A 57671-nucleotide genomic window follows, 5' to 3' on the forward strand; every position below is an offset into this window, starting at 1 on the left:
AGTCGGCTACGTCGGCCGTGACGTCGAATCGATCATCCGTGATCTGGCCGACGCCGCGATCAAGATGCTCCGCGAGCAGGAAATGACCCGCGTGCGTCACCGTGCCGAAGACGCTGCCGAGGACCGCATCCTCGACGCGCTGCTGCCACCGGCGCGCATGGGCTTCAGCAATGAAGAAGCACCGAGCAGCGATTCCAACACCCGTCAGCTGTTCCGCAAGCGCCTGCGCGAAGGCCAGTTGGACGACAAGGAAATCGAGATCGAAGTCGCCGAAGTGGCCGGCATCGAAATCGCCACGCCGCCTGGCATGGAAGAGATGACCAGCCAGCTGCAGAACCTGTTCGCCAACATGGGCAAGGGCAAGAAGAAAGCTCGCAAGCTCAAGGTCAAAGAAGCGCTGAAACTGGTGCGCGACGAAGAGGCCGGGCGTCTGGTCAACGAAGAAGAGTTGAAGGCCAAGGCGCTGGAAGCGGTCGAGCAGCACGGCATCGTGTTCATCGACGAAATCGACAAGGTCGCCAAACGCGGCAATGTCGGCGGCGCCGATGTGTCCCGTGAAGGCGTACAGCGCGATTTGCTGCCGCTGATCGAGGGCTGCACCGTCAACACCAAGCTGGGCATGGTCAAGACCGATCACATCCTGTTCATCGCCTCCGGTGCGTTCCACCTGAGCAAGCCGAGCGATCTGGTGCCGGAGCTGCAGGGCCGTCTGCCGATCCGTGTCGAGCTCAAGGCGCTGAGCCCGGAAGACTTCGAGCGCATCCTCAGCGAGCCGCACGCATCGCTCACCGAGCAATATTGCGCGCTGCTGAAAACCGAAGGCCTGAACATCCAGTTCCAGCCGGAAGGCATCAAGCGTCTGGCGGAGATCGCCTGGCAGGTCAACGAGAAAACCGAGAACATCGGTGCCCGTCGTCTGCACACGCTGCTTGAGCGTCTGCTGGAAGAGGTGTCGTTCAGTGCCGGCGACCTGGCCAGCGCGCATGACGACAAGCCGATCCTGATCGACGCTGCGTACGTCAACAGCCATCTGGGCGAATTGGCGCAGAACGAAGACCTGTCCCGTTATATCCTGTAAGCCATACTTACAGCGGTAGCGGACCCTGTGGGAGCGGGCTTGCTCGCGAAGAGGCCGTGCCAGTCGACAGCAATGTTGGCTGACATACCGCATTCGCGAGCAAGCCCGCTCCCACATTTGAATCAGGGTCGCCCACACAACGGACGCCAGACCATGACCTCAATCCCCACCGACATCAAACTGCACAAAGCCTCGAAAACCCTGACGCTCAAATACGCGTCCGGCGAGGAGTACACCCTGCCCGCCGAATTCCTGCGCGTGCATTCCCCTTCCGCCGAGGTCCAGGGCCACGGCAAACCGATCCTGCAATTCGGCAAGCTCAATGTCGGCCTCAGCGGCCTGGAACCGGCCGGTCAGTACGCACTGAAACTGACCTTCGACGACGGTCACGACAGCGGCTTGTTCACCTGGGAATATCTCTACGAGCTGGGGCGACGCCATGACGCACTCTGGGCCGATTATCTGGCCGAGCTCAAAGCGGCCGGGAAAACCCGCGATCCGGACGAGTCAATCGTCAAGCTGATGCTCTAGTCCGAGACTCTTGCTCTTTAGAGGGCATTTTCTAAATTCATCTGTTTGAATGCTCTGCTGTGTGGCCGAGGATCGGCCTGCTTGCGAAAAAAATTAAACTCGGGTAACCAATGGAGCTGGCAAGTTCCCTGCAGTGCTCTACGACTGTAAAGCAGCTATGCAGAATTAACGGTCACCCGAGCAGTAGTACCTGGCATTAGCTGTGGAACTGCACAGCAGAAACCGGGTACTCGTCTCAGGACAATGGAGCGTCGTAGATGAGTAACAAGAATAACGATGACCTGAAGTACCAAGCCTCGGAAAATACCCTGGGGCTTAATCCCGTCGTTGGGCTGCGCGGAAAGGATCTGCTGGCCTCTGCTCGAATGGTGCTGACCCAGGCCATCAAACAACCGATCCATAGCGTCAAGCACGTGACCCATTTCGGTCTCGAACTGAAGAACGTGCTGTTCGGCAAATCGGAACTGCAACCGGCCAGCGATGACCGTCGCTTCGCTGATCCGGCGTGGAGTCAGAACCCGCTCTACAAACGTTATCTGCAAACTTACCTGGCGTGGCGCAAGGAGCTCCATTCCTGGATCGACGACAGCAGCCTGTCACCCAAAGACATCGCGCGCGGCCACTTCGTGATCAACCTGATGACCGAAGCCATGGCCCCGACCAACACCGCAGCCAATCCGGCAGCGGTCAAACGCTTCTTCGAGACCGGCGGCAAAAGCCTGCTCGACGGCCTCTCGCATCTGGCCAAGGATCTGGTACACAACGGCGGCATGCCGAGCCAGGTCAACATGGGCGCGTTCGAGGTCGGCAAGAGCCTCGGCGTGACCGAAGGCGCGGTGGTGTTTCGCAACGACGTGCTGGAGCTGATCCAGTACAAGCCGATCACCGAGCAGGTCCATGAGCGGCCGTTGCTCGTCGTGCCGCCACAGATCAACAAGTTCTACGTTTTCGACCTGAGCCCGGACAAGAGTCTGGCGCGCTTCTGCCTGCGTAATAACGTGCAGACCTTCATTGTCAGTTGGCGTAACCCGACCAAGGCCCAGCGCGAGTGGGGCCTGTCGACCTACATCGATGCGCTGAAGGAAGCAGTCGACGTGGTCACCGCCATCACCGGCAGCAAAGACGTGAACATGCTCGGTGCCTGCTCCGGCGGCATCACCTGCACCGCCCTGCTCGGCCACTATGCCGCCCTCGGCGAAAAGAAGGTCAACGCCCTGACCCTGCTGGTCAGCGTCCTCGACACCACCCTGGACAGCGACGTCGCCCTGTTCGTCGACGAGCAAACCCTCGAGACCGCCAAGCGTCACTCATATCAGGCCGGCGTGCTCGAAGGCAAAGACATGGCCAAGGTCTTCGCGTGGATGCGCCCCAACGACCTGATCTGGAACTACTGGGTCAACAACTACCTGCTCGGTAACGAGCCGCCGGTGTTCGACATCCTGTTCTGGAACAACGACACCACCCGGTTGCCGGCCGCGTTCCACGGCGACCTGATCGAGATGTTCAAAAACAACCCACTGATCCGCCCCAATGCACTGGAAGTGTGCGGCACGCCGATCGACCTCAAGCAGGTCACCGCCGACATTTTCTCGCTGGCCGGTACCAACGACCACATCACCCCGTGGAAGTCCTGCTACAAGTCGGCGCAGCTGTTTGGCGGCAAGGTCGAGTTCGTGCTGTCGAGCAGCGGGCACATCCAGAGCATCCTGAACCCGCCGGGCAACCCGAAATCGCGCTACATGACCAGCGAAGGCATGGCCGCCAATGCCGACGAATGGCAAGAGAACTCGACCAAGCACACCGATTCCTGGTGGCTGTACTGGCAGGCGTGGCAGGCCGAGCGCTCGGGTAATCTGAAAAAGGCACCAACCAAACTCGGCAACAAGGCGTACGCGCCAGGTGAAGCATCGCCGGGCACTTACGTTCATGAGCGGTAACTGACACACCTCATCCCCCTGTGGGAGCGGGCTTGTGGTGAGGGGATTCATCCCCGATGGGTCGCGCAGCGGCCCCAAAACCTGCATTCGCGGCAACTATGATTCCCCGCGTTTGAGGGTGTGCGACTGCTTCGCAGTCGATCGGGGATAAATCCCCTCGCCACAATGCCCGCTCCCACAAGGGATTGGAGGTGATATTGAGATTGACCCACAGGGCCTGAAGCATGCCGCAACCGTTCATTTTCCGTACCGTCGATCTGGATGGGCAGACCCTCCGCACCGCGGTACGCCCCGGCAAGCCTCATTTGACGCCCTTGCTGATTTTCAACGGCATCGGCGCCAACCTGGAGCTGGTGTTTCCGTTCGTCGCGGCGCTGGACCCGGATCTGGAAGTGATCGCCTTTGACGTGCCCGGTGTCGGCGGCTCGTCGACGCCCAACCGGCCTTATCGCTTTCCCGGGCTGGCGAAGCTGACGGCGCGGATGCTCGACTACCTCGACTACGGCCAGGTCAACGTGATCGGCGTGTCGTGGGGCGGCGCGCTGGCGCAGCAATTCGCCCACGACTACCCCGAACGCTGCAAGAAACTGGTGCTGGCAGCGACTGCGGCCGGCGCCTTCATGGTGCCGGGCAAGCCGAAAGTGCTGTGGATGATGGCCAGCCCGCGGCGCTACATCCAGCCATCGCACGTGATCCGCATTGCGCCGTTGATTTACGGCGGCTCGTTCCGCCGCGACCCGACCCTGGCCGCCAGCCATGCGGCGAAAGTGCGTTCGGCGGGCAAGCTCGGTTACTACTGGCAGCTGTTCGCCGGCCTCGGCTGGACCAGCATTCACTGGCTGCACAAGATCCATCAGCCGACCCTGGTGCTGGCCGGCGACGACGATCCACTGATCCCGCTGATCAACATGCGCATGCTCGCCTGGCGCATCCCCAACGCCCAGCTGCACATCATCGACGACGGTCATTTGTTCCTGATCACCCGCGCCGAAGCCGTAGCGCCGATCATCATGAAATTCCTTGAGGAGGAACGGCAGCGCGCCGTGATGCACCCGCACCCGACCCCGCTGGGCGGATAAATCACGGCGGCAGGCTTTATGCAGGGTTTTGAACAAAGTGCGCGGCAGGACGCCGCGCAGGCAGCAACCCGTAACAGCGACTATGGTGTTCTGGTTCGGTGAGTTTGTTTTTGACCTGAAGACGAAGGAGTGTTGAGTCATGCGCGACAAACCTGCGACGGGCGTAGTGCCCAGTCCCGCCGTGTTCATCAATGCACAAAGTGCAATGACCGGCCTGCGTGGGCGGGACTTGCTCTCGACCTTGCGCAGCGTCGCCGCCCACGGTCTGCGCAACCCGCTCCACAGTGCCAAACACGCCTTGAAACTCGGCGGCCAGCTCGGTCGCGTGCTGCTCGGTGAAACCCTGCACCCGACCAACCCGCAGGACGCGCGATTCGCCGATCCGGCGTGGAGCCTCAATCCGTTCTACCGGCGCAGCCTGCAGGCGTATCTGGCCTGGCAGAAACAGGTCAAGAGCTGGATCGATGAAAGCAGCATGAGCGAGGACGATCGCGCTCGCGCGCACTTCGCGTTCACCCTGCTCAACGATGCCGTCGCGCCCTCCAATACCTTGCTCAATCCGCTGGCGGTCAAGGAGCTGTTCAATTCCGGCGGCCAGAGTCTGGTGCGCGGCCTGAGCCATCTGTTTGATGATCTGCTGCACAACGATGGCCTGCCACGCCAGGTTACCAAGCAGGCGTTCGAGGTCGGCAAGACCGTCGCCACCACCACCGGTGCGGTGGTGTTTCGCAACGAGATGCTCGAGCTGATCCAGTACAAGCCGATGAGCGAAAAGCAGTACGCCAAGCCGCTGCTGGTGGTGCCGCCGCAAATCAACAAGTACTACATTTTCGACCTCAGCCCGCAGAACAGCTTCGTCCAGTACGCGCTGAAAAACGGCCTGCAGACCTTCATGATCAGTTGGCGCAACCCGGACGTACGCCACCGGGAATGGGGCCTCTCGACCTACGTCGAAGCGGTGGAAGAAGCGATGAACATCTGCCGGGCGATCACCGGCGCGCGCGAGGTGAATCTGATGGGTGCCTGCGCCGGTGGCCTGACCATCGCCGCGCTGCAGGGTCATCTGCAGGCGAAACGGCAACTGCGACGGATCTCCAGTGCGACCTATCTGGTCAGCCTGCTCGACAGTGAGATCGAGACCCCGACCACCCTGTTCGCCGACGAACAGACCATCGAAGCGGCCAAACGCCGCTCCTACCAGCGAGGCGTGCTCGACGGTCGCGACATGGCCAAGGTGTTTGCCTGGATGCGGCCCAACGATTTGATCTGGAGCTACTTCGTCAACAACTACCTGCTCGGCAAAGAGCCCCCGGCCTTCGACATTCTCTACTGGAACAACGACAACACCCGCCTGCCCGCCGCGTTCCACGGCGACCTGCTGGACTTCTTCAAGCACAACCCGCTGACCCACCCGGGCGGGCTGGAAGTCTGCGGTACGCCAATCGACCTGCAGAAAGTCACCGTCGACAGCTTCAGCGTGGCCGGCATGAACGACCACATCACGCCGTGGGACGCGGTGTACCGCTCGACCCTGCTGCTCGGTGGCGAGCGACGTTTCGTACTGTCCAACAGTGGGCACGTGCAGAGCATCCTCAACCCGCCGAGCAACCCGAAAGCCAATTACGTCGAGAACGGCAAGCTGAGCAGCGATCCGCGCGCCTGGTACTACGACGCCAAGCGCGTCGACGGCAGTTGGTGGCCGCAGTGGCTGGAGTGGATACAGCAGCGCTCCGGCACGCAGCACGAAACCACGTTTACCCTCGGCAACCCGAATTATCCACCGATGGAGGCAGCACCCGGCACCTACGTGCATGTGCGCTGACGCTTAACCGAACTTTTCTAAGAAGACTGGATGAAAACCCGCGACCGGATTCTCGAATGTGCCCTGCAACTGTTCAACGAAAAGGGTGAGCCCAACGTCTCCACCATGGAAGTTGCCAACGAAATGGGGATCAGCCCCGGCAATCTCTACTACCACTTTCACGGCAAGGAGCCGTTGATTCTCGGCCTGTTCGAACGCTTCCAGAACGAACTGGCGCCGCTGCTCGATCCGCCATCGGATGCCGAGCTGGCGCCAGAGGATTACTGGCTGTTTCTGCACCTGATCGTCGAGCGCCTGGCGCAGTACCGGTTTCTGTTCCAGGACCTGTCGAACCTCGCCGGGCGCCTGCCGAAACTGGCCAAGGGCATTCGCAACCTGCTCAACGCGCTCAAGCGTACGCTGGCGTCCTTGCTGGCGCGGTTGAAGGCTTCGGGGCAACTGGTCAGTGATACCCAGGCGTTGGGGCAACTGGTGGAGCAGATCACCATGACCTTGCTGTTCTCGCTGGACTATCAGCGGATTCTCGATCGCGAGGGTGAGGTCAAACTGGTGGTGTACCAGATCATGATGCTGGTGGCGCCGCATCTGCTGCCGCCGGTGAAAGTGGCGACGGAGCGGATGGCCCTGCAATACCTCGAAGATCACGAATGAAATCAAGAGCCCCTCACCCTAACCCTCTCCCAGAGGGAGAGGGGACTGACCTTATTGTCTTACGCGATACGGCGACCTGAAAAATCCAGTCGATTATGGATTCAATACGACACTTTCAGGTCGGTGTAAGGCTGAAGCATCCCCGAATCGGCCCCCTCTCCCTCGGGGAGAGGGCTGGGGTGAGGGTAAGCTTTTAAAAAGCACAAACAAAAACGCCCGACCTTCACAGGCCGGGCGTTTTGTTTTGCCCTGAAAAATCAGGACTGACTGGTTGGCGTCGACGGGGTCGATGCAGCAGTCGGGGTGGCTACCGGAGTCGGTGCAGCGGCGGAGTTCGACGCGCTGGCCGGGGTTGCCGGGGTGGCTGGCTTGGCTGCTGCGGGTGCAGCTGGCTTCGGAGCAGCGGCCTTCGGCGCGGCCGGTTTTTTCACTGCCGGTTTTTTCGCCGCAGCCGGTTTGGCCGCAGGTTTGGCAGCCGGTTTCGCGGCAGCGGTTTTCGCTGCTGGCTTGGCGGCTGGTTTGGCCGCGGACTTGGCCGCAGGTTTCGCAGCCGCTTTGGCAGCAACCGGTTTCGCGGCAGCCTTGGCGGCTGGTTTGGCAGCGGCCGTTTTAGCAGCAGGCTTGGCGGCAGCGGTTTTTGCCGCGGGCTTGGCCGCAGCTTTGGCAGCTGGTTTCGCAGCCGCTTTAGCCAATGGCTTGGCGGCGGTTTTGGCTGCCGGTTTGGCCGCTGCGGTTTTCGCCGCGACCGGTTGGGTTTTCAGACCGGTGAGTTTCTCGATCTGCTTGGTCAGGGTCTCGACCTTGCTGTGCAGCGCTTTGACTTCATTGCGGCTAGGCACACCCAGGCGCGAAATCGCGCTGTTCAGGCGCTTGTCGAAAGCCCCTTCCAGCTCGTCCCACTTGCCCAGTGCGCGATCTTTCACGCCGCTGATGCGCGACTTGGCCGAAGAAGCGGAATCCTTGGCGGCATCGACTTTCTTGCCGACTGCCGACTTGGTGAGCTTCTCGGCTTTCTCGCCGTCTTTGACCAGTGACTCGAAGAGCTTGCTGCCGTCAGTGTCGATCTTCGAGTACACGCCTAAACCAGCCAGCCAGATTTTGCGGGAGTAGTCTTCGACTTTCCCAATCCACGAGCTGCCTTCTTTATCGGTGTTCTTTTTACCAGCCATCCCGTTCTCCTTAAGATTTACGCGCGACGCGTTCGAGCAATGCCGTCAGCTCATCGAGCTTAGCAGAGAGTGTCTCAACGTCATGTTTAGACGGAATGCCGATACGATTCAAGGCGCTTGCTACACGGGAGTCGAACGCCTTCTCGACCTTGTCGAGCTGAACTTCGACGCGACCTTTGAACGAGCTGACTTCATCCTTGGCTTCGTCGATCTCGGCATTGGCGGCTTCGAGTTTTTCGGTGACGACTCTTTTGCCTTTCTTTTCAACAGTTTGACCAGCCTTGATCAGCTCTTGAAAGTAGTCGCTGCCCTCTTGGCCGACCTTGGTGTAGGCACCCAGGCCTGCCAGCCAGATCTTGCGGGCATAGGATTTGACGTCGCTCAGAGCAGAAGTCGAAGCGTCGATTTTTTTCTTCAGAATGACTTTGGCCATGGTGCACCTCACGCGCAGAAGGTTTGAGGAACTGCCCGCAGATGTGTCGGGCTCAGGCACAAAGTAGGGAGAAAAATTAGAAACGGCACCCTAACAACTGACATAAAATCCGGGAGCACCACAAAACAAATGTGGGAGCGGGCTTGCTCGCGAATGCGGTGTACCAGTCACGAGAAATGTCGACTGTTGCACCGCATTCGCGAGCAAGCCCGCTCCCACAGGAGAATTTCATTTCAGGCAGAAATCAGACCAGCGCTTTGTCCAGCGCCTTCTCGATCTCGGCTTTGATCATGCCGCTCATGGCCGACATCATGATGCCCAACTCCACGTCGACACGGATCAAGTCGTCGGCCACATGCACCGCGCCTTTCACGCCCGAGCGCTTGAGGTTCAGGGTGTCGCCCGACCACTGCGGCTCCAGGCCATATTGATCGGAGAGTTTCTGCGCCAGCTTGTCGGCCTTCTCGCGGGCGGCTTCCTTGCCCAGGCTGTGGGCACGCTCAACACTGATTTTGGCCATCGAATGACTCCTGCTTGATGAATAGGTGACGGTAAATCTTGACCGCGTCTGCGGCAAATCGTCCCGAAGGTCGCCCATCTTACCTTTAGCCATTCCAAGACAAAGCATGGCTTGGGGATTAGAATGTCGCGCATTCTCTTTTGGTGACAGCGATATGACTGATCAGCGCAAAGGCAGCGATGCCGAACCCACCACTCACTTCGGCTTCAAAAACGTTCCGGAAAGCCAGAAAGCGGAAAAAGTCGCTGAGGTGTTCCACTCCGTAGCCGCGAAATACGACCTGATGAACGACCTTCTGTCGGGCGGCATGCACCGTCTGTGGAAGCGTTTCGCGATCGAACTGTCTGGCGTGCGTGCAGGCAACCGCGTGCTCGACATCGCCGGCGGCACCGGTGACCTGACCAAAAAATTCTCGCACCTGGTTGGCCCGACCGGTCAGGTGGTATTGGCCGACATCAACGAATCGATGCTCAAGGTCGGCCGTGACCGTCTGCTGGATCTGGGTGTGTCGGGCAACGTCGAATTCGTTCAGGCGGACGCGGAAAAGCTGCCGTTCCCGGACAACCATTTCGACTGCGTGACCATCGCCTTCGGCCTGCGCAACGTGACGCACAAGGAAGACGCCCTGCGCTCGATGCTGCGCGTGCTCAAGCCCGGCGGCCGCCTGCTGGTGCTGGAGTTCTCCAAGCCGACCAACGCTCTGATGTCCAAGGCCTACGACGCCTACTCGTTCGCGTTCATGCCGCTGATGGGCAAGCTGATCACCAATGACTCGGAAAGCTATCGCTACCTGGCCGAATCGATCCGCATGCACCCGAATCAGGAAACCCTGAAGTCGATGATGGTCGACGCCGGTTTCGACCGCGTGACCTATCACAACATGACCGCAGGCATCGTCGCCCTGCACCGCGGCATCAAGCCCTGATGTTGCTCACCGGGCTGCTCGCCAGCGTCGAACTCGGCCTCAACCGGGTGCTGCGTCTCGACAGCACGGCGCTGCCGCGGCTGGCGCATCTGACTGGCAAGGTGATTGCCGTCGATTGCCGCAGCCCGGCGCTGCAACTGTTCATCCTGCCCAGCGATGAGGGCCTGATGCTCGCCTCGCACTGGGAAACCGGCGTCGACTGCACGCTGCGCGCCCCGGCCTCGAGCCTGGTGAAACTGGCCCTGAGCAAAGACAAGACCGCGGTGCTGCACGCCCCGGAGGTCGAGCTCGACGGTGACAGCGGCGTGCTGCTGGAACTGGCCGGGGTGCTGCAGGACCTCGAGCTGGACTGGGAGTACGAACTCTCGCGCTGGCTCGGACCGGTCGCCACGCAACTGATTGGCGGTCACCTGCGCAGCCGCGCACGCTGGTATCAACAAGGATTTGCCAGCCTCAACCAGAACCTCGCCGAATACCTCGCCGAAGAATCGCGCACCCTCGTCGGGCAGCGCGAAGCCGAAGCGCGATTCAGCGAACTGGACCGGATCAAACTTGATCTGGAACGTCTCGAGGCGCGCTTCGAGCGCCTTTCCCGATCCCTCGACCCAAGCGATAACGCATGAAGCTGCTTGCCGTCCGCCGTCTGTTGCGCATCCAGCGCGTCGTGATCCGCTACCGCCTCGATGACCTGCTGTTCGAGCTGCCGCTGCCCTGGTTTCTCCTGGCGCTGCGCTATGTGCTGCCGTGGCGCTGGTTCCCGCGCAAACCGCTGGAGCTGAGCCGTGGCGCGCGCCTGCGCCTGGCGCTGCAGGATCTGGGGCCGATTTTCATCAAGTTCGGACAGATTCTTTCGACCCGCCGCGACCTGCTGCCGGAAGACATCGCCGATGAGTTGATGCTGCTGCAGGACCGCGTGCCGCCGTTCGATTCGCAGCTGTCGATCAAGCTGATCGAAGAACAGCTGGGCAAGAAGATCAGCGAAGTGTTCAGCCGTTTCGACGTCGAGCCGCTGGCCTCGGCCTCGGTGGCGCAGGTGCACGCCGCGCAACTGAAGACCGGCGAAGAAGTGGTGGTCAAGGTGATCCGCCCGGGCCTGAAACCGGTGATCGCCCAGGATCTGGCATGGCTGTTCATCCTCGCCCGCGCCGCCGAAAAGGTCTCCGCCGACGCTCGCCTGCTGCACCCGGTGGACGTGGTGCAGGACTACGAAAAAACCATCTACGACGAGCTCGACCTGCTGCGCGAGGCGGCCAACGCCAGCCAGTTGAAGCGCAACTTCGAAGGCTCGCCGCTGCTCTATGTGCCGCAAGTCTATTGGGACTGGTGCCGGCCGAAAGTGCTGGTGATGGAGCGTATCTACGGGATTCAGGTGACGGATCTGGCGACCCTCGCCGACCAGCGCACCGACATGAAAATGCTCGCCGAGCGTGGCGTGGAGATCTTCTTCACCCAGGTGTTCCGCGACAGTTTCTTCCACGCCGACATGCACCCGGGCAACATCTTCGTTAGCACCGTCAACCCGTGGAGCCCGCAGTACATCGCGATCGACTGCGGCATCGTCGGCAGCCTGACCCCGGAAGACCAGGACTACCTGGCGCGCAACCTGTTCGCCTTCTTCAAGCGCGACTACCGCCGCGTGGCGCAGTTGCACATCGATTCGGGCTGGGTGCCAGCGGAAACCAAACTCAACGAATTCGAAGCGGCGATCCGTACCGTGTGCGAACCGATCTTCGAAAAACCGTTAAAAGATATTTCATTTGGTCAGGTGCTGATGCGCCTGTTCCAGACTGCGCGGCGCTTCAACATGGAAGTGCAGCCGCAGTTGGTGCTGCTGCAAAAGACCCTGCTGAACATCGAAGGCCTTGGCCGTCAGCTGTACCCGGATCTGGATCTGTGGAACACCGCGCAGCCGTTCCTCGAGCGCTGGATGCGCGAGCGCGTCAGCCCGAAAGCCTTGCTCGGCAACGTGCAGAGCCAGTTCGAGCAGCTGCCGCACCTGGCCAACATGGCCCGCGACCTGCTCGAACGCATGTCGCAACCGCACGCCTACGACCCGCCGCCACCGTGGCACAAACGCAAGGACGACTGGTTCCTGCGCCTGCTCGGTTGCGCACATCTGGCCGGCGGCACGATCCTCGCCGCGGGTGGCCCGCTGCACGAACTGGGGCATTGGCCGGCGGGCATCATGGTGGCAGTCGGCTTGTATCTGGTCGTTCGCCGATAGCCAGTTCGCTGATCGGCTGGCACACTGTTTCAACGCCTGAACCTGACAATTGAAGTGCGGGTTCGCTGTCGGAGTCGAAGATGAAAAACTGGCTGGACGAGATCAAGTGGGACGCAGATGGCCTGGTGCCGGCGATTGCCCAGGATCACAAGACCGGGCGCGTGCTGATGATGGCCTGGATGAACCGCGAAGCGCTGGAACTGACCGCTGCGGAAAACCGTGCAATCTACTGGTCACGTTCCCGTGGCAAGCTGTGGCGCAAGGGCGAAGAGTCCGGCCACGTACAGACCCTGCATGAAATGCGCCTGGACTGTGATGCCGACGTGATCATCCTGATGGTCGAACAGATCGGCGACATCGCTTGCCATACCGGCCGTCAAAGCTGCTTTTACCGCGTCTACGAAAACGGCGACTGGAAGACAGTCGACCCGGTTCTGAAAGACCCGCACGCTATCTATTCCGCAGGACAATAGGATGTGTCATCAGTCATTTACTGAGCTGCGTTGCCGGCTGAAAGCGCGCCAGGCAAGGCGCAGGCCGCAGGGAATGTCTTTTCCTTGCCAAGGCCTGCAACGCAGCATGGCGCGCTTTCAGCCGGCAACCCGAAGGGCCGGGCCTGATTTTGTGCAGGGCTGCGTTACTCGTCGTTTATTTGAAATGCCAAACTACACTCCTCCCGCCTTGCCCTGCACAAAATCAGGCTCCGGCGCAGCTCAGGAAATGACTGATGACACATCCTCCCATGAGTGACACCCTGACCCGCCTCGCTCAGGTACTCGAAGAGCGCAAAGGCGCAGCGGCCGACAGCTCATATGTAGCTAGTCTGTATCACAAGGGCCTGAACAAGATTCTGGAGAAAGTCGGCGAAGAGTCGGTCGAAACCATTATTGCCGCCAAGGACGCCGCCATCAGCGGTGACTGCAGCGATGTGATCTACGAGACTGCCGACCTGTGGTTCCACAGCATGGTCATGCTCGCCCAACTGGGGCAGCATCCGCAGGCCGTGCTGGATGAACTGGATCGTCGCTTCGGTCTGTCCGGACACGTCGAGAAAGCCTCGCGTCCGTCCGCCTGAACAATTTTTAGAGAGGAACAGCAACATGGGCATTTTTGACTGGAAACACTGGATCGTCATTCTGGTAGTCGTGGTGCTGGTGTTCGGCACCAAGAAACTGAAAAACCTCGGCACCGACGTCGGCGAGTCGATCAAGGGCTTCCGCAAAGCCATGAACGATGACGAAAAACCGGCCGCCGATCCGACCGTAACGCCTGCGCAGCCGGTACCACCGGTGCAGCCGCAAGCCACTGCTCAGGCCAACCCGCCGCACACCATCGACGTGCAGGCGCAGAAAGTCGAAGAGCCGATCCGCAAAGACGTGTGAGACTGACAAATGTTTGGTATCAGCTTCTCTGAACTGCTGCTCGTCGGCCTCGTCGCCCTGCTGGTGCTGGGCCCCGAGCGTCTGCCGGGCGCTGCGCGCACCGCCGGCCTGTGGGTTGGCAGGCTGAAGCGCAGCTTCAACGCGATCAAACAGGAAGTTGAACGTGAAATCGGTGCCGACGAGATCCGTCGGCAACTGCACAACGAGCACATTCTGTCGCTGGAGCAGGAGGCGCGGAAGATTTTCACGCCGGTTCAGCAGGAGCCGACGCCGGTTGAGCATGTGGGTGAGCAGACGATTCACAGCCCTGCTGCCGCGACGGCGCCACCAGCACCTGCTGCCGTTGTAGCTCCGACAGAAACGGCGCCAGCCGCCGTGGAACCATCTGTTGAACACGTTGCGCCAAACGCCGCGCCGATTACACCCGCGCCTCACGACCCAACACTGCCGCCGCGAGCCCCATGAGCGATCTCCCTGAAAACGACCAGCACATGCCGCTGGTATCGCACCTCACCGAGTTGCGCACCCGCCTGCTGCGTTGTGTGGCGGCGGTGTTCATCATCTTCGCCGGGTTGTTCGCCTTCACCCAGCAGATCTACACCTTCGTCTCGACGCCGCTGCGCCAGTACCTGCCGGTCGGCGCGACGATGATCGCCACGGATGTGTCGTCGCCGTTCCTGACGCCGCTGAAGCTGACGATGATGGTCTCGCTGTTCCTCGCGATTCCGGTGATTCTGCATCAGATCTGGGGCTTCATCGCGCCGGGCCTGTACAAGCATGAGAAGCGCATCGCCGTGCCGCTGCTGGTGTCCAGCATCCTGCTGTTCTACACCGGTATGGCGTTCGCCTATTACTTCGTGTTCCCGCTGATCTTCAAGTTCTTCGCCGCCGCCACCCCGGCCGGCGTGGAAATGATGACCGACATCACCAGTTACCTCGACTTCGTGATGACGCTGTTCTTTGCCTTTGGTGTCGCGTTCGAAATCCCGGTGGCCGTGGTGCTGCTGGTGTGGATCGGCGTGGTCGACGTCAAATACCTGAAGAAGATCCGCCCGTACGTGATTATCGGCTGCTTCGTGGTCGGCATGATCCTCACCCCGCCGGACATCTTCTCGCAGACCCTGCTGGCGGTACCGATGTGGATGCTGTTTGAAATCGGCATTCTGTTCGGCGGCCTGATCAGCAAGCGCGAACGCCCGGACGAAACACCGGCCGACGATCACAACGACCAGCCGCCAGCGACCCAGGCATGAACCTGCTGTTGCTCGAAGAGGCCGACTTCATCGCGGCCGACCGCGTCGTGCTGCGTGATCGGCGCCTGACCCACATGCAGGAAGTTCACCGCTCGGAAGTCGGTGACAGCCTGCGCGTGGGACGGATCAATGGCTTGATGGGCTCGGCTGAGCTGCTTCGCCTTGAGGCCGGTGAAGCCGAGTTGCGTGTCACCCTTGATCAATCACCACCGGCCAAGCTGCCATTGACGCTGGTATTGGCCCTGCCCCGCCCGAAAATGCTGCGACGGGTGTTCCAGACCGTGGCGACCATGGGCGTGTCGAAGGTGATTCTGGTCAACAGCTACCGGGTCGAGAAGAGTTTCTGGCAGACGCCGTTTCTCGAGCCGGAAGCGATACGCGAGAACCTGATTCTCGGCCTCGAACAGGCCCGCGATACCGTGCTGCCGGAAGTCATCATCGAGAAGCGCTTCAAACCGTTCGTCGAAGATCGTCTGCCAGCGATCAGCGAAGGCACCCTCGGCCTGGTCGGCCATCCCGGCAATTACCCGCCGTGCCCACGTGCGTTGAGCGAACCGGTAACGCTGGCGATCGGCCCCGAAGGTGGCTGGATTCCCTACGAAATCGACCTGCTGGGCAAATCCGGCCTGCAACCGGTGCAACTGGGCGAACGTATCCTGCGCGTCGAAACCGCCGTCACCGCCCTGCTCGCCCGCCTGTTCTAAAAGTACTGTGGTGAGGGAGCTTGCTCCCGCTTGGGCGCGAAGCGGCCATTGCTGTTCCTTCAGATGAAAATGTGTTTGCCGGTTTTGCGACGGCTGCGCCGCCGGGCGGGAGCAAGCTCCCTCGCCACGATGTCACTGCGCTTCAGACAAATCGGGTTACAGATTGCCTTCACCCAGCCGATACAGTCCCCATAAGTCCAATTAGTGGTCCGAGGGGAGTCGTCGCATGTACCGTTGGTTAGCCGAGAATCTTGGAAACGTCAGCGTCAAACGCAAGCTGGGTATCGGTTTCGGCCTGGTGCTGTTGCTCACCCTGTTGATCACCTTTACCGGCTGGACCGGCATGAGCGGCATCATCAGCCGTGGCGACAAGCTCGGCTTCATCTCCAGCCTCAATGAACTGACCAAGGACCTGCGCCTGGCGCGTCTGGACTATGAAGCGCGTCGCGGCGAACAAGGCCCGGGCGCGGTCAACGAGTTGCTGGCCAAACTCGCCAGCGGCTTGCAAACCGCGCGCGGCCTGATCGAGCAGCCCTCAGATGCGGCCATGGTCGATCAGCAACTGGCCGCTGTCGCCGAGTACAAACGCGCCTTCGCCGACATGACACAGGCCACCGTGCAGCGTGAGGATGCGCGCAGCAAGCTTGGCGCCAGTGCCGACAATGCCGTGGCCAAAGTCTCGGAAGTCGAGAAATCCATGCTGCAGGGTGACAGCGTCGCGCAATTCAACAGCGTGATCGAACTGAGCAAACTGTTGCAGCAAGCGCGCTATCAGGTGCGCGGCTACACCTACAGCGGCAAGGCCGAGGCGGAGCAGCCAGCGCTGGACGCCATCGACAATGCACTGAAAAACCTCGACAGCCTGCCGGCAAAACTGCCCGAACAGCACTTCGCCAACCTGCAACAGGCCACCGACTCGATCAAGGCTTATCGCGCGGCGGTCGCTCAGTTCCGCGACTCGCAGGTGAACAATGCCAAGGCCGGGGCAACCATGACGGCTCAGGGCGACATCTTGCTCGACGTCAGCAAGAAGCTCACCGAATCACAAACCGTGGTGCGCGACACCGATGCCGCGCACGCCAAGAACATGCTGATCATCGCCACCTTGCTGGCCGTGGCCTTCGGTTTGCTCGCCGCATGGGCGATCACTCGGCAGATCATCATTCCGCTGAACCAGACCCTGAAAGTCGCCGAGCGCGTGGCCGCCGGCGATCTGACCCACAATCTGGTGTCGCAGCGTCGCGACGAACTCGGCCAGTTGCAACGTTCGATGCAGAGCATGACCCAAGGCCTGCGCGAGTTGATCGGTGGCATCAGCGACGGCGTCACGCAGATTGCCAGCGCCGCCGAGGAACTGTCGGCGGTCACCGAGCAGACCAGCGCCGGGGTCAACAATCAGAAAGTCGAGACCGACCAGGTCGCCACCGCCATGAACGAAATGGCCGCCACCGTGCAGGAAGTCGCGCGCAATGCCGAAGAGGCTTCCGAAGCCGCCGTGGCCGCCGACCAGCAAGCCCGTGAAGGCGACAAGGTGGTCGGTGAAGCCATCGCGCAGATCGAGCGTCTGGCCGTCGAAGTCGGTCACTCCACCGAAGCCATGGGCGAACTCAAGCGCGAGAGCGACAAGATCGGCAGCGTGCTCGACGTGATCAAGTCCGTGGCCCAGCAAACCAACCTGCTGGCGCTCAACGCCGCGATCGAAGCAGCGCGTGCCGGTGAGGCCGGGCGTGGTTTTGCGGTGGTTGCCGATGAAGTGCGCAGCCTCGCCCAGCGCACGCAGAAGTCCACCGAAGAGATCGAAGAGCTGATCGTCGGCCTGCAGAACGGCACCCAGCAAGTGGCGACGATCATGGACAACAGCCGCAGCCTGACCGACAGCAGCGTCGAACTGACCCGCCGCGCCGGTGGCTCACTGGAAAGCATCACCCGCACCGTCTCGGCGATTCAGGCGATGAACCAGCAGATTGCAGCGGCGGCCGAGCAGCAGAGTGCCGTGGCCGAGGAGATCAACCGTAGCGTGCTGAATGTGCGGGATGTGTCGGATCAGACGTCGGCGGCGAGTGAAGAAACGGCGGCGTCGAGTGTTGAGCTGGCGCGGTTGGGGACGCATCTGCAGATGCTGGTGGGGCGATTCAAGGTTTGAGGTGATCCGAAAACCTCGGTTCGCTCTGAACCGAGGTGATGCATTCGCGAGCAAGCCCGCTCCCACATTAGACCGCGTCCGCCTGGACAACTCGGTCAACTGTGGGAGCGGGCTTGCTCGCGAAGGCGCCAGATCAGGCGCTGAAAATTACAGGACCTGCCGCAGGAAAGCCTGCGCCCGCGGATCCTTCGGTGCATCAAAAAACTCCGCTGGGGAAGCATCTTCCAGCAGTTTGCCGTGATCGAAGAACAGCACCCGATCCGCCACTTCCCGGGCGAAACCCATTTCGTGGGTGACGCAGACCATGGTCATGCCTTCCACGGCCAGGTTCTTCATCACATCCAGCACTTCGCCGACCATTTCGGGGTCGAGGGCCGAAGTCGGTTCGTCGAACAGCATCACTTTCGGGTCCATCGCCAGCGCCCGGGCAATCGCCACACGCTGTTGCTGGCCGCCGGACAGGCGTGATGGATATTCCCGAGCCTTCTGCGCAATACCGACCTTTTCCAGCAACGCCAAGGCCTTGGCCTCACTTTCCTTCTGCCCACGCTTGCGCACGACTTTCTGCGCCAGACAGAGGTTTTCCAGCACGGTCATGTGCGGGAACAGGTTGAAATGCTGAAAGACCATGCCGACTTCACGGCGGTAAGCGTTGACGTCGGTTTTCGGGTCGGCCAGTTGCAGGCCGTCGATGCTCACAGAACCCGAGTCGAATTCTTCCAGGCCATTGAGGCAGCGCAGGAAGGTCGATTTGCCCGAACCCGACGGGCCGATCACCACCAGCACTTCGCCCTTGGCCACCGTGGTGCTGACGTTATCCACAGCCCGGACTACCTGGCCACGGGTGTCGAAGACTTTTACCAGATCGCGGACTTCAATCACTTTGCGCGAGCCTCCGCTCAAGACGGCTGGCGATTTTCGACAGCGGCAGGTTGATCAACAGGTACAGGCCGGCGACGCAGAACAGGATTTCGAACGGCGAGAACGAGGTGGTGATGACTTCACGCCCGCTTTTCAGCAGCTCGGTAATCGCAATCACCGACACCAGCGAGGTGTCCTTGACCAGGCTGATGAACTGCCCGGCCAGCGGCGGCAGTACGCGTTTGAATGCTTGCGGCAGTACCACATGGCGCATCGACTGGCCGGCGCTCAGACCGAGCGAACGCGCCGCTTCGTTCTGGCCACGGGCAATCGACTGCACCCCGGAACGGATGATCTCCGCGACGTAGGCGCCGGTAAACAGCGACAGCGCGGCGATCCCGGCAAACTCGCGGGACAGGTTCATCACCGTGCCGATGAAGAAGTAGAAAATGAAGATCTGCACCAGCAGCGGCGTACCGCGCACCAGCTCGACGTAGATGCTCGACAGGTCGCGCAGGGTCGGGTTGCTCGACAGGCGGCACAGTCCGGTGACCAGACCGATCAGCAGACCGAGTACGCCGGACACCACCGACAGCCACAGCGTGGTCCAAAGGCCCCACAGCAGCGGCCCTGCCGCCCAATGCCGGGTCACGCCCACGACGTCGCCTTCCGCCACATCGTCGCCCTGAGCGAATTGCAGGCTGTTTTCGTCGACGGTCAGGTGCTGCTCGTCACCGGCGTCGTTGCGCAGGGTGACCTGCGCGCTACCGCCCTTGCGCACCAGCTCGGTGACGGTGGAGATATCGGTGGCACGCTGGGATTCTTCGGCCTGATAGGCGAAGTACTGCGGCACGCGGTTCCAGCGCCATTCGTAGGACATCAGCGACGTGGCGTAATACAACGCGCCCGCCAGGCCGACCAGCACCAGCACGGTCAGGACGTGCCAGGGCCATTGGGCTTTTTTCTGTTTCATTGCAGGTTCCGGATTTTGTGTTGCCTGGCAGGCCCTCTTCGCGAGCAAGCTCGCTCCCACAAGCTCAGTGCCGGACACAAAATTTGTGTTCACCTAAAACACTGTGGGAGCGAGCTTGCTCGCGAAGGAGACGACGCGGTCTGGCTGACCGGTGTTATTCCATGTCCTTGAGCCACTCGGTGCTCTTGAACCACTTGTCATGGATGCGATCGTAGGTACCGTCTTCGTGGATCTGGTGCAGGCAGTTGTTGATGAAGTTGATGCTGTCGTAATCACCCTTCTTCAGACCGAAGGCCAGCGGCTCGTAGGTGAACGGCTTGTCGAGGAACACCAGTTTGCCGGCGCCGACCTTGTTCACCGCGACCACGTTGTACGGCGCGTCGTAGATGAAGGCGTCGGCCTTGCCATTGACCACGTCGAGCACGGCTTCCTGCTCGTTGTCGTAGCCGTGGTACTTGGCCTTGGCGATCAGCTTCTTGGCGACCATCTCACCGGTGGTGCCGAGCTTGGAGGTGATGCGATAGTCGGCGGTGTTCAGGTCTTTATAGGACTTGATGGTGCCTTCCAGCTCCTTGCGGATCAGCAGGGTCTGGCCGACCACGATGAACGGTTCGCTGAAGTTCAGGCGCAGGTTGCGCTCCTGAGTCAGGGTCATGCCGCTGCCGATCATGTCGAACTTGTCGGTCATCAGGGCCGGGATGATCCCGTCGTAACCGGTGGACACCAGCTCCAGCTTGACCCCCATGGCCTTGGACATGGCTTTGAGGATGTCGACTTCGAAGCCGATGATCTCGCCGCGCTTGTTGGTCATTTCGAACGGCATGTAGGTCGGATCCATACCGACTTTCAACGTGCCGCGCTTGACCGCGTCATCGATTGCACCGGCGTGCGCCGCATTGACTGCAACCAGTGCCGTGACGCCGACCAGCAGCATCGACAGATACTTCTTCATCTTCAAGTCCCCAAAACCATTGCAATTGCGGCGCGAAAACCGACTGAAATGGACAAGATCGTCCGGGCGCGCCAATTCGGGGACGGATGCTAACGCACTCGATTTTTTGCACAAGGTTTTATGGACGATTTGTTTAACAATCAAGGGACACCCCTCACCCCAGCCCTCTCCCCAGAGAGGAGAGGGGGAAAGGGAGCCGATAGGGGAAATATTCGAAAGCTAAGTTCGACTCGATTTCTCAGGTCGATGCAACTCGAATATCCAATCCGGTCAGTCCCCTCTCCCTCCGGGAGAGGGTTAGGCGGGCGGCGTTCCGATGAGGGGGCTTTTCAGCGCCATAAAAAAACCCCGCTAGTTAGCGGGGTTTCTTCATCAGGCCGGTTGCGCCTGCAAGCTCACAGGCTTGAGTGGCAACAGCGGCGCATGCGGATCGGCTTTCACCGAAGCACGCCAGGCATCCAGCCATTCCTTGTGATCTTCGGACCAGACCAGCTCGTGCAGACGCGCCAGGGCCACCGGATCGCTCAGCAGTTGCAGGCGATCATGGTTGCTCAGTGCCGCCGGGCCAGCCTTCAGGGCGTGACGTACACGTTCCTGACGCAGCCATTCGATCGGCTCGGCCTGACCGTGACGGGCCGTCGCCAGCGAGCACGCCAGGGCGTTCTGCTGCGGATCGACCACGGCGCGGATGAAGCCGTCGTTCAGCGCGTGCCAGCGGTTCTCGTGGGTGTACTGATCGGTCGCCAGCAGCGCCTGTGGCGGATTGTATTCCTCTGGGATGAGGAACAGGCTCTCGTCACGGGACTTGAGGCCCAGACCGACACGGCTGGAAATCACCGACACCGGGATCGACAGCATCAGCGAACCGACGATCGGCACCAGCCACCACAGGAAGCTCGGGTTCAGCCAGATCACCAGCAGCGCCCAGCAGAAGCCCAGCAGGGTCTGCGGACCGTGGCGCTTGACCGCCTCGCTCCATGGCGTGGAGTCGTCGTCACGCTGCGGCGAGTTCCAGGTCGCGGCCCAGCCGAGGAACGCGGCGAGGACGAAACGGGTGTGGAAAATCATCCGCACCGGCGCCAGCAGCATGGAGAAAAGCATCTCCAGCAGCATCGACAGGGTCACCTTGAACTTGCCGCCGAACTCTTTCGCGCCCTTGGCCCAGATCAGGATAATGCTCAGCAGTTTCGGCAGGAACAGCAGCACGATGGTGGTCGAGAACAGCGCGATCGCCTTGTCCGGGTGCCATTGTGGCCACAGCGGATAGAGCTGACGCGGTTCCAGGAAGTACTGCGGCTCCATCAGCGTGTTCACCGCCAGCAGCGCGGTCGACAGCACCAGGAAGAAGAACCACAACGGCGCCGACAGGTAAGACATCACGCCGGTGAGGAACACCGCGCGGTGCACCGGGTGCATGCCTTTGACCAGGAACAGGCGGAAGTTCATCAGGTTGCCGTGGCACCAGCGACGGTCACGCTTGAGCTCGTCGAGCAGGTTCGGCGGCAACTCTTCGTAACTGCCCGGCAGGTCGTAGGCAATCCACACGCCCCAACCGGCACGGCGCATCAGCGCGGCTTCAACGAAGTCGTGAGACAGGATCGCCCCGGAGAACGCACCTTTGCCCGGCAACGGCGCCAGGGCGCAGTGGTCGATGAACGGCTTCATGCGGATGATCGCGTTGTGACCCCAGTAGTGGGATTCACCCAACTGCCAGAAGTGCAGACCGGCGGTGAACAGGGGGCCGTAAACGCGGGTGGCGAACTGCTGCATGCGTGCATACAGGGTGTCCATGCCCGACGCACGCGGCGCGGTCTGGATGATCCCGGCGTCCGGCGTGGCTTCCATCAGGCGTACCAGACTGGTCAGGCACTCGCCGCTCATCACCGAGTCGGCGTCGAGCACGACCATGTACTTGTAGTCACCGCCCCAGCGACGGCAGAAGTCGTCGAGGTTGCCGCTCTTGCGTTTCACACGGCGGCGACGGCGGCGATAGAAGATCTTGCCGAAGCCCTTGGCTTCACGGCAGACGTCCAGCCAGGCCTGTTGCTCGGCGACGCAGATATCGGTGTCGTTACTGTCGCTGAGGACGAAGAAGTCGAAGCGATCCAGATCACCGGTAGCGGCGACCGATTCGAAGGTGGCGCGCAGACCGGCGAATACCCGGGGCACGTCCTCGTTGCAGATCGGCATCACCAGCGCGGTACGGGCGTCTTTCGGAATCGGCTCGTTGCCCGCGCTTTTGCCGGAGATACGGTATTTATCGTGACCGGTGAGCAACTCGAGGAAGCCCATCAGCGCCGTCCAGAAACCGGCCGAGACCCAGCAGAACAGAATCCCGAAGAGGATCAGGATGCTGGTTTGCAGCGCATACGGCAGCACCTGCGTGGCGGTTTGCAGCAGCGGCTGGTGCAACACTTCGTCCAGATCGACGAACGACCAGCCCTGGTACGGCATGATGCCTTTCATGTACCAGCCGGCAACGATGGTCTGGCCGAGCATCAGCAGCAACAGAATGTAGCGACGGATCGAACCGACCGTGCGCCAGCGCGCCGCCGGCAAGACGTTTTCGTCCTTCGGCGGCTGCGGCGGGTTGGTGCGCCCGGTCAGGCGGCGCCAGCCACGCACCAGAATATTGGTGCGCCATGGCTCCGGCACGACTTTGGTCCGACGGATCGGCGGAGTCGCCTTCATGCTGACCCGACCGCTGGCGTCGAGCACCAGCATTTCCGCCTCTTCCAGCTCCTCGGCGGTGCTCAGGGTCAGGCGCTTGCCCACCGAAGCCTGGGCGGCTTCGGCAGGCGCGTCGAACGTCGGCGACGACAGACGCTGGTGCAGTTCGCTGAAGGACTGGCAGCCCGCGAGTTCCGCGCGCTGCTCGTCGGTCATCGGCAGATGCGCCAGATACTCGGACAGAGTCTCTGGCTGTACTTGAGAGTTACTCATCGGCAGGCAACTGATAGCTCCAGGTCTCGGTCAGGACTTCTTCAGTCGGTGCCGATTCCGGTGTGGCTGGGGCCGCGTTCGCAGCCGCTGGCTGCTTGGCGTCTTTGTTGGCCTTGTCCTTGGCATCTGCGGCTGGCTTGGCGTCGGCCTGTTTGGCCTCGGCTGCCTTGGCTTCCTTCTCGTCCTTCTCTTGTTGCTTGGCCGCGACCTTATCCGCCTTGGCCACCGACGAGTTCGACGCCGGTACCGAAGACTTGGCCAGATCAGCGGTGACCACTGGCTGTACCAGGGCAGCGCGCATCTCGGTGGACTTGCTCGCGTCCTTGATCTTCATCCGCAGGGTCAGGCGCCAGCCCTTGGTTTCCGGGTTGTAACGCACGCTGTTCTCGACCAGTTCGGCGTTATCGCCAACGCTGACCTGACTGCGCACGTCGGCATCCGGGGCCAGAGCCGCCAATGATGGACCTTCGAAGTCGACCAGGTAGGCAACGCTGCCATCCGGTTGACGGATCAGGTTCGACTGCTTGACGTCACCGGTCGAACGCAGGGTCTGCTTGACCCAGGCGCTGTCGGGGGCGTGAATCGCCGCTTCGTCCATGGTCCAGTGCAGGCGGTAGGCGAAGTCCAGCGGCTTGCCTGGCTCCGGCATGGTTTCCGGGCTCCAGAACGCAACGATGTTGTCGTTGGTTTCGTCGGCAGTCGGAATCTCTACCAGATCAACGGTGCCCTTGCCCCACTCGCCCTTCGGCTCGATCCAGGCGCTTGGGCGCTTGTCATAGCGGTCGTCGAGGTCTTCGTAGTGGCTGAAGTCGCGACCACGCTGCAGCAGACCGAAACCACGCGGGTTCTCGACGCTGAAGTTGCTCACGGCCAGGTGTTTCGGGTTGTTCAGCGGACGCCAGATCCACTCGCCGTTGCCGGCATGGATCGACAGACCGCTGGAGTCGTGCAGTTCACGACGGTAGTTGAGGACTTTCGACGGCTGGTTGGCGCCGAACAGGAACATGCTGGTCAACGGTGCGATGCCCAGTTTGCCGACCTTGTCACGCAGGAACATCTGCGCCTTGACGTCGACAATGGTGTCGCTGCCCGGACGCAGGATCAGGCGATAGGCACCGGTGGCGCGCGGCGAATCCAGCAGGGCGAAGATCACCAGATGCTTGTCACCCGGCTTCGGCTGTTGAATCCAGAACTCGCGGAAACGCGGAAACTCTTCGCCCGACGGCAGCGCGGTGTCGATCGCCAGACCACGGGCCGACAGGCCGTAGGTGTGGCCCTTGCCGACGACGCGGAAGTAGCTCGCGCCGAGCATGGTCATGATTTCGTCTTGCTTGTCGGCCTTGTTGATCGGGTACAGCACACGGAAACCGGCGTAGCCCAGTTGCTCAGTGGCTTTCGGATCGAACTTGAGGTCGCCGAAATCGAAGCGGGTCGGATCGTATTTGATCTCTTCGACGGTGTTCGCCGTGATTTCGTTGATTTTCACCGGCGTATCGAAGTGCATGCCCTGGTGATAGAAGGACAGCTTGAACGGTGTCTTCTGATCGGCCCACTCAGCCTTTTCGGTGAGGAAGCGGATTTTCTGATAATCCGCGAACTTCATGTCACGGAATTCGTTCGGCAGGTTGCTGCGCGGGGCTTCGAACTTCTGCCCGGCCAGCTCTTTAGCCTTGGCTGATACATCGTCAAGATTGAACGCCCAAAGCTGGCCGGCGCTGAGCAGGCACAGGAGCGCCGAGCCGGCTACCAGGGCACTTCGCATGCGTTTGGCAGACATTTTTGCTGCATTACAGGGACTAACAATCACGAGCAACCCTCGCCGAAAACAGATCAAAAAACCAACGGCCAGATTAAGTGCCTGTGGGGTTTTCGACTTTGAAAAGCCGACCTCCCAGCGCACCCTTGCCAAGTTGGCGAGCATTGTTCCGACTCCGCTGGGGCAAAATGATTCCCCAATCGGATCCAGACAAGTCTCTACCTAAGTCAAAAATGGAACAGCGAACGCTGATCCCCATAGCGCGCGATTATCTAGTAGCCCGCGTGACAACGCATCAGGGGTAACAAAGTATTTATCGCGAAAAACGCCTGTTTTCAGTCGAAAAGCCCTTGAAAAGGTGTTTCAAGGGCTTTCATGTCTGTAACAGGAAGGTTACCGGGCCATCGTTGACCAGGTGCACCTGCATATCCGCGCCGAATCTACCTGATGCCACAGTGCCATGCATCTGTTTCGCTTTGCTGAATAGATAGTCGAACAATTCCTCGCCCAATGCCGGAGGGGCTGCGGTCGAGAAACTCGGGCGCAACCCGCTCCTGGTGTCGGCAGCGAGGGTGAACTGAGAGACCAGCAGCAACCCGCCGCCCACATCCGCCAGGGACAGATTCATCTTGCCCTCGGCGTCACTGAATACCCGATAGTTAAGCAGCTTATGCAAAAGTTTGTCGGCACTGGTACGCGTGTCGTCGGGTTCGACCGCCACCAGCACCAGCAAACCCTGATCCACCGCGCCGACTGTCTCTCCCGCAACCTCTACCCGCGCACCGCGCACGCGTTGTAAAAGCCCCTTCATGCTTCTTCGGGCGGCAGGTCGAGCAAGCGACGGGCCATGTTGCTCGCGGCACGCACCAGCGCATCGGTGATGCCCGGTTCGGAGGCGGCGTGACCGGCGTCACGAATCACCTGCAGTTCGCTGTTCGGCCAGGCCTGATGCAGCTCCCAGGCGTTGTCCAGCGGACAGATCACGTCGTAACGACCGTGAATGATCACCCCCGGCAGATGGGCGATCTTGCCCATGTCGCGGATCAGTTGATTCGGCTCAAGGAACGCATTATTGGTGAAGTAGTGACACTCGATCCGCGCGATCGACAGGGCGCGCTGCGGTTCGGAGAAACGGTCGACCACCAGCGGGTTCGGCCGCAGGGTCGCGGTGCGTCCTTCCCACGTCGACCAGGCCTTGGCCGCGTGCATCTGAGCGATCTGATCGTTACCGACCAGGCGCTTGTGGAAGGCGCTGAGCAGATCGTCGCGCTCGTCCAGCGGGATCGGCGCGATGTAATCCTGCCAGTAATCGGGAAACAGACGGCTGGCACCGGCCTGATAGAACCACTCGATTTCCTGCGGACGGCAGAGAAAGATCCCACGCAGGATCAGACCGTGTACGCGCTCCGGGTGGGTTTGCGCGTAGGCCAGCGCCAGAGTCGAACCCCACGAACCGCCGAACAGCACCCATTTATCGATGCCCAAGTGCTTGCGGATACGCTCAAGGTCAGCGACCAGATCCCAGGTGGTGTTGTTTTCCAGGCTCGCATGCGGGGTGGAGCGTCCGCAGCCGCGCTGGTCGAAGGTGACAATGCGATACAGGTTCGGATCGAAATAGCGACGGCTCTGCGCGTCGCAACCGGCACCCGGGCCGCCGTGGATGAACACCACCGGCAAGCCTTCCGGCGAGCCGCTTTCATCGACGTACAGCGTGTGGGTGTCATCGACAGCCAGATCGTGCCGGGCGTGGGGTTTGATCTGCGGAAACAATGTCTGCATTGCGCGCTCCGTAAGGGGTCGAGGTCATCCCTGGGGGGACTTCTATTATTCTGCCGTCCGGCATCATAAACCCGATTTACGTCAATGAGCATGCCCGTACGCAGTCACAATTTTTCTGCTGCATACAAAACCTGTGGGAGCGGGCTTGCTCGCGAAAGCGCTGTGTCATTCAACGCATATGTTGCCTGATGCGCCGCCTTCGCGAGCAAGCCCGCTCCCACAGTGGGTTATGCGGTGTAGTGCGACTTTGCCCAGGCCAGCAGGCCCTGCAGCAACTCCTTGAGCACCACCCGCGTCGGCTCTGCCAGATCGGCGCGGTAGCGGAACGGTTCGAACTCTTCCATGTAGGTGCTCTGGCACAACTCCAGTTGCACGGCGTGGATGTTCTCGGCGGGGTTGCCGTAATGGCGGGTGATGTGGCCGCCCTTGAAGCGTCCGTTGAGCACGTGGCTGTAATGATCGTGACGGGCGCAAATGGCTTCGAGCTGTCCAGCAAGCTGTGGATCGCAACTGGCGCCGTTGAAGGTGCCAAGGTTGAAATCCGGCAGTTTGCCGTCGAACAGGTGCGGGATGATCGAGCGGATCGAGTGCGCGTCGAACAGCAGCGCATAGCCGAACTCGGCCTTCAACCGCGCCAGCTCTTGTTGCAGGGTGCGGTGATACGGCGTCCAGACCTGTTCCAGGTAGGTCGCGCGCTCTGATTTCGAGGGCTCGTGCCCTTCGCGGAACAACGGAATTCCATCGAACAGCGTCGCCGGGTACAGCCCGGTGGTGGCGCCGGCATACAACGGCTTGTCATCGGACGGACGGTTAAGGTCGATGACAAACCGCGAGTATTCGGCGGCCAACGTGCTGGCGCCCAGTTCCTCGGCAAAGTCATAGAGCTGCGGAATGTGCCAGTCGGTGTCCGGCAGGCTTTTCGCGTCCGCGATCAGCCCGGCTTCGACCGCTGGCGTCAGGCGCACACCGGCATGCGGCATGCTGATCAGCAGCGGTACGCGACCTTGTTTGAAACTCAGAACCTTATCCACAACCGCTCTCCTACAGACTTGATTCGACGCCGTGACGCACGACGCGTTTGTCCAGATCACCACCGAGCCAATAGGCCAGATCCGCCGGACGATCGATGTGCCAGGCGACGAAATCCGCGACCTTGCCGACTTCCAGCGAACCGTGGGTGTCAGCCATCCCCAACGCTTGTGCGGCATGAATGGTCGCGCCGGCCAGGGCTTCTTCCGGGGTCATGCGGAAGCAGGTGCAAGCCATGTTCAGCATCAGGCGCAACGACAGCGCCGGCGAGGTGCCGGGGTTGAGGTCACTGGCGATGGCGATCTTGACCTTGTGCTTGCGCAGGGCGTCCATCGGCGGCAGCTGGGTTTCGCGCAGGAAGTAGAACGCCCCCGGCAGCAGCACGGCGACGGTGTCGGATTTGGCCATGGCGATGGCGTCGTCTTCGTCCATGAACTCCAGATGGTCGGCAGACAACGCGTGATACCGCGCCGCCAGACTGGAGCCGTGCAGCGATGACAATTGCTCGGCATGCAGCTTCACCGGCAGACCGAGCTTTTGTGCGGTGATGAACACCCGCTCGACCTGCTCCGGCGAGAACGCCAGGTATTCGCAGAACGCATCCACGGCGTCGACCAGCCCTTCGGCGGCCAATGCCGGGAGCATCTCGGCGCAGATGTGCTCGATGTAGTCGTCAGCGCGATCCTTGTATTCCGGCGGCAGCGCGTGGGCGGCCAGACAGGTACTGCGCACACTGATCGGCAGTTCAGCGGCGAGCCGGCGAATCACCCGCAGGATCTTGCGTTCGCTGGCCAGATCGAGACCGTAACCGGACTTCATCTCGACCGTGGTCACGCCGTCGCGCATCAGGCTTTTCAGACGCTTGGCGGCGCTGGCGAACAGCTCGTCTTCAGTCGCTTCACGGGTGGCGCGCACGGTGCTGGCGATACCGCCGCCCTGCGCCGCGATCTCGGCATAGCTGACACCTTGCAGACGCTGTTCGAATTCGCCGCTGCGGTTGCCGCCGAACACCGTGTGGGTGTGGCAGTCGATCAGGCCGGGGGTCACCCACGCGCCTTGCAGATCGTTGACCGCCGGGTATTCGCCGGACGGCAGCAGATTGCGCGGACCGATCCACTCGATGTGCGCACCGGACGTCACGATGGCCGCATCCTCGATGATCGAGTAGACGCCCTGCGCCATGGTTGCGACGTGGCAGTGTTGCCAGAGGGTTTTCACTGTTGGCCTCCGTTGGAATTGGTTTGGTGGGGAGCCTTCAAAAGCCCCTCACCCTAGCCCTCTCCCGGAGGGAGAGGGGACTGACCGGGTTGTTCTGTCGAGATACATCGACCTGAGAATCTTGAGCCGAACTCCGGCTCTGAAAACAATGAAGATTGGCTCCCTTCCCCTTCTCCCCCTTGGGGGAGAGGGCTGGGGTGAGGGGGATCGATTTCAGCAACAACAAAACTCCCCCTGAAAAACACTTACAAACTAGGCAGCAATTTCGCCGGAACCAATTCGCTCAAGCAGCGCGAAGCCAACAACTCGGTCGCCGCATTGATGTCCGGTGCAAAGAAGCGGTCCTTCTCATAGAACGGTACTTCGCGGCGCAGAATCGCCCGCGCCTGTTCCAGTTTGGCCGAGGTCTTCAGACCGTTGCGCAGGTCCAGCCCCTGCACCGCCGCCAGCCATTCCACCGCAAGAATCCCGCGGGTGTTCTCGGCCATTTCCCACAGGCGCTTGCCGGCGGCCGGCGCCATCGACACGTGATCTTCCTGGTTGGCCGAGGTCGGCAGGCTGTCGACCGAATGCGGATGGGACAGCGCCTTGTTCTCGCTGGCCAGTGCTGCGGCGGTGACCTGAGCGATCATGAAGCCGGAGTTGACCCCGCCATTGGCCACCAGGAACGGCGGCAGTTGCGACATGTGCTTGTCCATCATCAACGAGATACGGCGTTCGCTCAGCGAGCCGATTTCAGCGATGGCCAGGGCCATGTTGTCGGCGGCCATGGCCACGGGTTCGGCGTGGAAGTTGCCACCGGAAATCACATCGCCTTCAGCGGCGAATACCAACGGGTTGTCGGAGACGGCGTTGGCTTCAACCACCAGCACGTCGGCGGCCTGACGGAACTGGGTCAGGCAGGCGCCCATGACTTGTGGCTGGCAACGCAAGGAGTACGGGTCCTGAACCTTTTCGCAGTTCTGGTGCGAATCGGACACTTCGCTGCGCTCGCCGAGCAGATCGCGATATGCGACTGCAGCATCGATCTGGCCTTTCTGGCCACGAGCGGCGTGAATACGTGCGTCGAACGGCGAGCGCGAACCGAGCACCGCTTCCACCGTCAGACCGCCAATAGCCAGCGCGCCGGCAAACAGGTCTTCACCTTCAAACAGACCGCGCAGGGCAAATGCGGTAGACACTTGAGTGCCGTTGAGCAGTGCCAGACCCTCTTTCGCCGCCAGGGTCAGCGGGGTCAGACCGGCGACTTTCAGCGCTTCGGTGGCTTCCATCCACTCGCCCTTGTAACGCGCCTTGCCTTCGCCCAGCAGCACCAGCGACATATGCGCCAATGGCGCGAGGTCACCGGATGCACCTACCGAACCCTTGAGCGGAATATGCGGATAAACCTCGGCGTTGATCAGCGCGATCAGTGCGTCGATCACCACGCGGCGGATGCCGGAGAAACCACGGCTGAGGCTGTTGACCTTGAGCACCATGATCAGGCGCACCAGTTCATCGCTGATCGGCTGGCCGACGCCGGCGGCGTGCGACAGCACCAGCGAACGCTGCAGGTTTTCCAGGTCTTCGCTGGCAATGCGGGTCGACGCCAGCAGGCCGAAACCGGTGTTGATACCGTAGGCGGTGCGGTTCTCGGCGAGGATCTGCTCGACGCAGGCGACGCTGGCCTCGATCTGCGCCGCAGCACTGTGGTCGAGGGTCAGCTTGACCGGTTGCTGATAGACATCACGCAGTTGGGCCAGACTCAGTTGGCCGGGAATCAGGTTCAGCGCAGTCATTAAAATGCTCCTTTTGAACATTGTTATTAACTACCAGTCGCTCCGGAGCATTCCGTTATCCGTCGTTTCTCGTCTTGTGGACGATCCGCGCCTTGGCACGCTGGTATGGGTAGTTGTCAGTGCAGATTCGGTAATACGTTGTGCAGCGCATTCGGGTGTTTCAGAACGCTGGCGGCGGCGGCGATATCCGGCGCCAGCCAGCGATCCTGATCGTAGGCCGGGACGGTTTCACGCAGCAGCCGCCACGCCCGATCAGTGCCCGCGCCAAAGCGCTGCTCCTTGAGGAATTCAAAGGCCTGCGCCGCCAGCAGGTACTCGATGGCGAGAATCTGCGTGCAGTTTTCCAGGGCGCGGTGCAGCTTCAGTGCAGCGCTGGTGCCCATGCTCAGGTGGTCTTCCTGCAGGCCCGAGGTGACGTAGTTGTCGAGCACTGCCGGTTGCGCCAGCTGGCGGTTCTCGGCACATAGCGAAGCGGCGACGTATTGCACGATCATCATCCCGGAGTTCACCCCCGGGTTGGCCACCAGAAATGCCGGCAGACCGCTGACGTGCGGGTTGACCAGACGATCGAGGCGGCGCTCGGCAATCGAGCCGATTTCAGCCATGGCAATCGCCAGCAGATCCGCTGCCATCGCCACTGACTGGCCGTGCGGGTTGGCCTGCGACATCACCCGGAAGTTGTCCGGCGTGCCCAGCAGCAACGGGTTATCGGTGCAACCGTTGAGTTCGGCTTCGACTTGTTTGATCGCGTGTTCCAGTTGATCACGCGCCGCGCCGTGCACCTGCGGGATCGAACGGATGCTCAGCGCATCCTGAGTGCGAACGCCTTTGCTCGTCGCGATCACTTCACTGCCATCGAGCAAGGCGCGCAGGTTGCTACCGACCTGCTGCATGCCGGGGTGCGGCTTGAGCGCGATGATCTCGGCGTCAAACGCGGCGATCTGCCCACGCTGCGCTTCGAAGCTCATGGCGCCGATCACGTCGGCCCATTGCACCAGACGCGTCGCGTCGGCAATCGCCAGGCAGCTGAGGCCGGTCATGCACGGCGTACCGTTGACCAGGCACAAGCCGTCCTTCGCGCCGAGTTGCACCGGTTGCAGGCCTTCTTCGGCCAGCGCCTGTTGCGCCGAAGTGATCTGCCCGCGATAGCTGACATTGCCCACGCCCAGCAGCGCGATGCCGATGTGCGCCATGTGCGTCAGGTAACCCACCGAACCTTGCGACGGAACCTGCGGGGTGATGCCGCGATTGAGCAGCGCCAGCAACGCTTCGACCACCCGCCGGTGAATGCCGGATTTGCCGTGGCTGTAGTTGTGGATTGCGGCGCAGATGATCGCGCGGGTCTGCTCATCAGGCAGCACCGGGCCGACGCCGCAGGCGTGGCTGAGCAAGGTGTTGCGTGAGAGCTGGCTGAGTTGTTCGTCCTTCAGCGAAACGTTGGACAGACCACCCAGACCGGTGTTGACGCCATAGGCACGCTCGCCGCTTTCGACGATGCGCTGGACGATGCCCTGAGCGTTTTCGATGCGCGCCCAGGTCTCGCTCGATAACTCCAGTTGCGCGCCGTGACGGGCGACGGCGACCACGTCCTGCCAACGCAGGGGGTTGCCGGTGATGATGATTTTTTCAGCCTGGGACATCTAAAACCTCATACCAATTCTTTGATACAAAACCTGTGGTGAGGGGATTTATCCCCGATGGGCTGCGCAACAGCCCCAAAACCTGCAGCCAGGATGTTTCAGGTGCACCGCATGCAATGTTTGGGGGCGGCTTCGCCACCCATCGGGGATAAATCCCCTCGCCACAAAGGCAATCCATTTCAGACTACTGCCGCCCGCCGCTGCACGAACCGGTCAACATACTCGTCTGCCGGCGAATGCAGGATCTCTCTCGGGGTACCAACCTGAATCAGGCGGCCATCCTTGAGGATCGCAATGCGATTGCCAATGCGCACGGCCTCGTCGAGGTCGTGAGTGATGAAGACGATGGTCTTGTGCAGGGTCTTTTGCAGCTCCAGCAACTGGTCCTGCATCTCGGCGCGGATCAGCGGATCCAGCGCACTGAACGCTTCGTCCATCAGAATGATGTCAGTGTCCGCCGCCAGTGCCCGGGCCAGGCCCACGCGCTGGCGCATGCCACCAGAAAGTTGGTGCGGATATTTGTTTTCGTAGCCTTTGAGGCCCACGGTGTTGATCCAGTGCAACGCGCGTTCAGCGCACAGTTGCTTGCTTTCACCGCGCACTTTCAGGCCGTAGGCGACGTTCTCGATCACGGTCTTGTGCGGCAGCAGACCGAAGCTCTGGAACACCATGCTGATCTTGTGCCGGCGAAATTCGCGCAGCGCTTCCATGTCGTATTGCAGGATGTCCACGCCGTCGACCAGGATCGCGCCGCTGGTGGGGTCGATCAGGCGATTGAAGTGGCGCACCAGGGTCGATTTGCCGGAGCCGGACAGGCCCATGATCACGAAGATCTCACCGGTGCCGATGCTCAGCGACAGGTCGTTGACCCCGACCACGCAACCGGTTTCGTTCAGCACCTGATCCTTGGTCTTGCCCTGGCCGACCATCGCCAGTGCGTCCTTGGCGCGGTTGCCGAAAATCTTGAAGACGTTTTTGACTTCGATCTTGCTCACGGTTGCGTTGTTCATTTGCTCACCTCATGCCGTGGCCGACCGTACGCCTGAGTAATGCGGTCGATGACCACCGCGAGAATCACGATCGCCAGACCGGCTTCGAGGCCGCGTCCGACGTTGAGGGTCTGAATCCCCACCAGCACATCTTCACCCAGGCCACGGGCGCCGATCATCGAGGCGATCACCACCATTGACAGGGCCATCATCGTGGTCTGGTTGATCCCGGCCATGATGCTTGGCAAAGCCAGCGGCAGTTGCACGCCGAACAGTTGCTGCCAGCGGTTGGCACCGAAAGCGTTGATCGCTTCCATCACTTCACCGTCGACCTGGCGGATGCCCAGATCGGTCAGGCGAATCAGCGGCGGCGCGGCGTAGATCACCGTGGCGAAAATCGCCGGGACCTTGCCCAGGCCGAACAGCATCAGCACCGGAATCAGGTACACGAAACTCGGCATGGTCTGCATGATGTCGAGCAGCGGCATCAGCACCGAACGCAGGCGGTTGCTGCGCGCCGAGAGAATCCCCAGCGGAATGCCGATCAGCACCGAAATGATCGTCGCGACCATCATCAGCGCCAGGGTCTGCATGAGTTTGTCCCACAGGCCGACAGCGCCCACCAGGAACAGCAGACCAACGATGACGGCGGTGGTCACGACTTTACGCGTGGCGTGCCAGGCGACCACGCCGACGATCGCCAGCATCAACCACCACGGTGCCGCACGCAGCAGGCCTTCGAGGTTGACGATGGCCCACAGCAGGGTGTCCGAGATGTGGCGGAACACATCACCGTAGTTGGTGACCAGCGAATCGACCCAACCGTTGACCCAGTCGGCGATGGAAAAGGTAAAGCTCTCGGGAAACATAAGCGGCTCTCAATCAGAAATCTCAATCAAGCGATTTACGGCATATCTCCCGGCCAGCCTCACGGTTGACCGGGAGGTATCGACCTACAGCGCCGCGTCGATTTTCTTGGCTGCGTCGTCACTGACCCACGCGTGCCAGACCTCAGGATGTTCCTTGAGGAAGATTTTCGCCAGCTTCGGCGACTCTATACGTTCCTTCGCCATGCGGCCCAGGTTCTGGTTCAGCAGGTCTATCGGCAGGTTGACCTTTTCCAGCACGGCCACCAGTTCCGGCGCCTGCTCGTGGAAGGTTTTCGACAGGCCGACCTTGATACTCACGCTCTTGTCGACACCCGGTTTTTCTTCGAGTTTGACCGCGTCGATCTGGCCCATCAGCGGGGTTGGCGACCAGTAATAAAACAGGATCGGCTCGCCACGCTTGTAGCTCGACAGCACCGCCGCATCCAGCGCAGGTCCTGTGCCAGGGCGGAAGTTGGTGTAGCTGTTTTCCAGACCATAGCTCTTGAGCATTTCGGTGTTGTCCAGCTCGCAGGTCCAGCCCGCCGGGCAGTTGTAGAAACGGCCCTTGGACGGTTCTTCGGCGTCTTTGAAAATGGCCGCGTATTTGCCCAGATCGGCGATGTTTTTCAGGTCCGGTGCTTTCGGCTCAAGCTTGCGCTTGGCGTCGCCTTCGATCACGTAGCGCGGCACGTACCAGCCTTCGATAGCGCCGACGATCGGGGCGCCAACACCGACGACCTTGCCGGCCTTCTCGGCCTTGTTCCAGACTTCGCTGCGGCCGACCCATTCTTCGGCGAACACTTGAATGTCGTTGCTGCTCAGGGCGTTCTCCATGGTGATGGAGTTGCCCGGCAGGCTGTCGGTCTTGCAGTCGTAACCTTTCTCCAGCACCACTTGCAGCACGTCGGTCAGCAGCATGCCGCTTTCCCAGTTCAGACCGGCGAATTTCACCGGTTTACCGGACTCGCACCAACCGGCTGCCTGAGTGGCACCGGCACTGGCCAGCAGGCCCATGGACAACAGTGTGGTGAGCAGGGTCTTGTTCGATTTCATTGTTGCGACGCTCCTAATCATGAATTGGCTTACGGCAGTCAAGAGGCATCCAGCCCTGTCCACGTCCAATCAGGCCTGCGCCGCAGCGCGCCCGGCCCCACTTTTTTCAGGTGGTACAACGCTGTTCTGCTCGACCGGCAGAATCAGTTGATCAGGCACCGAGCCGTGCCATTTTTTTGCGCACACGTAATAGAGGGCAGCAGGCAGCACCAGACCGATGATCCAGGAGACATCCACATCACCGAGGGCAGCCACCAGCGGGCCGGTGTAGAACTTGGTGGAGATGAACGGCAGCTGCACCAGCACGCCGAACACATAGACGCTGATCCCGAGCAGGTTCCAGCGCCCGTAGCGACCATTCGGATCGGCCAGCGCCGGCACGTCGTAGCGCTCGCGGGTGATGCAGTAGTAGTCGACCAGGTTGATCGCGCTCCATGGCGTGAAGAACGCCAGCAGGAACAGGATGAACGACTTGAACGCACCGAGGAACGAGTGCTGACCGAGCAAGGCGATCAGGGTTGCCGCGCCGACGATCACCAGCACGAACACCAGACGCTGCAGGCGCGACACCGTCAGATGTCCACGGAAGCCGCTGACGATGGTGGCGATGCACATGAAGCTGCCGTAGGAGTTCAGCGTCGAGATGGTCACCTTGCCGAACGCGATGCTGAAGTACAGCAGCGCCGCCGTGGCACCAGTGCCGCCCAGTCCGACGATGTAGGCCACTTCGTGACCGGCAAACTGGCCGTTGGCCGAAGCTGCCGCGAACACGCCGAGGACCATCGCCACCTGCGCGCCGATGACCGAACCTGCGCCAGCGGCAAAGAAGGTTTTCACCGAGGAAACCTTGCTCGGCAGGTAACGCGAATAGTCAGCCACATAAGGGCCGAACGCGATCTGCCAGGAGGCCGCGAGCGACACCGCCAGCAGGAAGCTGCTCCAGCTGAAGTGGCGGATCTGCAACAGTGCGCCCACATCCACCTGACTCAGCAGACGACTGAACAGATACACAAAGGCAATCACGCCGATGACACTGGCAACCCGGCCGATCCAGTGGATCACCCGATAGCCAAGCACCGTGACCACTACGATGACACTGGCGAACAGCAGGATGCCGACGGTGTCGCTGACGCCAAACAACTGGCCCAGCGCCTGGCCGGAAAGCACCGTACCGGTGGCGGTGAAGCCCAGGTACATCAGGCACACCAGCACGATCGGGATCGCCGCGCCGTAGACGCCGAATTGCACGCGGCTGGAAATCATCTGCGGCAGGCCCAGTTTCGGCCCTTGCGCCGCATGCAGCGCCATCACGCCACCGCCCAGCAGTTGACCGATCAACAGACCGATCAACGACCAGAACACATCACCGCCCAGCACCACGGCCAGGGCCCCGGTGACAATCGCAGTGATTTGCAGATTCGCACCCATCCACAGAGTGAACTGGCTCAACAGACGACCGTGTCTTTCCGCTTCCGGGATGTAGTCGATCGAACGCCTTTCGATCAACGGTTTGTTGCCTGCACGATCGGGGGTTACAGCCATGATTCAACCTCTGTGGATTGTTATTCGAGTTCACTGAGCGTCTTGCGCGGGGTGCTTTTGGTGGGAGCGGGCTTGCTCGCGAAGGGGCCGGCACATTCGAAACATGTGCTGATTGATCCAGCGCATTCGTGAGCAAGCCCACTCCCACCAAAAGCATTTCCCACAGAATTGCGTTTATTTACCGGTAATCATCGGCAGGTTCAGCCCCTGCTCCTTCGCACAATCGATAGCGATCTGGTAACCGGCATCGGCGTGACGCATGACACCGGTCGCCGGGTCGTTGTGCAGCACGCGCGCAATACGCTCGGCCGCTTCGTCAGTACCGTCGCAGACAATCACCATGCCCGAGTGCTGCGAGAAGCCCATGCCGACGCCACCGCCGTGGTGCAGGGAAACCCAGGTCGCGCCGCTCGCGGTGTTCAGCAGAGCGTTGAGCAGTGGCCAGTCGGACACGGCGTCGGAACCGTCCTGCATCGATTCGGTTTCGCGGTTCGGGCTGGCAACGGAGCCGGAGTCGAGGTGGTCGCGACCGATCACGATCGGTGCCGACAGCTCGCCGCTGCGCACCATTTCGTTGAACGCCAGACCGAGTTTGGCGCGCAGGCCCAGACCGACCCAGCAGATACGTGCCGGCAGCCCCTGGAAGCTGATGCGCTCACGGGCCATGTCCAGCCAGTTGTGCAGGTGCGCGTCGTCCGGGATCAGCTCTTTGACTTTGGCGTCGGTCTTGTAGATGTCCTGCGGATCACCCGACAGCGCCGCCCAGCGGAACGGACCGATGCCACGGCAGAACAGTGGGCGGATGTAGGCCGGTACAAATCCTGGGAAGTCGAACGCGTTCTCCACGCCTTCTTCTTGCGCCATCTGACGGATGTTGTTGCCGTAGTCGAAGGTCGGAATGCCTTGTTTCTGGAAGTCCAGCATCGCTTTGACGTGGACGGCCATCGACTGCTTGGCGGCCTTGATCACAGCGGCCGGCTCTGTCTTGGCGCGGGCGCGGTATTCGTCCCAGGTCCAGCCCGCCGGCAGGTAGCCGTTGAGTGGGTCGTGGGCGCTGGTCTGGTCGGTGACCATGTCCGGGCGCACACCGCGCTTGACCAGTTCCGGCAGAATTTCTGCCGCGTTGCCCAGCAGCGCGATCGAGATCGCCTTGCCTTCAGCGGTGTATTTGGCGATGCGCGCCAGGGCGTCGTCGAGGTCTTTGGCTTGCTCGTCGACATAACGGCTTTTCAAGCGGAAATCGATGCTCACCTGCTGGCATTCGATGTTCAGCGAGCAGGCACCGGCCAGGGTAGCGGCCAGTGGCTGAGCACCGCCCATGCCGCCGAGGCCTGCGGTCAGCACCCACTTGCCCTTGAGGTTGTCGTTGTAGTGCTGACGACCGGCTTCGACGAAGGTTTCGTAGGTGCCCTGAACGATGCCCTGGCTGCCGATGTAGATCCAGCTGCCGGCGGTCATCTGGCCGTACATGGCCAGGCCTTTGGCGTCGAGTTCGTTGAAGTGTTCCCAGCTCGCCCAGTGCGGCACCAGGTTGGAGTTGGCGATCAATACGCGCGGGGCGTTGCTGTGGGTCTTGAACACGCCGACCGGTTTGCCGGATTGCACCAGCAGCGTCTCGTCGTCGTTCAGATTGGTCAGGCTCTCGACGATCTTGTCGTAGCACTCCCAGTTGCGCGCAGCGCGACCGATGCCACCGTAGACCACCAGCTCTTTCGGATTCTCGGCCACTTCCGGATCGAGGTTGTTCATCAGCATGCGCAGCGGCGCTTCGGTCAGCCAGCTCTTGGCGGTCAGCTTGTTGCCGCGCGATGCACGGATTTCGACGTCACGTCTCTTTGTATAAACGGCAGTTGTAGGCTTATTGTCAGTCACGAAAAAGACTCCTCAGCGATCAATTCAAACCAACCCTGGCAGTGGGCAAGCAGCCTGCGCGCCTCAATGCGCGACAAGCGAATCAGTGGACGCTGCGGACTTATACGCATACGTCTTTACTTGTACATACAAGCATATGCAATCAAGCGGCCAACTTGCTGGAGGGGCGCTCAAGAAAAATTGCGGACAGGGCTGCAGAGCGCCTGAGACAAGGGTTACGGCGTGGATGAAAATTTTTGCGGGGAGGAATTGAGGATTCGGCGGATCGTTACGAACCCGTGGTTTTGCGCCACGCTGGGGCGTTCGGTAACAAGTTGGTGCGCCGAGGGAAACAGGAATTGAAATGCAATTGTGGTGAGGGGATTTATCCCCGATGGAGCGCGTAGCGGTCCCAAAAGGTCTGCTGCGCCGCCATCGGGGATAAATCCCCTCACCACAGGAGTGTTACCAGAGTTGGATCAGCGCGCGGTCAGCTCAATCACGCAGCACCCGGCATTGACGGCCACTTCAACCAGCCCGGTGTTACCGTCCAGTTGCAGGCAATCATGGCGGCCGAGTTGCGCAGTGTTGTCAGCAACCTGCACTTGCAGCAGCTCACTGACACTGAACACCAGCACCGTCGTCGCCGAGCTGAAAAACCGCTGCTCGCCTTCCAGCCACTGCAACCGCGCGCTGTAACGCTGTGGCGCGTAGATCAGGTTGAAGTCGCGGATCGCACCACCGAGCAAAGTGCAGGACACCTGGCTTTCGCCGCTGAACGCAAACGGATCCAGCGGTAACAATGGGCGAGTGTCATCGCCGTCGACACACAGGGTCATGCCATCGCCCTGCAGCACCGTAATCACTCGCTGGTAACCAGCAAAAGTCGAGAATCCACCGGACTCGGCAATGTCGGCAATCGACAGGCGCCAGCCGAAACCATCGAGGCCGGCACCCGCATCACGGGTAATCTCTTCGGTGCTGCCGCCGCCGTTTTTCCACGGCATGCGCGGGTAACCCTCGGCGCGTAAAACCTTTAAACCATTCATTTATGAAAGCGTCCTTCCAGACGATGACGGGAACCTGGGTGAATCAAACGCGCGGCGGTCACCGGCTGACGCCCCGACCACGTACGGCGACGGATCAGCAGGCAAGGCTCACCTTTTTCGATCTGCAGCAGCTTGCACTCGGACGGCTCAGCGAGGATCGCTTCGACGACGTGCTCGCCTTCGGTCAGTGGCGCGACCTGATTGAGATAGGCGTAAGGCGTCTGCAGGGTGAAATCCTGCTTGAGGTATTCCGGGGCGACCAGCGCGTTGACGAAACGGTCTTCGATTTGCACAGGAATGTCGTTTTCGTAATGCACGATCAGCGAGTGGAAGACCTTCTGCCCTTCGCGCATGTCCAGAGCCAGCGCGCGCTCGGAGCCGGCGGCCTCTTCTTCGAGGGTGATCACCTGACAGGTGTGGCGATGGCCACGGGAGGCAATTTCATCAGCGATGTTGTGCACTTCGAACAACGCAGACTGGCTCTTCGGTTCAGCGACAAACGTGCCTACACCTTGCATGCGCACGAGCAGGCCGTCGGCGGTCATTTCACGCAGCGCGCGGTTGATGGTCATGCGGCTGAAACCGAGCTGGCTGACCAGTTCGCTTTCCGATGGCACGCGGTAGTGCGGTGGCCAGTTACCGCTGTCGATCTGCTGGGTGATCATCTGTTTGACGCGGGCGTACAAGGGCGCCGGACTGTCGCCCAGGTTCGCGGCCAACGGAGAGACTGGAGGCGGAGTCGGCACGGTTGATCCCTGTTCATTGGATGAAGGTTGCTAGCTTGCCGGAGTTTACCGGGCAGGCAAACGTCTGTATATGTATATACAAATAACACACGATGGGGTGCTGAACCATGTCCGCTTTCTTTGCCGAACGCGCGCTGCTGCCTAACGGATGGGCCAACAATGTACGTCTTGAGGTCAGCGCCGATGGCGTGCTGACCCGGATTCAGGCCGATTCCACTGCAGACGGCGCCGAACGGCTGAGCGGTCCGCTGCTGCCGGGCATGCCCAATCTGCACTCCCACGCCTTCCAGCGCGCGATGGCCGGGCTGGCTGAAGTAGCCGGCAATCCCAACGACAGTTTCTGGACCTGGCGTGACTTGATGTATCGCCTCGTCGGAAAAATCAGCCCGGAGCAGCTCGGCGTGATCGCCCGTCAGCTGTACATCGAAATGCTCAAGGTCGGTTACACCTCGGTTGCTGAATTCCACTATGTACACCACGACAATAACGGTCAGCCATATGCCGATCCGGCCGAACTGGCACTGCGCATCAGTCTGGCAGCGAGCGAAAGCGGCATCGGTCTGACCCTGCTGCCGGTGCTCTACAGCCATTCCGGATTCGGCGGCCAGACGCCCAATGATGGGCAGCGCCGCTTCATCAACAGCACCGAAAATTACCTGAATCTGCAATCGCGCTTGCAGCCATTACTCGCTCAGCAAAAAGCGCAGTCGCTGGGTCTGTGCTTCCACTCGTTGCGCGCGGTTACCCCGCAGCAGATCAGCGAAGTGCTGGCCGCCAGCGACAAGCTGTGCCCGGTGCACATTCACATCGCCGAACAGCAGAAAGAGGTCGACGACTGCCTGAGCTGGAGCGGTCGCCGTCCGCTGCAATGGCTCTACGAAAACACCGAGGTCGATCAGCGCTGGTGCCTGGTTCACGCGACCCACGCCAACCCGGAAGAAGTCACGCTGATGGCCAAAAGTCGCGCCATCGCCGGCCTGTGCCTGACCACTGAAGCGAATCTGGGCGACGGGATTTTCCCGGCGGTGGATTTCCTCGCTCAGGGCGGGCGCATGGGCATCGGTTCCGACAGCCATGTGTCGCTCAGCGTGGTCGAGGAATTGCGCTGGCTGGAATACGGCCAGCGTCTGCGCGATCAGCGGCGTAACCGGTTGTATGGCGCGGATCAGCCGATGGTTGGGCGCACGCTGTATGACGCGGCGCTGGACGGCGGCGCCCAGGCTTTGGGACAGCCGATTGGTGCGCTGCAAGTCGGCAAACGTGCGGACTGGATCGTGCTCGATGGCAATGATCCGTATCTGGCCACCGCCAGTGGTGACGGGATTTTGAATCGCTGGCTGTTCGCTGGCGGAGATCGCCAGGTGCGCGATGTGCTGGTCAATGGTCAGTGGGTGGTGCGCGATGGACGGCACGCGGGCGAAGAGGAAAGCGCTCGGGCATTCATCCAGGTCCTGCGCGAATTGCTGAGCTGAAACATAACAAAATGTAGGAGTGAGCCTGCTCGCGATGACTGTGTGTCAGTCACATATTTATGTCTGACACACAGTCATCGCGAGCAGGCTCACTCCTACATTGATTTTGTGGTTGCCTTTAGTTCGAAGTCTTCGCCATCTGCCGATCCGACGCCCGCCAGATCAGTCGCGTAGTGTCGTAACCCTGCTGCCGCGCCTTGCTCAGCAACTCCTCGCGCACTACGCCATTGACCGTTGGCGTGCGCGACAGCAACCACATGTACTTGCGACTCGGGTCGCCGACGATGGCGGTCTTGTAGTCGTCGCTGACGTACAACACCCAGTATTCGCCTTTCGCCACACCCGGAATCAAGCGCGAGAACCAGGTATCGAACTCGACCCACAACTTGTCGGTCTTGCCCGGCACCTGTGGATAAGCCTTGCCTTTGGCTTCTTCCCACTGCCAGTCGGAGGTCAGGCAGCGATTGAGCACATCGACATTGCCGTCGGGTCTGAGCGAGTAATGGGCTTCGGACTGCGCGCAGTTGCGCTGGAAGTACATCGGCAGGCGCGCCAGTTCATACCAGGTGCCCTGATAACGCTTGAGATTGACACTGTGAGCCGTCTTGGGCGCCAGCGGATCTTCACCGTGGGTGGCGCAGCCGGCCAGTACCAGGCCGACAAAAAGGACGAACAATAACCGCTTCATTATTTTTCTCCCGTGGGCGCGTAGCCCCGGTTTACTTCAGGCCTTGGCCGGAAAACATCAGCACTTTGTCACCGGCGTACTGCACGCTGATAAAGCTGTTTTTATCGCCCCAGGTGCAACTGGACATGCCGAGCGCGCCCGAACAGTCGGTGGGTTTGCCGAGCAGCGTCTCAACCTCGGCCTTGGCCATGCCGGCCGAAAGCTTGGAATAGTTTTCCTGATTGACCTTGCTGCACGCGGCCAACAGCACGCAAAAAGTCAGAAGGGCGATAGATCGCAGCGACATGAAGTAACTCCTGGAGCGGAAGGGGGATGGCATGGTGCCAACCAGAAGCTTAGAAGAGAAAACCCTCATCTGGTTCCCTTCAGAAATGGCTATTTATCGCTCCGCTCGTCTGGCATTTACCGGTAAATCAGACACTTTGTGCGGCTATTGAGCATTTCGTCGCATTTCATCAAAGACGCCTAATCTTTGGCGCGCGGCGGTCGAAATAAGAGCAGCGCAAAGCCCCCGAGTGTGGCAAATTGCCGCCCTTTCTCGACCAGCCCCTTCGCGGTAGTTCATTCGATGACCAGAAACATGAAATTCAGCCACAAGATCTTGTTGGCTGCCGCCCTCGTGGTGGCCGTTGCGTTCGCCTGTTTCATTTTGTTCAACGACTATCGACAACGCGAAGCCCTGAGCAGCAGCACCGAAGCCTCGATGCAGGAACTCGGCAGCCTGACCACCAGCAACATCCAGACCTGGCTGGAAAGCCGCATCCAGTTGCTGCAATCGCTGTCGCAGCAGGTCGCCGCCGACGGCAGCGCCCCGGCCAGCCTCAAGCGCATCATCGACCTGCCCGCCTATACCGGCAATTTCCAGCTCAGCTACTTCGGCGGCGCTGACGGCGTGATGTTCTCGGTACCCGCCGGCAATCGCGCGCCGGACTACGACCCGCGCGCCCGTGGCTGGTACAAGGCCGCCAACAGCGCCCAACAGACCATCGTCACCGAACCCTACATCGCCGCTTCCTCGGGCAAACTGGTAATCACCGTCGCCACTCCGGTGCAGCGTCAGGGCCAGATGATCGGTGTGGCCGGCGCGGATATCGACCTGACCAGCGTCAGCGCGATCATCAACTCGCTCAACTTTGGTGGCCACGGCCATGCGTTCATCGTCAGCGCCGATGGCAAGATCCTGATTCACCCGGACAGCAAACTGGTGCTCAAAACCCTCGCCGAGGCTTATCCAAACGGCGCACCGAAAGTCAGCCCGGGCCTGAAAGAAGTCGAGTTCAACGGCAAGACTCAACTGATCTCCTTCACCCGCGTTAACGGCGTGCCATCGGCCGACTGGTACGTGGCGCTGGTGCTGGACAAAGACACCGCGTTCTCGATGCTCAGCGAATTCCGCACCTCGGCGCTGATCGCCATGGTGATCGCCGTGGTGATCATCATCGCCCTGCTCGGCATGCTGATCCGCGTGCTGATGCAGCCACTGCTGACCATGGGCCGCGCCATGCACGACATCGCCGAAGGTGAAGGCGACCTGACCAAGCGTCTGGTGATCCACGGCCATGATGAATTCGGCGCGCTTGGCCTGTCGTTCAACCGCTTCGTCGAGCGTATTCACACCTCGATCCGCGAAGTGTCCTCGGCCACCGGCCAGGTCAACGAAGTCGCCCTGCGTGTGGTCGCCGCATCGAATTCGTCGATGTACAACTCTGATCAGCAGGCCAGCCGCACCAACAGCGTGGCCGCGGCGATCAACCAGCTCGGCGCCGCCGCTCAGGAAATCGCCCAGAACGCCGCTCTCGCCTCGCAGCACTCCAGTGATGCGCGCAGTCTGGCGGTCGACGGTCAGCAGGTTGTTGATAAAACCATTCAGGCCATGCAGCAACTGTCGGCAAAAATCAGCGACTCCTGCGGCAACATCGAAACCCTCAACAGCAACACGGTGAACATCGGGCAGATTCTGGAAGTGATCACCAGCATCTCGCAGCAGACCAACCTGCTGGCGCTAAACGCTGCCATCGAAGCGGCCCGCGCCGGTGAGGCTGGCCGTGGTTTCGCCGTGGTCGCTGACGAGGTGCGCAACCTCGCCCACCGCACTCAGGATTCGGCGCAGCAAGTGCAGAAGATGATCGAAGAACTGCAAGTCGGCGCGCGTCAGGCCGTGAGCATCATGACCGAGAGCCAGCGCGAGAGCGAAAGCAGCGTCGGCATCGCCAACCAGGCCGGCGAACGCCTGGGCAGCGTGACCCAGCGCATCGGCGAGATCGACGGGATGAACCAGTCGGTGGCTACCGCGACTGAGGAGCAGACGGCTGTGGTCGAATCGATCAACGTCGACATCAACGAGATCAACACGCTGAACCAGGAAGGTGTGGAGAACCTGCAGGCAACCTTGCGTGCGTGCTCGGATCTGGAGCAGCAGGCGGCGCGATTGAAGCAACTGGTGGGTAGCTTCCGGATCTAAGATCAAGAGCCACCCCCTCACCCCAGCCCTCTCCCCCAAGGGGGCGAGGGGGAGGGAAGGGAGTAGATCTTCAAGCTTTTCAAACCTGAGTTCGACTGGATGCTTCAGGTCGACGTATAGCGACAAAACACCTCGGTCAGTCCCCTCTCCCTCCGGGAGAGGGTTAGGGTGAGGGCTGGTTGTTGAGGTTGCCGAGAATCGTTCTAAAAACGCGAACCTGGCTCTTTCAAAAACGCCAACTCCTCCGCCGTAGACTCCCGTCCCAACACCGCATTGCGATGCGGAAACCTTCCAAACCGCGCAATCACTTTCCGATGCCGCTCGGCATAGTCCAGATTGTCGGCAAACACCGCCCGTTCGCTTTCCGGCTGCTCAGCCACCAGATCGATAAAACGCGAAACGGCTTCGTTCTGCACCGCGAGGTTTTCGCAGTGTTCGAACACCAGATAAATGAATACGCGCTGGATCGGCTTCAGTTTCCGGTCGAAATCCGCAGCAATGCCCTGCGCGACAAGTTTCTGCGCACGCAGATCACCCGAGAATGCTTTGGGCGTGTCGCGAAAGATCATGCGCGGCAGTTGATCGAGCAGCAGCACCACGGCCAGCCAACCTTCGGGACGTTGCGTCCACTCGGCCAATTCGCCAGCGAGGGCCTGATCGACAAAGACCCCGAAACGCTCACGCGCTTCGAGGTCTTGGCTGTCTTTCTTGCCGAACCACAACTTGCCCTTGTCAGCCGCAATCTCGTCCGGTGATTCGACATGTCCGAACCACCAATCGAGCAACGGCTGCCAGGGCGCGGTCATGGCTTATTCCTTGTGGTAAGCCGTGGCGCGGGCGACTTCTTCTTTCGAGCCGAGGAACACCGCTACGCGCTGGTGCAGGCCTTCCGGCTGAATGTCGAGGATGCGCTGGTGGCCGTCAGTGGACGCGCCGCCGGCCTGTTCCACCAGGAACGACATCGGGTTGGCTTCGTACATCAGACGCAGTTTGCCGGGCTTGGATGGCTCACGGCTGTCGCGTGGGTACATGAACAGACCGCCACGGGTCAGGATGCGGTGCACGTCGGCCACCATCGCGGCGACCCAGCGCATGTTGTAGTTCTTCTTCAGCGGGCCTTCTTCGCCGGCCAGCAGTTCGCTGACGTAGCGTTGCACCGGGGCTTCCCAGTGGCGCTGGTTGGACATGTTGATCGCGAATTCCTGGGTGGTTTCAGGAATGGTGATGTCTTCGTGGGTCAGTACGAAGCTGCCCATTTCGCGGTCCAGGGTGAAGCCTTTGACGCCGTCGCCCAGAGTCAGCACCAGCATGGTCTGCGGGCCGTAGATCGCGTAACCGGCGGCAACCTGCTGGGTGCCTGGCTGCAGGAAGGCTTTTTCGTTCAGCGGCTCGTTCTGGCTCAGGTATTCGTTCGGGCAACGCAATACCGAGAAGATGGTGCCGACCGGAGCGTTGATGTCGATGTTCGACGAGCCGTCCAGTGGGTCGAACACCAGCAGGTAAGCACCTTTCGGGTATTTGCCCGGGATCTGATAGGCATTGTCCATTTCTTCGGACGCCATGCCGGCCAGGTGACCGCCCCACTCGTTGGCTTCGAGCAGGATCTCGTTCGACAGCACGTCGAGTTTCTTCTGCACTTCGCCTTGGACGTTTTCAGTGCCCATGCTGCCCAGAACACCACCCAGGGCGCCTTTGGACACGGCGTGGCTGATCTCTTTGCAGGCACGCGCCACCACTTCGATCAGGAAGCGCAGATCGGCAGGAGTGTTATTGCTGCGGGTCTGCTCAATCAAATAGCGACTCAGGGTAACGCGGGACATGGACGGCTCCGGTGGAATGGGGGGCTAAAAACCCGCGCAGTTTACAGGGAGTCTGAAAACGTAGCGAGCGATGACGCCCGGTAACGTGCATTGGGGCGCAATTGCTTGTATCAGACGTGAACGGGTCGAGAGAGTTCAGGCACCGGATTGAGCGTAGTTCGAAACGGGACGGGTGGTGCATGCGGATCCGCGACCGATCTGAAACTATTGGTGGTCGATCGGCCGCCTTCGCGAGCAAGCCCGCTCCCACAGTTGACCGAGTAGCCCTGCTGGACGCGATCAATGTGGGAGCGGGCTTGCTCGCGAATGGCGCGCAGCGCCAGCCATTCTCAGGAATTGGTCGGCGGCTTGCGCAACAGGCTCGCCGCCATCGCCCCGAGGAACACCACACTCACCAGCAACACCGCCCACAGGCCGATCTTCTTCCAGTTGGTCTCGGCTACCGCCGTCGTGGTTGCCGGCGTAGCCTGTGTGGCAATCACTTCACCCTGCACCGTTGCCTTGCCCAGCGCCGCGAGTTTTTCCGCTTTGAAATCCGGAATCAGCGTGCTCAGCGGCAGGTTCGCGGTTTTCACCGTCGGATTGCCCAGCGCCAGGCTGTAAGGCCCGTCACCCCGTGCGAGGAAAATCACCTGGGTCGCCCGCACCGCGTACTTCAGGCTCGGTGCCTGCTCACCCAGACCGCCGCCACGCTCATCCACGCTCAGTTTCAACTGCTGCACAGTCTGCCCGTACAACTGCAATTCGTTTTGCACCACGTCCTGACCGTTCTGGGTCAGGCGATACAGCAAACCGTTGCTCAACGTCTGCCACGGCAGGCTGCTTTCGCGGCGGCCCGCGAGCGTCACCGGCGCCAGACTGTTCGGTTGTTTCAGCTCGACCTGCACCCGCTCGACATTCAGCCCCATCGGCAACTGCCAGGTGTACTCACCGGACTTGGTGCTACTGCCCGCCAGCGCTTGCGACCAGACCAACGGCAGCGGCACGTTGCGTGGATCGCTGCTTTTCAGTTGAGCGGACGTGAGGATTGGCGCCGAGGTTGGCGCATCCCACAGCAGACGCAGATAGCGCGCCGATTGCCCCGGCAGCGTCACTTCGTGCTGTTCGATGCGTTCGTCGGAAAAGGTCAGGCGCGCCACCTGCCCCTCGCCCCACGCCTGCCAGTGCTGCAAGTCATCACTGGCCTCGATGCTGAAACGCTGGAAGCCGTCGCGCTCGCTGGTCCAGTCGAGAATCAGCTGCTGCAGCGGCGCCTTGATCGCACTGGCATCGAGCAGCCAGCCACGCAGCACTTCTTCGCCGGCCTCCAGCTGAGTCGACGGCTGCACTTCAACCAATGTGCCGGTGGTGGTCGATTGCACGCGCACGTTCGGCGCTCGCTCGCTGGCGTCGGCGGCGTTGTACAAGGGGAACCACTTCACTTCATGCAACTGCCCGTCGTCGCGGGTCTGCGCCGATTCCCGGGCCAGGGCGTAGGCCTGTGGTTCGCCGGCGGCGTTGAACACGCGCAGGTCGCTGAGATCGGTCTGGCGGGCCTGCAATTGCGCGCTCAGCGGCAGATCGAGGCGATACCACGGGCCGTTGCCACTCACCGTCAGCGGCACCTGCGTGGCGAAGTCCGCCGGTTTTTCCTGGGCGCCGGCAGCCATCACCACGCCCAGCGCCAACCACCCCAGATTCAGCATGCGACTCAAGATGAAACTCCTTCGGTATCCGGCACGGGTTTGTCCGCCACCGGTTCGGCTTCGACACGTTTCGGTGGCAGCGGTGCGAAATAGCCCACCACCAGCAGCAACACGCCGACGCCGATAAACGAGACGATCCGGGCCAGTCCGCCACGGTTGCTCAATTCGACAAAAATCAGTTTGGCCACCACCAGCGCAATCAGCGCCGCGCCGATCAGCCACACTTCGCGCCGGTGCCGCAGGTGTCCGCCGATCATCAGCCCCAACGCCATCAAGGTCCAGACGATGGACAGCCCGGCCTGCACCAGCATCGATTCGAGCAGCAGATCCAGCTCGAACGGAATGCCCGCCCAATGGTGCGCAGCGCGGGTCACCAACGCGGTACAGAAGGCGAATAGGGAGACCCCGGCGACCAGTTGCGTGGCGTACTCGGCGTAATCCTTGCGCAGGGCAAACTGCGTCACCGCATGACGCGACCACACGTACACCCCGAACAAGGCGAACAGCAGGCCCAATTCCAACGGGTTGATCAGCGGCACGTACGGCAGCGGTTCGGCGTTACCGTCGCTGACGCCGTTGGCCAGCCAGAACCACGCCAGCATCAGCACTGCCAGCGGCGCGGCGGCGTACAAACGATATTCCCGCGGGAATGCCGCCACCGGCCATGGCCAGCTGCGCGGAGCCGCCGCCAACAGCAGATACAGGCTCGGCAGGATCGCCCAGCCCAGCCAGCGCCACGCGTTGTATTGCTCGGACAACAGCAGCAGACCGTAGCGCAGCTCCAGCGCCAGTACGCCGATCAGCAGCCAGCAACCCAGCACATGCGCAGTGCTCAAGGCCCGAGCCGGCAGCATCGGCGCCAGACGCCGCAGGCTGAAGAAATGCACGGCGAACACCAATACCCACGCCAGCCAACCAAAATTCGCCGCTGGGTGATAACGCGCATGCCACGCCGCCAGCAACACCAGCCCCGCCGCCGGAATCAGCAAGGTGCAGAGCAGGCCCAACGCCGGCCATTTCAGGCGCAGCGCCAACAGCGTCCACAACGCCACACTCAGCGCAGCGACCAGCAGCAACAGCGACGCCTGCAGATTCAACGGCGCAAAACGCAGCACCTCACTGACCCACGCCAACGCCCACCAACCGGCGCCCCACACCAGCAGCACTTCGGACAGGCGTTGCAAACTCAGCGCATCGAAGGCCGAGGCGTGATTGCCCAGTTGCAGACGCCAGGCACCGACCAGCGCGGCCAGCCCCAATACCAGCGGCGTCCAGAAACCGCCATGGGCCAACGGCCGCAGTCCTTCGCTGGACAGCGGCCCGAGCAACTCGGGGCCGGCCAACAAGAACGCCGCGCCACCGATCAACTGCAACAACAGCCCAAAGACAAAACTCACGCGCTGTTTGAGGTACAGGCTCAGCCAGATGATCAACAGACCGCTCGCCGCCCACACCGCACTCGCGGTTTGCCACGGCAGCACGAACAGCACCGCCAGATTGATCAGCACCAACCCCGCCAGCAACACCACCGACAACCCGCGCAGCAGCCGCACATCGCCGCGCACCATCTCGTCGCGCGCCGCCAGCAGCATCCCTCCGATCAACGCCACACCGATCACCGATGCGCTGAGCAAACCGCTCCACCCGGCGCTGAACACGGCCGCCGAATCCTCGCTCGCGCCTTGCAGACGCAACAGGAACAGCGCACCGCCGAGCAACTGCACGGCGAACGCGGTGAACAGGAACGTGCGCGATTGCAGGCGCAGGCCGACAAACAGGGTCACCAGTCCGGCCAAGGCCCAACTGATCGCTGTCGCCTGAACCAGGAAAAACAGCGGCGCCAACAGGTACAGGAAGGTCAGGCCCAGCGCCGCCAGCACCGGCAAACCCTGGCGCTCCCATGGCGAAGACTGTTCCGCCGAGGTTTTGCGCAATTGATAGAAACTGAACAGCAGTGCGATGCCGAGCATCAACGCTCCCAGCGGTGCGCCGTCGAGCAGGCTGCTTTCGCCAACCCGCAACTGACTGAGAAAGGCCAGCGCCGACCCCAGTTGCAGCAGCAGGGCAAACGCTCGGGCGAACGGCCGATGCTGACGCAGGCCGAGCCAGAAAATCCCCGCGCCCTCCACTGCCCACGCCGCCGAAGTCCAGCGCGCATCGAGGCCCAGCGGGATCGCCAGACTGGCGAAAATCACCCCCAGCGCCAGACAGGTTTCACCCAGCAACAAGGCGCGGCCGCCCATCAACACCCGGGCCAGGCCCATGTAGATCACGCCCAGTGCGAGTGCGCTGAACGCAGCGGCGAACTCCAGGTGCTGCACCAGCGCAAACTGCAGACCGAAGCCCACGATCGGCGGGCCGAACAGCATCGTGCCGTCGACGTAGTCGCCCTTGCGCGCCGACCAGTGCAGCAGCGCCTCGCGATCGCCGTCCGCCGGCGCATCGGGCATGTCGAGCAACTTGCGTCGGGCGAACAACAGGCCAATGCCCAGGTACATCAGGAAGAACAGAATCAGGAACGGCTCGGTGCTCCACAGCAGCTCGGGCGCATAGGAGCGCAGGCCCCAGGCGAAGCCGATACCGAACGTGCCGACGAACCCGATCAGGTTAAGCAGGCGCCAGGCCTTGAACCAGGCAATGGCGAGAATGCCGGCATTGAGCAATGCGAAATAGCTGAACAGCGCAACATGGTTGCCAGCCCCGGTCGAGGTCAGGATCGGCGCGGCGAAACCGCCGAGCGCAGCGGCCGCCGCCAGGCCCAGCGCATCCTGAGTGATGGCGAGAATCGCCGAGAACACCGTGACCGCCACCAGCAACCCCAGCGCGGCAGATGGATCGAGCAACGGATGCAGACGCATCGCCGCAAACACCGTCAGGTACAGCACCGCGATCCCGGTGCCCTGCAGAATCAGCGCATAACTGCTGTTGCGCGTACGCAGCCACCAGCCCAGTGCCAGCAGGGCCAACGCCGCTGCCGCAACACCGGCATAACGCAATTCGATTGGCACCACCATGCCCTCGGTGGCGTAGCGCAGCAGGAACGCCAGACCGAAAAACAGCAGCACCACGCCAACCCGCAGCACGGTGTTGCCACCGAACAGCCAGTCACGCGCAGCGCTGATGCCACGCTCGATCAGGTTCGGGCCACGAGGTTCGGCAGGCTGTGCCGGCGCTGTTGGCTCGTCGGTAACAGCATCCAGACGCCAGACATCCGCCGGCAGCGGCTGGCTGGTTTCGCTGGCAACGGCAGAGATCGGTTCTAGTTCGGGCGGCAGTTCCCAGACCAGATCCGGCGTGGGGGAGGATGATTGTTCGGCGACGATGATCGGCTCAACGATGGCGTCCGGCATCGGCGCCACGCTCGGCGGTGTGGTGCGCACGCTGGCACCTTCAAGCAGAAACAGACGCTGCTCGACGGCTTGCAGGGCGACCTTGGCCTGTTCCAGTTGACGCTGTTGGTCGGTGGCCAGCGAGCCAAGCCGGGCGATCCGGAGCGTTTGCCCGATCGCCAGCCCGAGCAGTGCACCAAGCAGCGCGGCACTGAACGACTCATCGAGCAGCCAGCCGAGCAGCAGCCCGATCAACATGAACATCCATTGCATGGTCGATATCCCTAAGCGGCCCCGAGGCGGGGCAATCCCGACAGTTGCTTCAGTCTAGGCACAAACCCTTGTAGGAGTGAGCCTGCTCGCGATAGCGATTTGTCAGTCAACGAAGCTGTTGAATGTGACGGCGCTATCGCGAGCAGGCTCACTCCTACATTGGATCAGTGGTGACTGAACAGCCCGGTAACCGGCGCTCAGTATATCGATCCGGCCCAACAAACGTTGGGCCTTACGCACATTTGTTGCAGAAAATCACTCCAGTGCCTTCCAGATATCCGTGGCGTACTCGCGAATCGTCCGGTCGGACGAGAACCAGCCCATCCGCGCCGTGTTGAGCACCGCCGAACGCCACCAGTTGTTGGAATCGTGCCAGTGCGCATCGACGCGTTTTTGCGCTTCCCAATAGGAATCGAAGTCGGCGCAGACCAGGAAGCGGTCGTAGTCCACCAGCGAATCGATCAATCCGGTGTAACGCGACGTGTCATCTGGCGAGAACACGCCACTGCGGATCGCTTGCAGCACGTCGCTCAAACGATGCGACGCGGCGATGTCCGGCGCGGCGCTGAACTCGTGGTTCTGCTTGCGCGCTTCAACCTGCTGAGCGCTGAGGCCGAAGATGAACATGTGCTCGGCACCGATGCGCTCGCACATTTCCACGTTGGCGCCGTCGAGGGTGCCGATGGTCAGTGCACCGTTGAGGCCGAACTTCATGTTACTGGTGCCCGAGGCTTCGAACCCGGCCGTGGAAATCTGCTCGGACAAGTCCGCCGCCGGAATGATGCTCTCCGCCAGGCTGACGTTGTAGTTGGGCAGGAACACCACCTTCAGCAAACCGCGCACTGTCGGGTCGTTGTTCACTACCCGGGCGATGTCGTTGGTCAGTTTGATGATCAATTTGGCCTGGTGATAACTGGCCGCCGCTTTACCGGCGAAGATTTTCACCCGGGGTACCCAGTCGACTTCAGGCTCGGCGCGGATTGCCTGATACAGCGCCACGGTGTGCATCAGGTTGAGCAACTGGCGCTTGTATTCGTGGATCCGTTTGACCTGCACGTCGAACATCGCCGCCGGATTGACCGCGATCCCCAGCCGCTCGTGAATCAGATAGGCCAGCGCTTTTTTGCTGTGCAGGCGCTGTTCGGCGAAGGCTTTGCGGAAGGCGGGTTGTTCGGCGAACGGTTCGAGGTCGAGCAGGCGCTCTTCCGGGTTATCCAGCACTTCCGGACCGAGGGAGTCGACCAGCATCGAGGTCAGTTCGGAGTTGGCCTGGAACAGCCAGCGGCGGAAGGTGATGCCGTTGGTTTTGTTGTTGATCCGCTCCGGGTAGAGCTTGTGCAGTTCAGCGAACACAGTCTTGCGCATCAACTGCGTGTGCAGCCCGGACACGCCGTTGACGCTGTGCGAACCGAGGAACGCGAGGTTGCCCATGCGCACCCGGCGACCGTTGTCCTCTTCGATCAGCGACACCGCGCGCAGCACGTCGAAATCATGAATGCCTTTGGCGCGCAGCGAATCGATGTGCTGGGCGTTGATCAGATAAATGATCTGCATGTGCCGCGGCAGCATGCGTTCCATCAGGCCGACCGGCCAGGTTTCCAGCGCCTCGGGCAACAGCGTGTGGTTGGTGTACGACAAGGTATCGACAGTGACTTGCCACGCCGCATCCCAGGCCACGTCGTAGACGTCGACCAGTTGGCGCATCAGTTCGGCGACGGCAATCGAAGGGTGAGTGTCGTTGAGCTGGATCGCTGCGTGATCGCCCAGGGTCAGCACCGAGGTGTGCATGTTGCGATGACGACGCAGCAAATCCTGCAAGGAAGCGGCGACGAAGAAGTATTCCTGGCGCAGGCGCAGTTCCTGCCCGGCCTCAGTGCTGTCTGCCGGGTAAAGCACGCGGGAAATGCTTTCAGCCCGGGCCACTTCGGCGACGGCGCCCAAGTGGTCACCGGCGTTGAAGCGCTCCAGGTGCAGATCTTCCATGGCCCGGGCGCGCCACAGGCGCAGGGTGTTGACGCTCGCCCCGCGCCAGCCGACCACTGGCGTGTCATAGGCAATCGCGCGCACGGTTTCCGCAGGCGACCAGACCTGTTTGGTCTTGCCGCTGGCATCGGTGACGGTTTCGACGCTGCCGCCGAAGCCGATCGAGTACACCACTTCCGGACGTTCGAACTCCCACGGGTTGCCGAAATCCAGCCAGTGCTCGGTCTGCTCCTGCTGCCAACCATCGACGATGGCCTGCCGGAACAGCCCATGCTCGTAGCGAATGCCGTAGCCGTGCCCGGCGATGCCGAGGGTCGACATGCTTTCCATGAAGCACGCCGCCAGACGTCCGAGGCCGCCGTTGCCGAGTGCCGCGTCAGGTTCCAGCAGGCGGATCCGTTCGAGATCGACGCCCAGCTCGGTCAGCGCTTCACGGGCGACGTCGAGCAGGCCGAGATTGCTCAGGCTGTCGTAGAGCAAACGGCCGATGAGAAATTCCAGGGAGAGGTAATACACCCGCTTCTGGCCTTTGCGGTAGATCTGCCGGGTGTGGTCCATCCAGTGTTCGACCATGTGGTCGCGCGCCGCCAGGGCAATGGCTTCGAACCAGTCATGGTCGAAAGCGTGATCCGGGTCTTTACCCACTGCATAGGTGAGCTTGGTCAGGACGGCATCGCGGAATGCGGCCACCTCTGCTTCGCGAACTAGTGGTTCTTGAGTCATCGATAGGACCTCGAGCGAGCGGGGAATTGTCTGAGCCTAGACGGTCTGACCGACGGTAGAGGCGCTGGTTCGGCAGTTTTTCCGAAGTCGGTGAGATAGCCCGGCATTACCTTGGCGAGTGGGCTAATGAATGCAGGGGCCGTGCCGGACTGAATGACATTTGCGCGGCATTTGCAAAAATCTGGCGAAAGGTTGTTCAAAAATCCACCAGTCCCGGTATGATCGCGCGCCCTGATGCACACACGCCTGGTAACCCCCGATGATGAAGCCCAACCTGATTGCCGCCGCCGAGATCGACCGTCTCGATACGTGGGCCAAATATTCGGCCCCGATGTGCGGCTCTTGTGTCTCCAGCTGCTGCACCCTGCCGGTCGAGGTCAAGATCAAGGACCTGGTACGTATCGGCGTGGTCGACGAGTTCGAGCTGGGCGATCCGCCGAAGAACATCGCCAAGCGCCTGCAAAAGGAAGGGCTGGTCGAACGCTTCAACCAGAAGTCGGGGATCTTTACTCTACAGCGCATGAGCAACAACGATTGCTACTACCTGGATCGTAAGAGCCGCCTGTGCACCATTTATGACAAACGCCCGGACACTTGCCGCAACCACCCGAAAATCGGCCCGCGTCCGGGGTATTGCGCGTACAAGCCCAAAGAAGTGGAGCGAGTGCAGAACTCGCGGTCGATCGAGAAGTTCTGATCTTTCCTGAAATTTTCGGCGCCTTTCAGGCCGCCTTCGCGAGCAAGCCCGCTCCCACAGGGAACTGTGGCGTACACAAGATTTGTGTTCACCGAGATCTACTGTGGGAGCGGGCTTGCTCGCGAAGAGGCCAGCACAAACACCGCCCCCGTCTCGGTTAAATCCCGGACAAACAAAAACGCCCCCGGTCTCGCGACCGGGGGCGTTTTTTCAAGCTCGGGCTAAATTACGCCTTGGCTTTCTTGGCAGCGCGGGTACGCTCGCTTTCGTCCAGGATCTTCTTGCGAAGACGGATGGACTTAGGAGTGACTTCGCACAGCTCGTCTTCCTGGATGTATTCCAGAGCCTGTTCCAGAGTGAAGCGAACAGGTGGTACCAGAGCGATGGTTTCGTCTTTACCCGAAGCACGCATGTTGTCGAGCTTCTTGCCTTTGGTAGGGTTCACACCCAGGTCGTTGTCGCGGCTGTTCTGACCAACGATCTGACCGTTGTAGATCTCCTGGCCGTGTTCTACGAACAGCTTGCCACGAGCCTGCAGGGTTTCCAGCGAGTAGGTCAGTGCCTTGCCGGTTTCAACCGAAACCAGAACGCCGTTCTGACGGCCGGACATGTGGCCCGACTTCACTGGAGCGTAACGATCGAAGATCGAGGTCAGGATGCCAGCACCGTTGGTCAGGGTCAGGAACTGGTTACGGAAACCGATCAGACCGCGAGCAGGGATGTTGTATTCCAGACGAACACGGCCCTTGCCATCCGGCACCATGTTGCTCAGGTCGCCCTTACGCAGACCCATCTCTTCCATGACCTTGCCCTGCGATTCTTCAGGGATGTCGATGGTGACGTTTTCGAACGGTTCCTGCTTCACGCCGTCAACTTCACGGATGATCACTTCAGGACGGCCCAGGGCCAGCTCGAAGCCTTCGCGACGCATGGTTTCGATCAGTACCGAGAGGTGCAGCTCACCACGGCCGGAAACCTTGAACTTGTCAGCCGAGTCGCCTTCTTCAACGCGCAGTGCAACGTTGTACAGCAGCTCTTTGTCCAGACGATCCTTGATGTTACGGGAGGTCACGAACTTGCCTTCTTTACCGCAGAATGGCGAGTCGTTTACCTGGAAGGTCATGGAAACGGTTGGCTCGTCAACGGTCAGCGGCTTCATCGCCTCGACGGTGTTGATGTCGCACAGGGTGTCGGAGATGAACAGCTCGTCGAAGCCGCTGATGCAGACGATGTCGCCGGCTGCTGCTTCTTCAACGTCAATGCGGTGCAGACCGTGGTGACCCATCAGCTTCAGGATACGACCGTTGCGGCGCTTGCCGTCGGCGCTGATCGCGACAACCGGGGTGTTCGGCTTGACGCGACCACGAGCGATACGGCCAACACCGATAACACCCAGGAAGCTGTTGTAGTCCAGAGCGGAGATCTGCATCTGGAACGGGCCGTCACGGTCAACGGCCGGAGGCGGAACGTGGTCGACCACTGCCTGGTACAGCGCAGTCATGTCTTCGCCCATGGCGGTGTGATCCAGACCGGCGATGCCGTTCAGGGCCGAGGCATAAACAACCTGGAAGTCCAGTTGTTCTTCGGTAGCACCGAGGTTGTCGAACAGGTCGAAGATCTGGTCCAGAACCCAGTCCGGACGCGCGCCTGGACGGTCAACC

48 protein-coding genes and 2 pseudogenes (2 of these 50 only partly in view) are annotated in these 57671 nt (G+C 61.2%); 21 read left to right on the top strand and 29 right to left on the bottom strand.

The genetic code is table 11. The features are described from left to right. The 6 genes from hslU to J1G18_RS05080 all read left to right on the top strand — a co-directional run. Positions 1-1078 carry the 3' portion of an ATP-dependent protease ATPase subunit HslU gene (hslU, locus tag J1G18_RS05055; RefSeq protein ID WP_007968354.1) on the top strand. It extends 260 nt beyond the left edge of the window, so 1078 of the gene's 1338 nt are visible here — the last part of the coding sequence; its start codon lies beyond the left edge, outside the window; it ends in the stop codon at positions 1076-1078. 153 nt (positions 1079-1231) lie between these two features. Continuing rightward, the gene (locus tag J1G18_RS05060; protein ID WP_098966804.1) at positions 1232-1609 is read left to right on the top strand and encodes a gamma-butyrobetaine hydroxylase-like domain-containing protein; all 378 of its coding nucleotides are present in this window, start codon (positions 1232-1234) and stop codon (positions 1607-1609) included. A gap of 257 nt (positions 1610-1866) precedes the next feature. Continuing rightward, the gene (gene phaC / locus J1G18_RS05065) at positions 1867-3546 is read left to right on the top strand and encodes a class II poly(R)-hydroxyalkanoic acid synthase (protein ID WP_027611304.1); all 1680 of its coding nucleotides are present in this window, start codon (positions 1867-1869) and stop codon (positions 3544-3546) included. A 224-nt stretch (positions 3547-3770) separates the two neighbouring features. Continuing rightward, a complete protein-coding gene (gene phaZ, locus J1G18_RS05070; RefSeq protein ID WP_027611303.1) occupies positions 3771-4625 on the top strand; it encodes a poly(3-hydroxyalkanoate) depolymerase in 855 nt (284 codons plus the stop codon). 139 nt (positions 4626-4764) lie between these two features. After that, positions 4765-6447, top strand: a complete 1683-nt coding sequence (gene phaC, locus J1G18_RS05075) for a class II poly(R)-hydroxyalkanoic acid synthase (RefSeq protein ID WP_103368731.1) — start codon at positions 4765-4767, stop codon at positions 6445-6447. Between the two features lie 30 nt (positions 6448-6477). Beyond that, entirely contained in the window at positions 6478-7098 is a 621-nt protein-coding gene (locus J1G18_RS05080; protein WP_103520650.1) for a TetR/AcrR family transcriptional regulator, read from the top strand. 257 nt (positions 7099-7355) lie between these two features. On the opposite strand, the gene J1G18_RS05085 is transcribed toward J1G18_RS05080, so the two are convergent. The 3 genes from J1G18_RS05085 to J1G18_RS05095 form a co-directional block, all read right to left on the bottom strand. Continuing rightward, positions 7356-8267: a phasin family protein gene (locus tag J1G18_RS05085; RefSeq protein ID WP_096794687.1), complete on the bottom strand. Its 912-nt coding sequence runs from the start codon at positions 8265-8267 to the stop codon at positions 7356-7358. A gap of 10 nt (positions 8268-8277) precedes the next feature. Continuing rightward, positions 8278-8700: a phasin family protein gene (locus tag J1G18_RS05090; protein ID WP_027611299.1), complete on the bottom strand. Its 423-nt coding sequence runs from the start codon at positions 8698-8700 to the stop codon at positions 8278-8280. Between the two features lie 244 nt (positions 8701-8944). Further along, complete coding sequence (locus J1G18_RS05095) at positions 8945-9220, bottom strand: polyhydroxyalkanoic acid system family protein (RefSeq protein ID WP_223007180.1); 276 nt, start codon at positions 9218-9220, stop codon at positions 8945-8947. A gap of 154 nt (positions 9221-9374) precedes the next feature. On the opposite strand from J1G18_RS05095, the gene ubiE reads away from it, so the two are divergent. The 11 genes and pseudogenes from ubiE (at position 9375) to J1G18_RS28340 (ending at position 17851) form a co-directional block, all read left to right on the top strand. Continuing rightward, complete coding sequence (ubiE, locus tag J1G18_RS05100; protein ID WP_007961779.1) at positions 9375-10145, top strand: bifunctional demethylmenaquinone methyltransferase/2-methoxy-6-polyprenyl-1,4-benzoquinol methylase UbiE; 771 nt, start codon at positions 9375-9377, stop codon at positions 10143-10145. Beyond that, positions 10145-10768 carry an SCP2 domain-containing protein gene (locus J1G18_RS05105; protein WP_085732555.1) on the top strand — a complete coding sequence of 208 codons (624 nt, stop codon included), beginning with the start codon at positions 10145-10147 and terminating at the stop codon, positions 10766-10768. The genes ubiE and J1G18_RS05105 overlap by 1 nt, the downstream gene beginning before the upstream one ends. Next, on the top strand, positions 10765-12369 hold the full coding sequence (ubiB, locus tag J1G18_RS05110) for a ubiquinone biosynthesis regulatory protein kinase UbiB (RefSeq protein WP_134785240.1): 1605 nt from the start codon (positions 10765-10767) through the stop codon (positions 12367-12369). The genes J1G18_RS05105 and ubiB overlap by 4 nt, the downstream gene beginning before the upstream one ends. Before the next feature lie 80 nt (positions 12370-12449). After that, the gene (gene hisI, locus J1G18_RS05115; protein WP_131670923.1) at positions 12450-12842 is read left to right on the top strand and encodes a phosphoribosyl-AMP cyclohydrolase; all 393 of its coding nucleotides are present in this window, start codon (positions 12450-12452) and stop codon (positions 12840-12842) included. A 269-nt stretch (positions 12843-13111) separates the two neighbouring features. Further along, positions 13112-13444 carry a phosphoribosyl-ATP diphosphatase gene (locus J1G18_RS05120; protein WP_003220849.1) on the top strand — a complete coding sequence of 111 codons (333 nt, stop codon included), beginning with the start codon at positions 13112-13114 and terminating at the stop codon, positions 13442-13444. 25 nt (positions 13445-13469) lie between these two features. Next, positions 13470-13751, top strand: a complete 282-nt coding sequence (locus J1G18_RS05125) for a twin-arginine translocase TatA/TatE family subunit (RefSeq protein WP_003220847.1) — start codon at positions 13470-13472, stop codon at positions 13749-13751. Positions 13752-13760: 9 nt separating this feature from the next. Next, positions 13761-14216, top strand: coding sequence for a Sec-independent protein translocase protein TatB (gene tatB / locus J1G18_RS05130; RefSeq protein ID WP_098966798.1), 456 nt, complete (start codon positions 13761-13763; stop codon positions 14214-14216). Beyond that, the gene (gene tatC, locus J1G18_RS05135) at positions 14213-15004 is read left to right on the top strand and encodes a twin-arginine translocase subunit TatC (protein ID WP_027611295.1); all 792 of its coding nucleotides are present in this window, start codon (positions 14213-14215) and stop codon (positions 15002-15004) included. The genes tatB and tatC overlap by 4 nt, the downstream gene beginning before the upstream one ends. Continuing rightward, a complete protein-coding gene (locus J1G18_RS05140) occupies positions 15001-15708 on the top strand; it encodes a 16S rRNA (uracil(1498)-N(3))-methyltransferase (protein ID WP_027611294.1) in 708 nt (235 codons plus the stop codon). Before tatC ends, J1G18_RS05140 begins: the two co-directional genes overlap by 4 nt. A 343-nt stretch (positions 15709-16051) precedes the next feature. Further along, positions 16052-16996: pseudogene (locus J1G18_RS28335) on the top strand (methyl-accepting chemotaxis protein); the annotation flags it as partial. 141 nt (positions 16997-17137) lie between these two features. Then, the gene (locus J1G18_RS28340; RefSeq protein WP_371262571.1) at positions 17138-17851 is read left to right on the top strand and encodes a methyl-accepting chemotaxis protein; all 714 of its coding nucleotides are present in this window, start codon (positions 17138-17140) and stop codon (positions 17849-17851) included. A 147-nt stretch (positions 17852-17998) separates the two neighbouring features. Here the strand turns inward: J1G18_RS28340 and J1G18_RS05150 are convergent, their stop codons facing one another. The 18 genes from J1G18_RS05150 to hutC form a co-directional block, all read right to left on the bottom strand. Then, on the bottom strand, positions 17999-18733 hold the full coding sequence (locus J1G18_RS05150; RefSeq protein ID WP_103520646.1) for an amino acid ABC transporter ATP-binding protein: 735 nt from the start codon (positions 18731-18733) through the stop codon (positions 17999-18001). Continuing rightward, positions 18726-19685, bottom strand: a complete 960-nt coding sequence (locus tag J1G18_RS05155; protein WP_027611292.1) for an amino acid ABC transporter permease — start codon at positions 19683-19685, stop codon at positions 18726-18728. Before J1G18_RS05155 ends, J1G18_RS05150 begins: the two co-directional genes overlap by 8 nt. Positions 19686-19839: 154 nt before the next feature. Further along, positions 19840-20637, bottom strand: a complete 798-nt coding sequence (locus J1G18_RS05160) for a transporter substrate-binding domain-containing protein (protein WP_223007182.1) — start codon at positions 20635-20637, stop codon at positions 19840-19842. 372 nt (positions 20638-21009) lie between these two features. After that, entirely contained in the window at positions 21010-23580 is a 2571-nt protein-coding gene (gene mdoH, locus J1G18_RS05165; protein WP_223007183.1) for a glucans biosynthesis glucosyltransferase MdoH, read from the bottom strand. Then, positions 23573-25357, bottom strand: coding sequence for a glucan biosynthesis protein G (locus J1G18_RS05170; protein WP_167734086.1), 1785 nt, complete (start codon positions 25355-25357; stop codon positions 23573-23575). Before J1G18_RS05170 ends, mdoH begins: the two co-directional genes overlap by 8 nt. Positions 25358-25709: 352 nt before the next feature. Then, positions 25710-26147 (bottom strand): D-aminoacyl-tRNA deacylase, encoded by a 438-nt coding sequence (dtd, locus tag J1G18_RS05175; RefSeq protein ID WP_134785234.1) that lies wholly within the window; start codon positions 26145-26147, stop codon positions 25710-25712. Then, a complete protein-coding gene (gene pip, locus J1G18_RS05180; RefSeq protein WP_003220824.1) occupies positions 26144-27115 on the bottom strand; it encodes a prolyl aminopeptidase in 972 nt (323 codons plus the stop codon). Before pip ends, dtd begins: the two co-directional genes overlap by 4 nt. 227 nt (positions 27116-27342) lie before the next feature. Next, positions 27343-28146: an N-formylglutamate deformylase gene (gene hutG, locus J1G18_RS05185; protein ID WP_098966787.1), complete on the bottom strand. Its 804-nt coding sequence runs from the start codon at positions 28144-28146 to the stop codon at positions 27343-27345. Between the two features lie 10 nt (positions 28147-28156). After that, on the bottom strand, positions 28157-29362 hold the full coding sequence (gene hutI, locus J1G18_RS05190; RefSeq protein ID WP_223007184.1) for an imidazolonepropionase: 1206 nt from the start codon (positions 29360-29362) through the stop codon (positions 28157-28159). Between the two features lie 245 nt (positions 29363-29607). Beyond that, positions 29608-31140 (bottom strand): histidine ammonia-lyase, encoded by a 1533-nt coding sequence (gene hutH, locus J1G18_RS05195; protein WP_098966784.1) that lies wholly within the window; start codon positions 31138-31140, stop codon positions 29608-29610. Between the two features lie 116 nt (positions 31141-31256). Continuing rightward, positions 31257-32780: a histidine ammonia-lyase gene (gene hutH / locus J1G18_RS05200; protein WP_223007185.1), complete on the bottom strand. Its 1524-nt coding sequence runs from the start codon at positions 32778-32780 to the stop codon at positions 31257-31259. Positions 32781-32959: 179 nt separating this feature from the next. Then, positions 32960-33790, bottom strand: coding sequence for a glycine betaine/L-proline ABC transporter ATP-binding protein (locus J1G18_RS05205; RefSeq protein ID WP_047601084.1), 831 nt, complete (start codon positions 33788-33790; stop codon positions 32960-32962). Continuing rightward, positions 33787-34638: an ABC transporter permease gene (locus J1G18_RS05210; protein ID WP_007949591.1), complete on the bottom strand. Its 852-nt coding sequence runs from the start codon at positions 34636-34638 to the stop codon at positions 33787-33789. The genes J1G18_RS05205 and J1G18_RS05210 overlap by 4 nt, the downstream gene beginning before the upstream one ends. An 84-nt stretch (positions 34639-34722) precedes the next feature. Beyond that, entirely contained in the window at positions 34723-35691 is a 969-nt protein-coding gene (locus J1G18_RS05215; RefSeq protein ID WP_098966781.1) for an ABC transporter substrate-binding protein, read from the bottom strand. A gap of 69 nt (positions 35692-35760) precedes the next feature. Beyond that, positions 35761-37233: a purine-cytosine permease family protein gene (locus J1G18_RS05220; RefSeq protein WP_223007186.1), complete on the bottom strand. Its 1473-nt coding sequence runs from the start codon at positions 37231-37233 to the stop codon at positions 35761-35763. Between the two features lie 174 nt (positions 37234-37407). Further along, the gene (gene hutU, locus J1G18_RS05225; RefSeq protein WP_027611281.1) at positions 37408-39105 is read right to left on the bottom strand and encodes a urocanate hydratase; all 1698 of its coding nucleotides are present in this window, start codon (positions 39103-39105) and stop codon (positions 37408-37410) included. 458 nt (positions 39106-39563) lie between these two features. Beyond that, positions 39564-40133 (bottom strand): HutD family protein, encoded by a 570-nt coding sequence (locus tag J1G18_RS05230; RefSeq protein ID WP_223007187.1) that lies wholly within the window; start codon positions 40131-40133, stop codon positions 39564-39566. Beyond that, a complete protein-coding gene (hutC, locus tag J1G18_RS05235) occupies positions 40130-40798 on the bottom strand; it encodes a histidine utilization repressor (protein ID WP_230679353.1) in 669 nt (222 codons plus the stop codon). The genes J1G18_RS05230 and hutC overlap by 4 nt, the downstream gene beginning before the upstream one ends. 188 nt (positions 40799-40986) lie before the next feature. On the opposite strand from hutC, the gene J1G18_RS05240 reads away from it, so the two are divergent. Further along, positions 40987-42351: a formimidoylglutamate deiminase gene (locus tag J1G18_RS05240; RefSeq protein ID WP_223007188.1), complete on the top strand. Its 1365-nt coding sequence runs from the start codon at positions 40987-40989 to the stop codon at positions 42349-42351. 118 nt (positions 42352-42469) lie between these two features. On the opposite strand, the gene J1G18_RS05245 is transcribed toward J1G18_RS05240, so the two are convergent. Both J1G18_RS05245 and J1G18_RS05250 read right to left on the bottom strand, forming a co-directional pair. Continuing rightward, positions 42470-43039, bottom strand: coding sequence for a lipocalin family protein (locus tag J1G18_RS05245; protein ID WP_223007189.1), 570 nt, complete (start codon positions 43037-43039; stop codon positions 42470-42472). Between the two features lie 31 nt (positions 43040-43070). Beyond that, positions 43071-43325 carry a hypothetical protein gene (locus J1G18_RS05250; RefSeq protein WP_003220802.1) on the bottom strand — a complete coding sequence of 85 codons (255 nt, stop codon included), beginning with the start codon at positions 43323-43325 and terminating at the stop codon, positions 43071-43073. A gap of 294 nt (positions 43326-43619) precedes the next feature. Here J1G18_RS05250 and J1G18_RS28345 point away from each other — a divergent pair. Both J1G18_RS28345 and J1G18_RS28350 read left to right on the top strand, forming a co-directional pair. Beyond that, a pseudogene (locus J1G18_RS28345) lies at positions 43620-44642 on the top strand (sensor histidine kinase); the annotation flags it as partial. A gap of 93 nt (positions 44643-44735) precedes the next feature. Beyond that, entirely contained in the window at positions 44736-45500 is a 765-nt protein-coding gene (locus J1G18_RS28350) for a methyl-accepting chemotaxis protein (protein ID WP_371920137.1), read from the top strand. Between the two features lie 203 nt (positions 45501-45703). On the opposite strand, the gene J1G18_RS05260 is transcribed toward J1G18_RS28350, so the two are convergent. From J1G18_RS05260 to J1G18_RS05280, 5 genes are all read right to left on the bottom strand, one after another. Further along, positions 45704-46306 carry a DUF924 family protein gene (locus J1G18_RS05260; protein WP_098966769.1) on the bottom strand — a complete coding sequence of 201 codons (603 nt, stop codon included), beginning with the start codon at positions 46304-46306 and terminating at the stop codon, positions 45704-45706. Between the two features lie 3 nt (positions 46307-46309). After that, positions 46310-47320 (bottom strand): class 1 fructose-bisphosphatase, encoded by a 1011-nt coding sequence (locus J1G18_RS05265; protein ID WP_007961744.1) that lies wholly within the window; start codon positions 47318-47320, stop codon positions 46310-46312. Positions 47321-47649: 329 nt separating this feature from the next. Further along, positions 47650-49014 carry a DUF3999 domain-containing protein gene (locus J1G18_RS05270; protein WP_223007191.1) on the bottom strand — a complete coding sequence of 455 codons (1365 nt, stop codon included), beginning with the start codon at positions 49012-49014 and terminating at the stop codon, positions 47650-47652. Then, the gene (locus tag J1G18_RS05275; protein WP_223007192.1) at positions 49011-52607 is read right to left on the bottom strand and encodes a DUF2339 domain-containing protein; all 3597 of its coding nucleotides are present in this window, start codon (positions 52605-52607) and stop codon (positions 49011-49013) included. The genes J1G18_RS05270 and J1G18_RS05275 overlap by 4 nt, the downstream gene beginning before the upstream one ends. Before the next feature lie 255 nt (positions 52608-52862). Then, positions 52863-55313, bottom strand: a complete 2451-nt coding sequence (locus J1G18_RS05280) for a glycogen/starch/alpha-glucan phosphorylase (RefSeq protein ID WP_097086973.1) — start codon at positions 55311-55313, stop codon at positions 52863-52865. A 259-nt stretch (positions 55314-55572) separates the two neighbouring features. Here J1G18_RS05280 and J1G18_RS05285 point away from each other — a divergent pair, with 259 nt between their 5' ends. Next, positions 55573-56010, top strand: a complete 438-nt coding sequence (locus J1G18_RS05285; protein ID WP_007961740.1) for a YkgJ family cysteine cluster protein — start codon at positions 55573-55575, stop codon at positions 56008-56010. A 226-nt stretch (positions 56011-56236) separates the two neighbouring features. Here J1G18_RS05285 and typA read toward each other — a convergent pair whose 3' ends face one another. Continuing rightward, on the bottom strand, positions 56237-57671 hold the 3' portion of the coding sequence (typA, locus tag J1G18_RS05290; protein WP_007961739.1) for a translational GTPase TypA. 386 nt of this gene lie beyond the right edge of the window; the window shows 1435 of its 1821 coding nt (coding positions 387-1821); its start codon lies off the right edge, out of view; the stop codon is at positions 56237-56239.

The organism is Pseudomonas sp. MIS38 (assembly GCF_019891575.1).
GTDB lineage: Bacteria > Pseudomonadota > Gammaproteobacteria > Pseudomonadales > Pseudomonadaceae > Aquipseudomonas > Aquipseudomonas putida_A.

Excerpts from the sequence above, each read along its gene's own strand:
- J1G18_RS05060 (WP_098966804.1), top strand. The coding sequence starts at position 1,232 with ATGACCTCAATCCCCACCGACATCAAACTGCACAAAGCCTCGAAAACC.
- phaC (WP_027611304.1), top strand. The coding sequence starts at position 1,867 with ATGAGTAACAAGAATAACGATGACCTGAAGTACCAAGCCTCGGAAAAT.
- phaZ (WP_027611303.1), top strand. The coding sequence starts at position 3,771 with ATGCCGCAACCGTTCATTTTCCGTACCGTCGATCTGGATGGGCAGACC.
- phaC (WP_103368731.1), top strand. The coding sequence starts at position 4,765 with ATGCGCGACAAACCTGCGACGGGCGTAGTGCCCAGTCCCGCCGTGTTC.
- J1G18_RS05080 (WP_103520650.1), top strand. The coding sequence starts at position 6,478 with ATGAAAACCCGCGACCGGATTCTCGAATGTGCCCTGCAACTGTTCAAC.
- J1G18_RS05085 (WP_096794687.1), bottom strand. The coding sequence starts at position 8,267 with ATGGCTGGTAAAAAGAACACCGATAAAGAAGGCAGCTCGTGGATTGGG.
- J1G18_RS05090 (WP_027611299.1), bottom strand. The coding sequence starts at position 8,700 with ATGGCCAAAGTCATTCTGAAGAAAAAAATCGACGCTTCGACTTCTGCT.
- J1G18_RS05095 (WP_223007180.1), bottom strand. The coding sequence starts at position 9,220 with ATGGCCAAAATCAGTGTTGAGCGTGCCCACAGCCTGGGCAAGGAAGCC.
- ubiE (WP_007961779.1), top strand. The coding sequence starts at position 9,375 with ATGACTGATCAGCGCAAAGGCAGCGATGCCGAACCCACCACTCACTTC.
- J1G18_RS05105 (WP_085732555.1), top strand. The coding sequence starts at position 10,145 with ATGTTGCTCACCGGGCTGCTCGCCAGCGTCGAACTCGGCCTCAACCGG.
- ubiB (WP_134785240.1), top strand. The coding sequence starts at position 10,765 with ATGAAGCTGCTTGCCGTCCGCCGTCTGTTGCGCATCCAGCGCGTCGTG.
- hisI (WP_131670923.1), top strand. The coding sequence starts at position 12,450 with ATGAAAAACTGGCTGGACGAGATCAAGTGGGACGCAGATGGCCTGGTG.
- J1G18_RS05120 (WP_003220849.1), top strand. The coding sequence starts at position 13,112 with ATGAGTGACACCCTGACCCGCCTCGCTCAGGTACTCGAAGAGCGCAAA.
- J1G18_RS05125 (WP_003220847.1), top strand. The coding sequence starts at position 13,470 with ATGGGCATTTTTGACTGGAAACACTGGATCGTCATTCTGGTAGTCGTG.
- tatB (WP_098966798.1), top strand. The coding sequence starts at position 13,761 with ATGTTTGGTATCAGCTTCTCTGAACTGCTGCTCGTCGGCCTCGTCGCC.
- tatC (WP_027611295.1), top strand. The coding sequence starts at position 14,213 with ATGAGCGATCTCCCTGAAAACGACCAGCACATGCCGCTGGTATCGCAC.
- J1G18_RS05140 (WP_027611294.1), top strand. The coding sequence starts at position 15,001 with ATGAACCTGCTGTTGCTCGAAGAGGCCGACTTCATCGCGGCCGACCGC.
- J1G18_RS28340 (WP_371262571.1), top strand. The coding sequence starts at position 17,138 with ATGAACGAAATGGCCGCCACCGTGCAGGAAGTCGCGCGCAATGCCGAA.
- J1G18_RS05155 (WP_027611292.1), bottom strand. The coding sequence starts at position 19,685 with ATGAAACAGAAAAAAGCCCAATGGCCCTGGCACGTCCTGACCGTGCTG.
- J1G18_RS05160 (WP_223007182.1), bottom strand. The coding sequence starts at position 20,637 with ATGAAGAAGTATCTGTCGATGCTGCTGGTCGGCGTCACGGCACTGGTT.
- mdoH (WP_223007183.1), bottom strand. The coding sequence starts at position 23,580 with ATGAGTAACTCTCAAGTACAGCCAGAGACTCTGTCCGAGTATCTGGCG.
- J1G18_RS05170 (WP_167734086.1), bottom strand. The coding sequence starts at position 25,357 with ATGTCTGCCAAACGCATGCGAAGTGCCCTGGTAGCCGGCTCGGCGCTC.
- dtd (WP_134785234.1), bottom strand. The coding sequence starts at position 26,147 with ATGAAGGGGCTTTTACAACGCGTGCGCGGTGCGCGGGTAGAGGTTGCG.
- pip (WP_003220824.1), bottom strand. The coding sequence starts at position 27,115 with ATGCAGACATTGTTTCCGCAGATCAAACCCCACGCCCGGCACGATCTG.
- hutH (WP_098966784.1), bottom strand. The coding sequence starts at position 31,140 with ATGACTGCGCTGAACCTGATTCCCGGCCAACTGAGTCTGGCCCAACTG.
- hutH (WP_223007185.1), bottom strand. The coding sequence starts at position 32,780 with ATGTCCCAGGCTGAAAAAATCATCATCACCGGCAACCCCCTGCGTTGG.
- J1G18_RS05205 (WP_047601084.1), bottom strand. The coding sequence starts at position 33,790 with ATGAACAACGCAACCGTGAGCAAGATCGAAGTCAAAAACGTCTTCAAG.
- J1G18_RS05210 (WP_007949591.1), bottom strand. The coding sequence starts at position 34,638 with ATGTTTCCCGAGAGCTTTACCTTTTCCATCGCCGACTGGGTCAACGGT.
- J1G18_RS05215 (WP_098966781.1), bottom strand. The coding sequence starts at position 35,691 with ATGAAATCGAACAAGACCCTGCTCACCACACTGTTGTCCATGGGCCTG.
- J1G18_RS05220 (WP_223007186.1), bottom strand. The coding sequence starts at position 37,233 with ATGGCTGTAACCCCCGATCGTGCAGGCAACAAACCGTTGATCGAAAGG.
- J1G18_RS05230 (WP_223007187.1), bottom strand. The coding sequence starts at position 40,133 with ATGAATGGTTTAAAGGTTTTACGCGCCGAGGGTTACCCGCGCATGCCG.
- hutC (WP_230679353.1), bottom strand. The coding sequence starts at position 40,798 with ATGATCACCCAGCAGATCGACAGCGGTAACTGGCCACCGCACTACCGC.
- J1G18_RS05240 (WP_223007188.1), top strand. The coding sequence starts at position 40,987 with ATGTCCGCTTTCTTTGCCGAACGCGCGCTGCTGCCTAACGGATGGGCC.
- J1G18_RS05245 (WP_223007189.1), bottom strand. The coding sequence starts at position 43,039 with ATGAAGCGGTTATTGTTCGTCCTTTTTGTCGGCCTGGTACTGGCCGGC.
- J1G18_RS05250 (WP_003220802.1), bottom strand. The coding sequence starts at position 43,325 with ATGTCGCTGCGATCTATCGCCCTTCTGACTTTTTGCGTGCTGTTGGCC.
- J1G18_RS28350 (WP_371920137.1), top strand. The coding sequence starts at position 44,736 with ATGTACAACTCTGATCAGCAGGCCAGCCGCACCAACAGCGTGGCCGCG.
- J1G18_RS05260 (WP_098966769.1), bottom strand. The coding sequence starts at position 46,306 with ATGACCGCGCCCTGGCAGCCGTTGCTCGATTGGTGGTTCGGACATGTC.
- J1G18_RS05265 (WP_007961744.1), bottom strand. The coding sequence starts at position 47,320 with ATGTCCCGCGTTACCCTGAGTCGCTATTTGATTGAGCAGACCCGCAGC.
- J1G18_RS05275 (WP_223007192.1), bottom strand. The coding sequence starts at position 52,607 with ATGCAATGGATGTTCATGTTGATCGGGCTGCTGCTCGGCTGGCTGCTC.
- J1G18_RS05280 (WP_097086973.1), bottom strand. The coding sequence starts at position 55,313 with ATGACTCAAGAACCACTAGTTCGCGAAGCAGAGGTGGCCGCATTCCGC.
- J1G18_RS05285 (WP_007961740.1), top strand. The coding sequence starts at position 55,573 with ATGATGAAGCCCAACCTGATTGCCGCCGCCGAGATCGACCGTCTCGAT.